The sequence below is a fragment of the Bradyrhizobium sp. STM 3843 genome (assembly GCF_000239815.1).
GTDB lineage: Bacteria > Pseudomonadota > Alphaproteobacteria > Rhizobiales > Xanthobacteraceae > Bradyrhizobium.
Genome location: NZ_CAFK01000200.1, coordinates 1 through 44952 on the forward strand (window position 1 = coordinate 1; position 44952 = coordinate 44952).

39 protein-coding genes are annotated in these 44952 nt (G+C 63.7%); 17 read left to right on the forward strand and 22 right to left on the reverse strand.

Annotation, left to right across the window (positions count from 1 at the left end):
• Positions 1-285: helix-turn-helix domain-containing protein (locus tag BRAS3843_RS21545; protein WP_035982403.1), on the forward strand; the 285-nt coding region annotated here is incomplete at its 5' end.
• An 11-nt stretch (positions 286-296) separates the two neighbouring features.
• Here the strand turns inward: BRAS3843_RS21545 and BRAS3843_RS21550 are convergent.
• The 9 genes from BRAS3843_RS21550 to BRAS3843_RS21590 form a co-directional block, all read right to left on the reverse strand.
• Positions 297-1778 carry an ATP-binding cassette domain-containing protein gene (locus BRAS3843_RS21550; RefSeq protein ID WP_008971161.1) on the reverse strand — a complete coding sequence of 494 codons (1482 nt, stop codon included), beginning with the start codon at positions 1776-1778 and terminating at the stop codon, positions 297-299.
• Positions 1778-2704 carry a branched-chain amino acid ABC transporter permease gene (locus BRAS3843_RS21555; protein ID WP_008971162.1) on the reverse strand — a complete coding sequence of 309 codons (927 nt, stop codon included), beginning with the start codon at positions 2702-2704 and terminating at the stop codon, positions 1778-1780. Before BRAS3843_RS21555 ends, BRAS3843_RS21550 begins: the two co-directional genes overlap by 1 nt.
• A gap of 2 nt (positions 2705-2706) precedes the next feature.
• Positions 2707-3582, reverse strand: a complete 876-nt coding sequence (locus BRAS3843_RS21560) for a branched-chain amino acid ABC transporter permease (protein ID WP_008971163.1) — start codon at positions 3580-3582, stop codon at positions 2707-2709.
• Between the two features lie 91 nt (positions 3583-3673).
• On the reverse strand, positions 3674-4933 hold the full coding sequence (locus BRAS3843_RS21565; protein WP_008971164.1) for an ABC transporter substrate-binding protein: 1260 nt from the start codon (positions 4931-4933) through the stop codon (positions 3674-3676).
• 101 nt (positions 4934-5034) lie between these two features.
• Positions 5035-5811, reverse strand: a complete 777-nt coding sequence (locus BRAS3843_RS21570) for a cyclase family protein (protein WP_008971165.1) — start codon at positions 5809-5811, stop codon at positions 5035-5037.
• 153 nt (positions 5812-5964) lie between these two features.
• Complete coding sequence (locus BRAS3843_RS21575) at positions 5965-7254, reverse strand: TRAP transporter large permease (protein ID WP_008971166.1); 1290 nt, start codon at positions 7252-7254, stop codon at positions 5965-5967.
• Positions 7255-7269: 15 nt separating this feature from the next.
• Positions 7270-7782 carry a TRAP transporter small permease gene (locus tag BRAS3843_RS21580; RefSeq protein ID WP_008971167.1) on the reverse strand — a complete coding sequence of 171 codons (513 nt, stop codon included), beginning with the start codon at positions 7780-7782 and terminating at the stop codon, positions 7270-7272.
• 43 nt (positions 7783-7825) lie between these two features.
• A complete protein-coding gene (gene dctP, locus BRAS3843_RS21585) occupies positions 7826-8824 on the reverse strand; it encodes a TRAP transporter substrate-binding protein (RefSeq protein ID WP_008971168.1) in 999 nt (332 codons plus the stop codon).
• A gap of 69 nt (positions 8825-8893) precedes the next feature.
• Positions 8894-9580, reverse strand: coding sequence for a GntR family transcriptional regulator (locus BRAS3843_RS21590; protein ID WP_008971169.1), 687 nt, complete (start codon positions 9578-9580; stop codon positions 8894-8896).
• Between the two features lie 141 nt (positions 9581-9721).
• Here BRAS3843_RS21590 and BRAS3843_RS21595 point away from each other — a divergent pair, with 141 nt between their 5' ends.
• The 8 genes from BRAS3843_RS21595 to BRAS3843_RS21630 all read left to right on the forward strand — a co-directional run bounded on the left by BRAS3843_RS21595 (position 9722) and on the right by BRAS3843_RS21630 (position 20493).
• Positions 9722-10528: an SDR family NAD(P)-dependent oxidoreductase gene (locus BRAS3843_RS21595; protein WP_008971170.1), complete on the forward strand. Its 807-nt coding sequence runs from the start codon at positions 9722-9724 to the stop codon at positions 10526-10528.
• A gap of 129 nt (positions 10529-10657) precedes the next feature.
• Positions 10658-12745, forward strand: coding sequence for a molybdopterin oxidoreductase family protein (locus BRAS3843_RS21600; RefSeq protein WP_008971171.1), 2088 nt, complete (start codon positions 10658-10660; stop codon positions 12743-12745).
• A gap of 191 nt (positions 12746-12936) precedes the next feature.
• A complete protein-coding gene (locus BRAS3843_RS21605; RefSeq protein ID WP_008971172.1) occupies positions 12937-13203 on the forward strand; it encodes a hypothetical protein in 267 nt (88 codons plus the stop codon).
• A 41-nt stretch (positions 13204-13244) separates the two neighbouring features.
• Positions 13245-13523, forward strand: a complete 279-nt coding sequence (locus BRAS3843_RS21610; RefSeq protein ID WP_035982411.1) for a hypothetical protein — start codon at positions 13245-13247, stop codon at positions 13521-13523.
• An 85-nt stretch (positions 13524-13608) separates the two neighbouring features.
• Positions 13609-17031 (forward strand): acyl-[ACP]--phospholipid O-acyltransferase, encoded by a 3423-nt coding sequence (locus tag BRAS3843_RS21615; protein ID WP_008971174.1) that lies wholly within the window; start codon positions 13609-13611, stop codon positions 17029-17031.
• On the forward strand, positions 17031-17768 hold the full coding sequence (locus BRAS3843_RS21620; RefSeq protein WP_035982413.1) for an alpha/beta fold hydrolase: 738 nt from the start codon (positions 17031-17033) through the stop codon (positions 17766-17768). The genes BRAS3843_RS21615 and BRAS3843_RS21620 overlap by 1 nt, the downstream gene beginning before the upstream one ends.
• 72 nt (positions 17769-17840) lie before the next feature.
• Entirely contained in the window at positions 17841-18623 is a 783-nt protein-coding gene (locus tag BRAS3843_RS21625) for an enoyl-CoA hydratase/isomerase family protein (protein WP_008971176.1), read from the forward strand.
• Between the two features lie 1000 nt (positions 18624-19623).
• Positions 19624-20493, forward strand: a complete 870-nt coding sequence (locus BRAS3843_RS21630) for a GNAT family N-acetyltransferase (RefSeq protein WP_035982405.1) — start codon at positions 19624-19626, stop codon at positions 20491-20493.
• On the opposite strand, the gene BRAS3843_RS21635 is transcribed toward BRAS3843_RS21630, so the two are convergent.
• The 3 genes from BRAS3843_RS21635 to BRAS3843_RS21645 form a co-directional block, all read right to left on the reverse strand.
• A complete protein-coding gene (locus BRAS3843_RS21635) occupies positions 20471-21535 on the reverse strand; it encodes an SDR family oxidoreductase (protein WP_008971179.1) in 1065 nt (354 codons plus the stop codon). The genes BRAS3843_RS21630 and BRAS3843_RS21635 overlap by 23 nt on opposite strands.
• Before the next feature lie 95 nt (positions 21536-21630).
• Complete coding sequence (locus tag BRAS3843_RS21640; RefSeq protein WP_008971180.1) at positions 21631-22488, reverse strand: MBL fold metallo-hydrolase; 858 nt, start codon at positions 22486-22488, stop codon at positions 21631-21633.
• 80 nt (positions 22489-22568) lie between these two features.
• Positions 22569-23150, reverse strand: a complete 582-nt coding sequence (locus BRAS3843_RS21645; protein ID WP_008971181.1) for an NAD(P)H-dependent oxidoreductase — start codon at positions 23148-23150, stop codon at positions 22569-22571.
• A 128-nt stretch (positions 23151-23278) separates the two neighbouring features.
• On the opposite strand from BRAS3843_RS21645, the gene BRAS3843_RS21650 reads away from it, so the two are divergent.
• On the forward strand, positions 23279-24082 hold the full coding sequence (locus BRAS3843_RS21650) for a hypothetical protein (protein WP_008971182.1): 804 nt from the start codon (positions 23279-23281) through the stop codon (positions 24080-24082).
• 68 nt (positions 24083-24150) lie between these two features.
• Here the strand turns inward: BRAS3843_RS21650 and BRAS3843_RS21655 are convergent, their stop codons facing one another.
• The 3 genes from BRAS3843_RS21655 to BRAS3843_RS21665 all read right to left on the reverse strand — a co-directional run bounded on the left by BRAS3843_RS21655 (position 24151) and on the right by BRAS3843_RS21665 (position 28616).
• Positions 24151-24579 carry a heme-binding protein gene (locus tag BRAS3843_RS21655; protein WP_008971183.1) on the reverse strand — a complete coding sequence of 143 codons (429 nt, stop codon included), beginning with the start codon at positions 24577-24579 and terminating at the stop codon, positions 24151-24153.
• 159 nt (positions 24580-24738) lie between these two features.
• The gene (locus BRAS3843_RS21660; RefSeq protein ID WP_008971184.1) at positions 24739-27693 is read right to left on the reverse strand and encodes an FAD-binding and (Fe-S)-binding domain-containing protein; all 2955 of its coding nucleotides are present in this window, start codon (positions 27691-27693) and stop codon (positions 24739-24741) included.
• A gap of 131 nt (positions 27694-27824) precedes the next feature.
• Positions 27825-28616 (reverse strand): GntR family transcriptional regulator, encoded by a 792-nt coding sequence (locus BRAS3843_RS21665; protein WP_008971185.1) that lies wholly within the window; start codon positions 28614-28616, stop codon positions 27825-27827.
• Between the two features lie 129 nt (positions 28617-28745).
• Between BRAS3843_RS21665 and BRAS3843_RS21670 the strand changes: the two genes are divergently transcribed.
• The 7 genes from BRAS3843_RS21670 (at position 28746) to BRAS3843_RS21700 (ending at position 36927) form a co-directional block, all read left to right on the forward strand.
• Positions 28746-29954, forward strand: coding sequence for an alanine--glyoxylate aminotransferase family protein (locus BRAS3843_RS21670; protein ID WP_008971186.1), 1209 nt, complete (start codon positions 28746-28748; stop codon positions 29952-29954).
• 77 nt (positions 29955-30031) lie between these two features.
• A complete protein-coding gene (locus BRAS3843_RS21675) occupies positions 30032-31315 on the forward strand; it encodes an MFS transporter (RefSeq protein ID WP_008971187.1) in 1284 nt (427 codons plus the stop codon).
• 121 nt (positions 31316-31436) lie between these two features.
• Positions 31437-32630 (forward strand): aminotransferase class V-fold PLP-dependent enzyme, encoded by a 1194-nt coding sequence (locus BRAS3843_RS21680; RefSeq protein ID WP_035982406.1) that lies wholly within the window; start codon positions 31437-31439, stop codon positions 32628-32630.
• Positions 32631-32723: 93 nt separating this feature from the next.
• Positions 32724-33521 (forward strand): enoyl-CoA hydratase/isomerase family protein, encoded by a 798-nt coding sequence (locus BRAS3843_RS21685; protein WP_008971189.1) that lies wholly within the window; start codon positions 32724-32726, stop codon positions 33519-33521.
• A 140-nt stretch (positions 33522-33661) separates the two neighbouring features.
• Complete coding sequence (locus tag BRAS3843_RS21690) at positions 33662-34648, forward strand: tripartite tricarboxylate transporter substrate-binding protein (RefSeq protein ID WP_008971190.1); 987 nt, start codon at positions 33662-33664, stop codon at positions 34646-34648.
• A gap of 133 nt (positions 34649-34781) precedes the next feature.
• Positions 34782-35330, forward strand: a complete 549-nt coding sequence (locus tag BRAS3843_RS21695; protein ID WP_008971191.1) for a tripartite tricarboxylate transporter TctB family protein — start codon at positions 34782-34784, stop codon at positions 35328-35330.
• A 79-nt stretch (positions 35331-35409) separates the two neighbouring features.
• Positions 35410-36927 carry a tripartite tricarboxylate transporter permease gene (locus BRAS3843_RS21700; RefSeq protein ID WP_008971192.1) on the forward strand — a complete coding sequence of 506 codons (1518 nt, stop codon included), beginning with the start codon at positions 35410-35412 and terminating at the stop codon, positions 36925-36927.
• A 216-nt stretch (positions 36928-37143) separates the two neighbouring features.
• Here BRAS3843_RS21700 and BRAS3843_RS41630 read toward each other — a convergent pair whose 3' ends face one another.
• From BRAS3843_RS41630 to BRAS3843_RS21735, 7 genes are all read right to left on the reverse strand, one after another.
• The gene (locus BRAS3843_RS41630; protein ID WP_008971193.1) at positions 37144-37299 is read right to left on the reverse strand and encodes a hypothetical protein; all 156 of its coding nucleotides are present in this window, start codon (positions 37297-37299) and stop codon (positions 37144-37146) included.
• Positions 37300-37737: 438 nt separating this feature from the next.
• Complete coding sequence (locus BRAS3843_RS21710; RefSeq protein ID WP_008971195.1) at positions 37738-38928, reverse strand: CaiB/BaiF CoA-transferase family protein; 1191 nt, start codon at positions 38926-38928, stop codon at positions 37738-37740.
• Between the two features lie 261 nt (positions 38929-39189).
• A complete protein-coding gene (locus tag BRAS3843_RS21715; RefSeq protein WP_008971196.1) occupies positions 39190-40413 on the reverse strand; it encodes an AMP-binding protein in 1224 nt (407 codons plus the stop codon).
• Positions 40414-40524: 111 nt separating this feature from the next.
• Positions 40525-41364 (reverse strand): ABC transporter ATP-binding protein, encoded by an 840-nt coding sequence (locus BRAS3843_RS21720; protein ID WP_008971197.1) that lies wholly within the window; start codon positions 41362-41364, stop codon positions 40525-40527.
• A 165-nt stretch (positions 41365-41529) separates the two neighbouring features.
• A complete protein-coding gene (locus BRAS3843_RS21725; protein WP_008971198.1) occupies positions 41530-42822 on the reverse strand; it encodes an ABC transporter substrate-binding protein in 1293 nt (430 codons plus the stop codon).
• A 50-nt stretch (positions 42823-42872) separates the two neighbouring features.
• A complete protein-coding gene (locus BRAS3843_RS21730; RefSeq protein ID WP_008971199.1) occupies positions 42873-43946 on the reverse strand; it encodes a branched-chain amino acid ABC transporter permease in 1074 nt (357 codons plus the stop codon).
• Between the two features lie 3 nt (positions 43947-43949).
• A complete protein-coding gene (locus tag BRAS3843_RS21735; protein ID WP_008971200.1) occupies positions 43950-44843 on the reverse strand; it encodes a branched-chain amino acid ABC transporter permease in 894 nt (297 codons plus the stop codon).
• Between the last annotated feature and the right edge of the window lie 109 nt (positions 44844-44952).

Here is a 44952-nt window from a genome sequence, read left to right on the forward strand (position 1 = left end):
AGCGATCAGGTCGAGCAGGTCATTTTGCAGGACCTGCCTCGACGTCTGGCGAGCGCGCTGCTGGGTCTGACGGATAAGCGCAAGCTTGAGCCTGCCAGTCGGACCATTGCGATCACCCAGCAGGAAATCAGCGAGATGGTCGGCATGACCCGGGAAAGCATCAACAAGCAATTGCGGGCCTGGGCGGCCCGCAATTGGGTGCGGCTCGAGCACGGAGCCATCGTTCTGTTGGATCCGGAGCCGCTCCGCGCCTTGGCCGAGGCCGGTTCAGACGACGAGATGTGAGTAGTCCGGCATCAGAGATAACCTGCGCCGGCTTCCGCTGCAAAGCGGCCGGGATCGCCCTCCCAGACGATACGGGCGTGCTCGAGCACATAGACCCGGTCCGCATGCGGAAGCGCGAAGGTGACGTTCTGCTCTCCCAGGATGACTGTAATCGGTGTCGTCTGGCGCAGCTTTTCCAGTGCCTTGGACAACTGCTCGAGAATGACCGGTGCCAATCCAAGCGTTGGCTCGTCGAGAATCAGGATTTTCGGCTGCATCATCAGCGCCCGGCCGATGGCCAACATCTGCTGCTCGCCGCCCGAAAGCGTCTGCGCCAGCTGACTTTGCCGGTCCTTTAGAATCGGGAACAGCTCGAACAGCCAAGTGAGCTGCCGGGCTCGTTCTTGGTCTGAGAGGTGCTGGCCGCCCAGATCGAGATTTTCGCGAACCGTCATTTCGCCGAACAGTTCGCGCGACTCCGGGCATTGCACGAGACCTTCGCGTGCGATCCGCGCCGGGCTGATGCCGCGCAGCGGCGCGCCGTCGCGAACGATGTCGCCGCTATAGGGCAGGAAGCCCGAAATGGCGTTGAACAGTGTGGTCTTGCCGGCGCCGTTGAGGCCCACGATGGAAACGAACTCGCCGTGATGGACGTGGATCGAGACGTCCTCCAGCGCCTGCGCCTTCCCGTAGACCACGCTGAGGTTCTTGACCTCCAGTGCCGGGACCTTGTCCTTGAAGCTGACCTCGGGCCGGGCCGAGGTCTCGATCGCTCCGCCCAGATACACCCGCCGCACCGTCTCATTGCGCATGACTTCTTCGGCGCGCCCGAACGCGATCTCTTCGCCGAGATACATGGCGAGCACGCGGTCAACCAATGCAGCGACGCTCTTCACATTGTGGTCGACCAGAAGCACCGCGCGGCCCTCGTCGCGAAAGCTGCGGATCAGAGCCGAGAAGATGCCAACTTCGGCGAGCGTCAGGCCGGCGAAGGGTTCGTCCACCAGCACGACCTTCGGATCCCGTGCGATCGCTTTCGCAAGCTCCAGCCGTCGGAGATCGGCGAACGGCAGCGTTGGCGGGCGGCGGTCCATGACCGTGCCGAGGCCGACGCGCTCGGCGATCCATTTGGCCCGCTCGGTCAGCTCCCTGTCCGGAAACAGCATCAAGAGGCTGTCCGGCAGCAGAGCAACCATGATGTTTTCCAGGACAGTCTGGCGGTTCAGCGGCCGCGAATGCTGAAACACCATGCCGAAGCCTTTGCGCGCGATCTTATGCGCCGGCAATCCCGCAACGTTCTCGCCTTGAAAGACAACCTCGCCTGCCGTCGGACGCTCGATGCCCATGATCGACTTCATTGCCGTCGATTTGCCCGAGCCATTCGGCCCGATCAGCCCCAGGATCTGCCCGGCATGCAGGTCGAGGTTGAGGTTCTTGACCGCGGTCAATCCGCCATAGCGTTTGACCAGGCCACGGACCTGAAGGGTCGGTGTCGACGTTCCGCTGGCATCCATCACGCGCGCGCCCCGCGGGACAGAGCCGCGCCAAGAAAGCCGCCCGGGAAGAACAGGACGACCAGCAGCGCGACAAAAGAGACGATGAAGGTTGCGAGCTCCCCGGTCGGCCGCAGAAACTCTCCCGCGACGATCAGGAAGATCGCTCCCAGCGCAGCGCCAAGCACCGTGCGTCTGCCGCCGAGCACGGCGGCGACGATCACGTTAACGCCGACGGCGACGTCGACCACGGTCCCGACCGAAGCTGTGCCGAAGTAGAACACCAGCAGCGCCCCGGAAAGACCGGAAAAGAAGGCGCTCACGATGAAGGCGAACAGCTTGTGCTTGACGATGTTGAAGCCGAGGGCGCCGGCCTGCACGGGGTCTTGTCCACTCGCCTGCAGTACCAGGCCCAGCGGCGACTGCGAAAGGCCGTAAAGGATCGCACCACTGACAGTCATGAAGCCAAGCGCGATCCAGTAATTGGCGTTGGCGCTGATCGTAATGACGTCGGGAATGGTCAAGCCGATTTCGCCCCCGGTCAGGTCGGCGAAAACCACCACGAAGTTCTGCAGCATCAGCACGGCCACCAGGGTCGTCAGGCCGAAATAGGGCCCGCGCACCCGCAGCGCGGGTAGCGCCAGGACGAACCCTGCAACGACGGAGGCCAGCGCTCCCAGGATGATACACACATAGACCGACCAGCCATATTGGTTGTTGACGATACCGGCGGTGTAGGCGCCCACGCCGATCAGGAACGTTGGGCCGAAATTGACCTCCCCGGCGAAGCCGAACAGCAGATCCCAGGCCATCGCGAAGACGCCGAAATAGTAGGCCACGGTCAGCAGGCCCAGCACGTAGCCCGAGACGTAGAGGGGTAATGTTGCCGCGACAATGATGACGACGAGAGAGATCACGAACAGGCGTGAGGTGAAGAAACCCGACATGCTCATCGTCTCCCGAGCAGGCCTTGCGGCCGGATATACATCACGAAGACCAGGAGCAGCAGGGCAGGGATCGTACGGTAGGCCGGCGAAATCAGATAGGCCGTCAAGGTTTCGAGATAGCCGACCACGAACGCGGCGATCAACGATCCCGACACGCTGCCGAGCCCGCCGAGCACCACGATCGAGAAGGCGCTCGCGGTCAATGGGCCGACACTGTAGGAACTGACGCCAAGAAACATGCCCAGCAGCACGCCGGCAATGCCGGCCAGCACGCCATAGATAGCCCACACCACGATATAGATGTTGTTCAGCTCGAGACCGAGCAGCGTCACCCCGCGCGGATTCATCGATGCAGCGAGCACCGCCTTTCCGGTGCGGGTCCGGTTCACCAGGACCCAGAGCAGCGCGATCACAAAGCAGCAGACGATTGCGGTGAATATCTCATTGCGCGGCGTACGGACGCCCACAATATCGACCACGCCCTCGACGATCGGCAGCACCGTCTTGGCATTATTCGTGAAGAAATAGGCGATCAGCTCCTGGATCATGATTCCCCAGAGCAGTGTTCCGGTCAGAACAAAGATCTCCTTCTCCTCGTTCGGAATCCGTCGCGACCGCTGGATTGGCTGCACGACCGCAAAATAGGTGGCGAAAGCCGCGACCAGCGCCGCGGCGATCCCGATCAGTGCGCCAGCGTAGGTGCCGGTATGAAGAACGCTCGCGGCAGCCCAGGCCGCCACGGCCGCCAGCACCATGATGGCGCCATGGGAGAGGTTAAGCACGCCGGATACCCCGAAGATCAGGGTGAAGCCGGTTGCGCCCAGCGCATAAAGGGCGCTGACGGCAAAGCCGTCGATCAGGATCTGGAGTGCACGCATGGACTTTGGCTGCGGCAGCACCGCTGCCTTGGCGAGAGAGGAAGGCGGAAACGTCCTGCTCTCGCGGAACGAGAGCAGGACGGCTCCAATATCAGTTCGAGGTGACCTTGATGAAGCTCGGGAACTTCATCGATGCTTTCGCGACTTCCTTCGGCCAGACCGCGACCTGCTGTCCATCCTGCCACTGCAGCATCAGCCCAGTGATCAGGCCTTTGCCGTATTTGATCGAGTGCGTGAACGGATCGTCCTTGCCGTAGAATTGCACGCGCCCGATCGTGCCTTCCCAGTCGGTCTTCTCGAGCGCCTCAACCAGCTTGTCGGCGTCGGTCGAGCCCGCCCGCTTGACGGCCTCGGCAATGTAGTAGACCTCGTCATACGAGGTGTAGCCCGCATAGGATGGATAGTTGCCGTATTTGGCCTTGAAGCCTTCCGAGAAGGGGACCGATTTCGGGGTTACGGCGACGCCGGTGCCGGAGACGCCCTGATACAGAACGCCATTGGCGGCGTCGTTGGTGTCCTTGCCGAAGGTGGAGTTGGTCGCCTGCGAGCTGATCCCGAACATCGGGATCGGAACCTGCTGGTTCTTCCACTGCACTGTCGGCTGCACACCGACATGGGAGATACCGGTGATGATGACGTCCGGCTTGGCGGCTTCGATCTTGTTGAAGATCGGCGTAAAGTCGGTGGTGTCTGGCGAGAAGCGGATATGGTCGAGCACCTTCAGCCCGATCTTTGGCAGGCATTCCTCGTATCCGACGTCGAGCGGCTTGGTCCAGGCGGCGTCCTCGCTCATGATGACCGCCGTCGACATGTGCTTGCCGTCGACCAGGAGCTCCTTGGCCGCATCGCAAACCGAGAGCGCGAGCGCGGCTGACGTCAGATATCCATGAAACGTGTACTTGTTCTTCTCGTAGTCGGCGTGGACGCTCTTGCTGATCTCGTTCGACGCCGCGCCCGGCGTGATGAACGGTGTTTTCAGCCGGGATGCCCAGGGCTCAAGCGCGAGCACCACCTCGCTGATATAGCTGGCGATGACGATATTGACCTTGTCTTCGTTGACCGCGCGCTGAAACGCGCGGACGGAATCGGCAGAAGAGGAGTGGTTGTCATAGGTGACGATCTCGATCTTCCGCCCGTCGACGCCGCCCTTGGCGTTGATCTCGTCGGCCGCCATCTGCGCGGCCTGGGGAATGGAGGCACCTGCGATGGCTTGCGCCTCCGCGATCACGCCGATTTTCAGTGGATCGGCAGCGAGGGCCTGGCTCGAAATCGTGCCTAGAAACCCGGCAGCGGCCAACACCAGCGCGCTATAGCCGAATGGCGAGACCGCCGAGCGGGAATCGTTTCTCATATTTCTCTCCCTGGAATTATGCTTGTTTTTTTTCATTGTAGCGCCGCTTGCGCCGGCAGCAAGCGGAACCGGCCTTTTCTCCGTACGCCCCCTACCTAAGATTAACCCTCGATAATCGCGACGGCCCGGGTCCATCCGGCGGAGGCGCGTTCGATCTTGACCGGAAAACAGCTCACCAGGAAGCCGGTCGAGGGCAGCTGCTCGAGATTGTGCAATTTCTCCAGGTGGCAATAGCCAATGTGGCGCCCGGCCTTATGTCCCTCCCAGATCAGGCCGGCATCCTTGGTTTCCGCGTAGCGCTTTGCCGTATGCACGAACGGCGCGTCCCAGCTCCAGCCGTCAGTGCCCGTCAGTCTCACGCCGCGCTCGAGCAGGTACATGGTCGCCTCATAGCCCATGCCGCAGCCTGAACTTACGTAGTCGGGGCGGCCATATTTGGCTCCGGCCGAGGTGTTAACCACCACGATGTCCAGTGGCGACAGCGTGTGGCCGATGCGCTCGAGCTCCTGCTCGACCTCCTTGGCTGTCGCGACATAGCCGTCCGGCAGGTGTCTGAAATCGAGCTTCACTCCCGCTTGGAAGCACCATTCCAGCGGCACCTCGTCGATCGTCCAGGCGCGCTCGCCGCGATTCATCGTAGGATGGAAATGCCAGGGCGCATCCAGATGGGTGCCGTTGTGGGTCGACAGTTGGACCTGCTCGACCGCCCAGCCTTGGCCATCGGGCAGATCCTCCGCCTTCAGGCCGGGGAAGAACTGCAGCATGTGCGCCAGGCTCTGTTGGTGGTCGATATATTGGATCTTCGGATGGTTGCCGGGCGGGTCTGCCGGCACATCATTCTGCAGCGGCACCGATATATCGATCAGTCTTCGGGCCATGGCGTGTTCTCTCCCGTCACCAAGCGACGCCTCGCGCGCCCAGAGTCGCACGCGCGCCTATGTTGCTCGCAGACCGAACTTAGGGCCACCATCCCGCTGCCAGCAAGACCGCTCGTAGCGCGGGTCGCGCTATCTTGAACCTCGAGAATGGCCTCAGTGCAGCACCTGGCGCGGGAGCCAAAGCGAGATCTGAGGGATATAGGTCACGGCCATCAGCACTAGGAACATCACCGCGTAAAACGGCCAGATCCGGCGCATGACCTGCTCGATCGAGACCTTGCCGACCGCGCAGCCGACGAACAGGATGGCGCCGACCGGCGGGTGGCACAGGCCGATCCCAAGATTGAGCAGCATGATCATCCCGAAATGAACGGGATCGACGCCGAAATTCTGCATGACAGGGAGCAGGATCGGTGTCGCGATCAGGATCGACGGGGCCATGTCGACCAAGGTGCCGAGCAGCAGCAGAAGGATGTTGATCAGGAACAGGATCACATACTTGTTGCTGGAGATCGACAGGAAGAACTGGGTCATCTTGCTCGGCATCTGGGTCAGCGCCATGATGTAGCCGACCGCCGAGGCGCAGGCGATCAAGGTCATCACCATTGCTACGGTGCGCAGAGTCCGGTGCAGCAGAACCGGCAGATCGCGCCAACGGTAGTCGCGATAGATGAACATCGTGACGAAGAAGGCCCAGAGGCAGGCGACCGCGCCGGCTTCGATCGCGGTAAAGACGCCGCCAAGGATGCCGCCCAGGATGATCACAAGCGTGATCAATCCCCATGCGGCGTCGATGGTGATCCGGACCGCATCCTTGGCGGCGACTGTATTCCCTGCCGGATGGCGCTCGCGATAGGCGATCACAAGGCAGAGCAGGATCAGCGAGAAGCCGAGCAATAGGCCGGGGAAGACACCCGCGACGAACAGCGCACTGATCGAAATCGTGCCGCCGGTTGCGAGCGAATAGAGCACGGCATTATGGCTCGGCGGCACGAGCAGCGCCTGCACCGACGAACTGATGGTCAGGTTGGTTGCGAAGACCCGGGGGTAGCCGGAGCGCTCCATCTGCGGGATCATCACCGAGCCGATCGCGGACGTGTCGGCCACCGCTGAGCCGGAAATGCCGCTCAGGAACGTCGTCGCCAATACATTCACGATCGATAGCCCGCCGCGGAGCCGGGTGAGGCCGACCAGCACGTCGGCGAAGGCGACCAGCCGTCGCGCCATGCCGCCTTCCGCCATGATGGCACCGGCGAGCACGAAGAAGGGAATCGTCAACATGGCGACTTTGCTGACGCCATCCGAAACCTTCAGCATCACCGCTTCGAGCGGAATGCCGATCCATAGCGCGCCGACGATGGCGGCAAGCGCCAGCGAATACGCGATCGGCATCCCGATCAGGAAGCAGACCAGCATCGTCGTGAGCAGGACGAAAATATCCATGGATCTCTCTGCCGCTTAATCGAAAGACGCGGTGTCGCGATGAGGAATGGGATCAGGCGGAACGCCGACGGCGAGCCGCTCGATGATGAAAAGGAGAAGGCAGAGGCCGCCGATCGGAATCGGCAGATAGGTCACGCCGACCGAGAGGAAGGGGAAGTCAGCGATGGTGTTGCTCCAGGTGACCTCGACCAGCCGCTCCCCCCAGATGATCATGAACAGCGCTATCAGCGCCATCAGCAGCTGCACGATGACGTCGAGGATCCGACGCCATCGCGCTGGCAGCTGATCGGCGAAGTAGGAGAGGTTCATGTGCAGGTTCAACCTGTAACCCGCAGCCGCTCCAATGAAGGTGAGGAGGATCGTGAGCAGCACAGCGAGCGGCTCCGGCCAGGACGCTGCGCTGTTCAGCACATAACGGGTGAACACTGCATATGGGATGACCGCCGAGATCAGCACCAACGCCGTGGTGCCGACGATCACGCAGGCCAGATAGAGCGCATCCATTGCCCGGCGATACCAAGCGGCCATGGCTATTCCTCCTCGTCCGACACGCGAACCTTGTTCGCGTCGCTTACGCGATTTCCTGGATGCGCTTGATCATCTCCTGGTATTTCGGACCATATTTGTCCCAGACCGGCTTCACTGCAGCCTGGAAGGGAGCCTTGTCGGGGATCTCGGTGATCTCGCAGCCAGCGGCCTTGGCCTTTTCCATGGCTTGGCGTTCATAGGCCTTCCACAATTCGCGCTCTTCCATCTGGGCTTCGCGCGCAAACTTCTTGATCAGGGTCTGATCGTCAGGGGAGAGCGCAGTCCACGCCCGCTTGGAGAAGACGAGCACCTCGGGAATGACGAGGTGTTCGGTCAACGAGTAGTATTTCGCTGCGGTGTAGTGGTTGGAGAACACGTAGCTCGGCGGATTGTTCTCGGCGCCGTCGATCACGCCGGTCTGCAGCGCGCTGAAGACCTGATCATATCCCATCGCGATGCCGTTGCCGCCCAGCGCGTTCATCATGTCGATGAAGATCGGATTGCCGATCACGCGGACCTTCAGGCCCTTGATGTCGTCGATCGTCTTGATCGGCCTCTTGGTATTATAGATGCTCCGTGCGCCGGAGTTCATCCAGCACAGGGCGACAAGGTTGGCGCTTGGATTGGCGCTGATGCGGTCGAGCAGGTCTTGGCCGACCGGGCCATCCATCATCTTCTCGGAATGTTCGATGCTTTTGAACAGGAATGGCATGTTGACGACGTTGATCTCGTCGACAATGGGGCCCAATGCGCCGGCGCTGACGCGCAACATCTGGATTGCGCCGATCTGTGTCTGCTCGATGGTTTCCTTCTCGCCGCCGAGCTGAGCGGACGGATACATCTGGATCGACAGCCGACCGTTGGTGGCGGCTGCGAGCTTCTTGCCCAGATTCTCGGTTGCGGCCACCGTCGGGTAGCCCGGAGGCTGGACGTCGGAGGTCTTGAACACCGCTTTGGACTGGGCCAGCGCGGACGAGAACGGGGGAAGCGTGGCTGCAGTGGTCAGCCCCACGCTCAGTTTGATAAAGTCGCGTCGTTTCATGGCGTCCCTCCCAGGACTATGGCGTTTGATCCACAATCATTGCAGATCGCGGTTCTCGGCAGGTGAGACTTAGGTCGGTTGGTCGAAGAACTCCGGATTGATCATTTGAATCTCCGAAATGTCGCTGAGCAGCCGCTCGAGGTGGCGTGCCATCGCGAGCCGCGCGCCGTTCGGATCGCGCGCCTCGATTGCGGCCAGGATCGGCTCGTGTTCTGCAATCACTTCCGCCATGCGGCCCGCCTGGGGCAGCGTCAATCGGCGATAGCGGTCGACATGAACCTTGACCTGCTGGATCAAGGTCCAGATCCCGGGATAGCCGGCAATTTCCGCAATGGTCGCATGAAAGAGCTCGTCGGCCTGGTGGAAAGCCTCGCGATGTTTCGCTGCGCTGGCTTCCCGCTGCCGCTCGAGCACCGCGTGCAGATTCAAGAGCTGGCTTGATGTCACCCGCTCCGCGGCCATCCGTGCCGTGGTTTCCTCCAACGCTTTCCGGATGATGATGGCTTCGGGCAGCGCAGCGACCGGAATGCGCGAGACAAAGATTCCGGATTGCGGGAAGATCTCGACCAGGCCTTCATCGGCAAGTTTCAGGATGGCTTCGCGGACGGGGGTTCGGCTGACGCCGTAGGCCGTTGCGATCTGCGACTCGGAGATGATCTCGCCGGGTCTTCGTACCAGTGAGACCAATTCTGTCCTCAGGTCGGAATAGATCTGGGATGATGCCCGCGTCCCGCGCGGCCGGGCGCTGCGGCGCAAGCGGGCGGATAGCGGTCGTGGCGCAGGGGCCAACTTCCTGGGTGCGCGGGCGATCATATGCGTTTCCTCAATTGATATATTAGTATATGAATCTCGCTTGGCAACGAAAATTACCACTGCTGCGAGCGGGGAGGAGAGCCTGTGCCGGATTACCGCAAGCTGTTCGATCTCATGGGCAAGTCAGCCGTCGTGCTCGGGGCCGCATCCGGCATCGGCAAGTCCTCGGCAGAGGCTCTTGCCGACCTTGGTGCCCATGTGCTGTGCGCCGATCGCGCCGTCGAAGGTGCGCAGACCACAGCAGCCGCGATTCGAGAGCGGGGCGGACAGGCTGATGCGGCTGTGTGCGATGCAGCAGATCGTGGCGGGATCGCAGAACTTGCGGCCAAAGCCAGAGATAGGTTTCCGCGTATCGATATTGCCGTCACCACCCCCGGGCTCAACATCCGCAAAACGATCCTCGACTATACCGAGGAGGATCTCGACCGTGTCATCAACCTAAACATCAAGGGCACGCTGTGGTTCTTCCAGGCCTTCGGCCGGATCATGACGCAGCAGCGCAGCGGCAGCCTGATCGCCTGCTCGTCGATGCGTGCGGTGACCATCGAGCCGGGACTTGCAGTCTATGGCGCGACAAAGGCCGCGATCGGGTTGCTGGTCAAGGGCTTCGCCTCCGAGGTCGGCCCCTTCGGAGTACGCGTCAACGCGATTGCGCCCAGCATCGTTGAGACCGCGCTGACCGCGGCGTTCAAAGAACGCCCCGACATCTACAATCTCTACGCGGCGCACACCGTCTTCAACCGCTGGAGCAGTGCTGACGAGGTTGCGACCGCCGTCTGTTACCTCGCCTCCGATGCGGCGAGTTACGTGACCGGCAGCACCCTGTTCGTCGACGGCGGCTGGACCGCGGTCGACGGTCCGCCAACCGGCCTGACCCAGCTCGGCGGCTGACACTTTCTCACCCACTGAATGTCCGGATCGGGGTTCCAGCCCCAGGTGGGATCACGCCTGCGTTTTGTTCATGCGAATGCCTCGCGAAAGCGCTCGGCTGAGGCAAATTTCGATGTTAACAATCGTGGCATGAACCAGCAGCCTCGCATTGAGATCCGCCACTCCACTTGTCCGCATGACTGCCCGTCGGCCTGCGCGCTCGACGTGGAGGTGCTCGATCGGACCACGATCGGCCGCGTGCGCGGGTCCAAGCAGCAGACCTACACGGCTGGCGTCGTCTGCGCGAAGGTCGCACGCTATGCTGAGCGCATCCATCATCCCGAGCGGCTGATGCATCCGTTGCGTCGCACTGGCCCGAAAGGCTCCGGTCAATTTGCGCGCATCACCTGGGACGAAGCGCTCGACGAGATCGCGGCGCGCTTTATGGAAGCCGAGCGGGAGTCCGGCGCCGAATCGGTCTGGCCCTATTACTACGCCGGCACGATGGGCCTGGTGATGCGGCTCGGCATCAACCGCCTGACCCATGTGAAGAAGTACTCGCGCTTCTATTCGACGATCTGCGCCAATGTGGCGCGTGTCGGCTTTGCGATCGGGACCGGCAAGATCGCCGGCGTCGATCCGCGCGAGATGGCCGTCTCCGACCTGATCGTGATCTGGGGCACCAACCCCGTGAACACGCAGGTCAATGTGATGACGCATGCGTCGCGCGCCCGGAAGGAACGCGGTGCGAAGATCGCCGCGGTTGATATCTACGACAACGAAACGATGAAGCAGGCTGATATCAAGATCATCCTGCGTCCCGGCACCGACGGCGCCTTCGCCTGCGGCGTCATGCATGTGCTGTTCCGCGACGGCTATGCCGACCGCGCCTATATGGACCGCTACACCGATTGTCCGGCTGAGCTCGAGGCGCATCTGAAGACGCGCACCCCGGAATGGGCCTCTTCGATCTGTGGCGTTCCGGTCGCGGAGATCGAGGCGTTTGCGCGCGCGATCGGCGAGACCAAGCGCACCTTCTTCCGGCTCGGCTATGGCTTCACCCGCAGCCGCAATGGCGCCACGCAGATGCATGCAGCGTCGTGCATCCCTGCGGTGACGGGTGCCTGGCAGTATGAAGGCGGCGGGGCCTTCTTCAACAATGCCGCGCTCTGGCGCTTCAATGAATCCATCATCGAAGGCCATGATGCGATCGATCACACCACGCGCATTCTCGACCAGTCTCAGATCGGACGCGTTCTGACCGGGGACAGCGCAGCGCTGTGCGGCGGCCCGCCGGTCAAGGCGATGTTGATCCAGAACACCAACCCGATGACCGTGGCGCCCGAGCAGACCCTGGTGCGGGAAGGCTTCGCGCGGGAGGATCTGTTCGTCGCGGTCCACGAGCAGTTCATGACCGAGACGGCCCAGATGGCCGACATCGTGCTGCCGGCAACGATGTTCATGGAGCACGACGATCTCTATTACGGCGGCGGCCATCAGTACATCTCGGTCGGTCCGAAGCTGATCGATCCGCCGAGCGAATGCCGCTCCAACCACGACGTGCTGCAGGGGTTGGCGCGGCGGCTCGGGGCTGTCCATCCGGGGTTCGAGATGACGCCGCGTGAGCTGATCGACGCGACGCTGAAGAAGAGCGGCCATGGCGACATCGCCGGGCTCGAAGCGGACATCTGGCGCGACCTGCAGCCGGATTTCCGCACCTCGCATTATCTCGACGGCTTCGCGCACAAGGACGGCAAATTCCATTTCAGGGCGGACTGGGCGCGCCCACCCTTCGGCCGCGTGATGGGTAATCCTGAGCGGATGCCGTCGCTGCCGGACCATTGGGCGGTGACCGAGGATACCGACGCGGACCATCCCTTCCGGCTGGCCACCAGCCCCTCGCGCTCGTTCCTCAACACCACTTTCAATGAGACGCCGTCCTCGCAGGCGAGGGAAGGGGCGCCGTCGGTGATGATCCATCCGCTGGACGCCGCCGCGCTCGGCATCGCCGATGGCGAGGCGGTGACGCTCGGGAACCGGCGCGGCGAGACCACGCTCACCGCGCGCCTGTTCGACGGCGTGCGGCGAGGCGTGCTGATTGCGGAATCGATCCACCCCAATCGAGCCCACCAAGGCGGCCGGGGCATCAACACATTGACTGGGGCCGACACCGTCGCACCGATCGGCGGCGCGGCGTTCCACGACAATAAGGTCTGGCTGCGAAAGGCCTCCGCGTAACGATCGCGTGTCGGCCGGTTCGGCAGAAAATAGAAATAATTGCAATAACTTGGTGCGCTTAGGCCCGGACGCCAGCGCATTGGCACGACCGACCGCTGGACCTCCATTGACGCCTCGCAAGATTTTTCTTGAGCCTTGCTCATTTTTGCGATAAATAGTTTTGAGCGTTGCTCAAAATTGAAGGTCGCGCCATGCAAACCCAAGCCATCCGCATCCCACATCTTTTCGCTGCTGATGCCCTCGCTCTGGTGAACGGTTTTGGCCGGATCGTGTCTCACATGGTGACGGCTCCGATCGAGCGGATCGCGAACGCCTGCGACGTCGCCGGCCTCCTGGCGGCGCGTCCTGCCGTCCGGCGGGCCGGGGCGAGCCTCTATCGTGCGGCGCGGCGGGACGGGCACCGGCTCCGCCGTCGGGGCCTGTTCGGCTGCTTTCATTATCTGAACGAACTGACCTGATCCGTTCGAATCCGTCTCCCATGCGCAACCAAGCGGTCACCATGTCCCCACATCGCGCAGCTCCCGAACGGCCAAACCGGCTCTGGATAAGCTTTCTGCACATCACCTTCGGCGCATGCTTGGTGCTGGTCGGTGGGGGCATCGTTGCGCTGCCGCTGGACTGGGAGTTGCGCAGCGGTTTTGCGGCAGGGCTCGTCGCACTCGTCTGGTCGTCTTTCACGCTGGGTGAGACCATGGTGCTGATCGCGCAGGATCCCGCGCAACGCAAACGCAGAGAGAACGAAAGCCCGGGCAGCGGCCCGGCACAGAGAGGAATTTGAGGCCGAACCGGCCCTCCATTTTGTCATCAATACCAAAGAGCACCATGATTTCGCGGCCTAGCCCGCAGCACACCAGGAAACGACAATGATCAAGCAACTGATGTCGTCGCGTCGCTTTGCCCCGCTGTTCTGGGCGCAGTTCTGCTCCGCACTCAATGACAACGTCCTGAAGAATGCGCTCGTCATCATGCTGCTCTATGGCGCCGTCGCGGCGCATGGCGATGCGCTGGTGACGGTTGCGGGCGCGGTCTTCATCTTCCCGTTCTTCATTCTGTCCGGCCTCGGCGGCGAGCTGGCCGACAAGTACATCAAGGGCGTGGTGGCGCGCCGTCTGAAGTTCGTCGAGATCTTCGCGGCGGTCTTTGCTGCGCTCGGCTTCTTCCTGCATTCGGTCCCGCTGCTGTTCGTCGCGCTCGGCCTGTTCGGCATCGTCGCGGCGCTGTTCGGGCCGGTGAAATACGCGATGCTTCCGGATCAGCTCACGGTCGGCGAACTCGCCACCGGCAACGCGCTGGTCGAGGGCGCGACCTTCCTGGCGATCCTGATCGGCACCATCGCCGGTGGCCAGCTCGTCTCCGGCTCCACGCATATGGGCTGGGTGTCGCTCGCGGTCGTCGGTCTTGCGCTGATGTCCTGGGCTTCTGCCGCGCAGATCCCGCATACGACGCCGTCCGCTCCCGATCTCCGCATCACCGCCAATCCCTGGACGTCGACGCTGCATCTCTTGAAATCGCTCTATGCCGAGTCGCGGCTGTGGGACGGCATGGTCATCGTGTCTTGGTTCTGGCTCGCCGGTGCGGTCGTGCTGTCGCTGCTGCCGGCGCTGATCAAGGGCGTCGTCGGCGGTACCGAGGGTGTGGTCACGCTGTGCCTTGCGATCTTTGCGATCGGTATTGCGATCGGCTCGCTGTTTGCCGCCCAGCTCAGCCATGTCCGGCCGAACCTGGCGCTGGTGCCGATCGGCGCCATCATCATGGGTGTGCTCGGGCTCGATCTGTCCTGGGCGATCGGCACGACCGAAACGGCGAAGGACATCACGCCAATGGCCTTCCTCGGCTCCTGGGCAGGCTTCCGCATGGTGATCGATTTCGCGCTGTTCGCCTTCGGCGGCGGCCTGTTCGTGGTGCCGGCCTTCGCCGCGGTGCAGGCTTGGTCGGCGCCGTCCGAGCGTGCGCGGGTGATCGCCGCCGGCAACATCCTGCAGGCAGCTTTCATGGTGGTCGGCTCGCTGTTCGTCGCGGGCCTGCAGGCCGCCGGTCTCTCGATCGCCTGGATCTTCTTCGGGCTTGCGCTCGCGAGCTTCGCCTCGGTCTGGTTCGTGCTCAACAAATGGGGCAAGGAAGGCGTGCGCGATTTCGGCGCGCTGCTGTTCCGTGCGATGTTTCGCACCGAGGTGCGCGGCCTGGAAAACCTGCCGCCCGCCGGCACCCGCATGCTGATCGCGCCCAACCACGTCAGCCTGGTCGATGGACCCTTGCTGCACGCGATCCTGCCGATCGATGCCACCTTCGCGGTGGACACCGGCATCGCGCAGGCCTGGTGGGCGAAGATCTTCCTGAAGATGGTTCGCCACATCACCATCGATCCGACCAAGCCGCTCGGCGCGCGCGATCTGATCAAGCTCGTCGCCGGCAGCGAGCCGGTGGTGATCTTCCCGGAGGGCCGCCTCACGCTGTCCGGTTCGCTGATGAAGGTCTACGACGGCACCGCGATGATCGCCGACAAGGCCGATGCCGTCGTCGTGCCCGTGCGGATCGAGGGCGCGCAGCGCTCGCATCTCAGCTATCTCAAGCACGGCCAGATCAAGCGCTCCTGGTTTCCGAAGGTGACCGTTACGATCTTGCCGCCGGTGAAACTGTCGATCGACGAGTCTCTCAAAGGCAAGACCCGGCGCAATGCGGCCGGAGCTGCGCTGCAGGACGTCATGATCGACGCCATGGTCAAGAACGCGATGCTCGACCAGACCCTGTTCGAGGCACTGGCGCATGCCTATCGCGATCGCGACACCGGCAAGGTGCTGATCCAGGATCCGCTCGGGACTCAACTGACCTATCGCAAGCTCCTGCTCGGGGCCCAGGTGCTCAGCCGCAAGCTGGAGCAGGGCAGCATCGTCGGCGACAACGTCGGCGTCCTGCTGCCGAACTCGGCCGGCGTTGCCGTCGTGTTCATGGCGCTGCAGTCGATCGGCCGGGTGCCGGCGATGCTCAACTTCTCGGCCGGTCCCGTGAATGTGCTGGCGGCGATGAAGGCGGCGCAGGTGACGACGGTGCTGACCTCGCGCGCCTTTATCGAGAAGGGCAAGCTCGACAAGCTGATCGCCGCAATCGAAGGCCAGGCGCGGCTGGTGTATCTGGAGGATGTGCGTGCCTCGATCGGTCTGATGGACAAGATCAAGGGCTTTGCCGACGGCATTCATCCGCGGGTCGCCCGCAACGCCACCCATCCCGCAGTGGTTCTGTTCACCTCGGGGTCGGAAGGTACCCCGAAGGGCGTCGTGCTGTCCCACCGCAACATCCTGGCCAATGCGGCGCAGGCGCTCGCCCGCGTCGATGCCAATGCCAACGACCTCGTGTTCAACGTCCTGCCGGTGTTCCACTCTTTTGGCCTTACCGGCGGCATGATGATGCCCATCTTGGCGGGTATCCCGATCTACATGTACCCGTCGCCGCTGCATTACCGGATCGTGCCCGAATTGATCTATCAGACCGGCGCCACCATCCTGTTCGGCACCGACACCTTCCTGACCGGTTATGCCCGTTCGGCCCATGCCTATGATTTCCGCACGCTGCGGCTGGTGATCGCCGGCGCCGAGCCGGTGAAGGACCGCACGCGGCAGGTCTATATGGAGCGCTATGGTATCCGCGTGCTCGAAGGCTATGGCGTGACCGAGACCGCACCGGTGCTGGCCATGAACACGCCGATGGCCAACCGCGTCGGCACCGTCGGCCGGCTGTCGCCGCTGATGGAATACCGGCTCGACAAGGTGCCGGGAATCGAGGAGGGCGGCCGCTTGTCGGTGCGCGGCCCGAACGTGATGCTCGGCTATCTGCGCGCGGAAAATCCGGGCGTGCTGGAGGCCCTCCCCGAGGGCTGGCACGACACCGGCGACATCGTCACCATCGATGCGCAGGGCTTCATCACCATCAAGGGCCGTGCCAAGCGCTTCGCCAAGATCGCGGGTGAGATGGTCTCGCTGTCGGTTGTCGAGCAGATCGCCGCCGCGGTGTGGCCGCAGGCGATCTCGGTCGCGGTGTCGATCCCCGATGAGCGCAAGGGCGAGCGCATCGTCCTGCTCACGACCCAGAGGGACGCCGATCGCGGCAGCATGCAGCGTCAGGCCAAGGCGCAAGGCGCGCCCGAGCTTGCCGTTCCCGCAACTGTGATGGTGGTCGACAAGGTGCCGCTGCTCGGCAGCGGCAAGACCGACTATGTTGCGGCGAAAGCGCTCGCCGAATCGGCTGCCGCGGGCGGCGCCGCGGGAGAGTCGACGGAGCGGGAGGTCGCTTGATCGCATCGTTGCGCCGACGTCGTTCGCAGAGCAGCCCCTGTATCGCAGGGGTGGTTCTGCTGCACGGCATCGCCGGCCGCTCATTGATGCTGCGCCGGCTGGAGAGCGCGCTGCAGCGCGCGGGATTTGCGACGCTCAATCTCGACTATGAAAGCCGCAAGAAGCCGCTGGAACAACTCGCCGAGGACATCCACCCGGCGATCGCGCGTTTTGCGGCGAGCCTGCAGGGCCCGATTCACTTCGTCACCCATTCGATGGGCGGGCTTTTGGCACGGGTCTACATTGCAGAGCACCGCCCGGCGCGACTCGGCCGCGTCGTCATGCTGGGCACGCCGAACGGCGGCAGCGAGATTGCCGATCGGTTGAAGCACATTGCGCTGTATCGCAGCTATTTCGGTCCCGCCGGACTCCAGCTGGTGACCACCAAGCACGTCACCCTGGCGTCGCTGCCGCCGCTCGACTACGAGGTCGGCGTCATCGCCGGCAACCGCTTCCTCGATCCGATCTCGGCCCTGTTCCTGCTGCCTTGGCCGAATGACGGCCGAGTGTCGGTGGAAAGCTGCAAGCTCGCCGACATGACCGACCATATGACGGTCAAGGCCTCGCATATGGGCCTGTTGCTCCATCCCACCGCGGTCCGGCAGACGGTTGCCTTCCTGCGCAACGGCCGGTTCGAGCGCGGTCGCCCGACCTGGCGTCGCGAGCCGCGCGAGATGAACCGCCCGGCGGCGACCTGACGCAAGTTTTCCTTGCTCGTGGCAGCTATCCGGCGACAATCCCGTTCCGGATAGCAGCAGATAGGCAAGGCCATGACCGATACGCCAAGCGTGATCCTCGACAAGCGCGGACAGGCTCTCTGGATCACCATCAATCGGCCGGACAAGCGCAACGCGCTCAATGGCGAGGTGATCGCCGGCATCGCCCAAGGCTATCGGCAGGCTCATGAGGATGCGGATGTCCGCGTCATCGTGCTGACCGGTGCGGGGGAGAAGGCGTTCTGCGCCGGCGCCGATCTGCAGAATTCCGGCGCTGCCTTCGCGATGGATTTCTCGCGTCCCAATGTGGACTACGCCGATCTGCTCAGGCTGTCGCAGAATGCGACCAAGCCTGCGATCGCGCGGGTCGGAGGCGTCTGCATGGCCGGGGGCATGGGGCTGCTCTGCATGACCGATATGGCGGTGGCCGCCGACAACGTGATCTTCGGCCTGCCGGAGGTGAAGGTCGGGGTGTTCCCGATGCAGGTGCTGAGCCTGCTGCAGACCATCGCGCCGCCGCGCCTCGTCAGCGAATGGGCGCTGACCGGCGAGCCGTTCGATGCGAAGGCTGCGCAAGCCGCCGGCCTCCTCAACTACGTCGTGCCTGCGGCCGAGCTCGACGCCAAGATCAACTGGCTGATCGGCCGTATCGTCGACAAATCTCCGACCGCGATCCGCCGCGGCAAATATGCGATGCGCGCCATCGCGTCGATGTCGTTCGACGAGGCCATCGCCTATACCGAGAGCCAGATCGCACTGCTGGCGATGACCGAAGACGCCAAGGAAGGGCTGAAGGCGTTTGCCGAGAAGCGCAAGCCGGTGTGGACGGGAAAGTGAGCGGCTCCTCGTTGATCTGCTGTTAGTTGGGTCGCTGCGATATCGCGCCGTATTCGGTGTCGTCACTGCGAACGCAGGGACCCATAACCACCGTCGGTTATCATTGCGCACGCTAGAAGCTCCAGCTCGCGCTCCACTCTGCCCTGTGGCTATGGCTCCCGGCTCGCGCTCACTGCGTTCGCTTGGCCGGGACGACAGGGAGATGTGTGTGGCGACATTCTGATTCAATTGCCAATCTGCCGGGCAGATACACGTCTGCGTTCTCGCGACAAAATGTCCGAGTGATGCTTGTCGTCGTCACCCTCTGAAATCGAAGAGGGTGCAGGGAAGGCCGGATGCAAGGCCTGCACCCATGGCCCGCCTGCATCAAAGAAAGCAGGCGGCAGTCACCACAGGTACGAGCCGAACACCGGCCTTCCCTGCGCAACGGCTTTACGGCTTATACGCGATCTCCCCGGGGATCGGCTTTCTTGCCCCCGTCGGCCACGGGCTCGTCGAGCACCGCGAACCTTAGCGCCAGCACCGGGGCGCCAGGACCACACGATTTCGCCGTGCGCATCGTGTTGTTCGTCGGCATGATGAGATCACGCTGCAACATCGACACGCCCATCGCATCCCGGACCCAACACTCGTGACGATCGCGAAGCGCCCCTCTTGGAGAGGCCGAGACGCAGGAGAATCTGCCGGTGATTTGCCCGACGGTGCAACAGTAAAGATCTGCGACACGTTGGCACGACGGGCAATCACGTTGAGATCACACACGGCACTATGAGCAGTGCGATCGAGAGTCTCGTCGGGACCCGCACACTCCTCGGCTGACGAGGGCGGGGTGTAGCTAACGCGTGCCATCTGGTCCTTTCTTGGCGGGAATTGAACAGTCGGCTTGGACGGATTCTCTCCGGCGCTAAGGTGTCGTCGTAAAATTGGCGCGCACCGGTTGCCCTGGGGGTCATATGGTCTCATCATTGCCGGATGTTGCAGCTTTCGCATCGAGGCTGAGATGACGCGATCTTCCGGATACCCCGACGCCAGCGGGTTGCACATCAGGCCGATGCGGCAGGAGGAGATCGCGCTCGCCATCGATTGGGCTGCAGCCGAGGGCTGGAATCCCGGCCTTGCCGATGCCGCGTGCTTCGCGACGGTCGATCCGCAAGGCTTTCTGATCGCCGAACGCAATGGGGCGCCGGTCGCGACCGTCTCCTGCGTCAACTACGACGCACACTTCGCCTTTCTCGGTTTCTACATCGTGCGGCAGGATCTGCGTGGCCGCGGTTATGGGCTGCGGATCTGGAACGCGGCCATGGCGCATGCCGGTCGCCGCGTGATCGGCCTCGACGGTGTGGTCGCGCAGCAGGACAATTACAGAAAATCCGGCTTTCACTATGCTTATGCCAATATTCGCTACGGCGGCACGGTCGGCGCTCCGGCGATCTCGCAAGCCGGCGTCGTCCCGCTGACCGCAATCTCCTCCAGCGCGATCGAAGCTTCCGATGCGAGCGTTTTTCCGGCACCACGCGTCGCCTTCCTGCGCGCCTGGATCAACGCACCCGGTCATGTCGGTCGCGCGCTGATACGCGATGGCGACCTGGCCGGCTGGGGCGTGATCCGGCCGTGCCGGCTCGGCTACAAGATCGGCCCGCTGGTCGCCGCCGATCGCGCCGCCGCTGAAGCCGTGCTGTCGGCCCTGCTGGCCGAGATCGGCGACGCCGAACTCTTCCTCGATGTTCCCGCTGTCAATCGCGACGCGGCTGCGCTGGCGCAGCATCTCGGGCTCACGCCGGTGTTCGAGACCGCACGCATGTATACCGGCGCGATCCCCGATCTGCGGACGGACCGGGTGTTCGGCGTCACCAGTTTCGAGCTCGGGTGACAGGCCCTCTCATCACAAGCGAGCGGCGTGGCGAGCGCCGCTGCCTGGCACTCGCGGTCAGCCTGCCGAGCACGAAGAACACCGCAGCGCCGAGCGCGACGGTTGCGGCGCGGGCGACATCGCCTGGAATGAGCACGGCGTCTTGCGCGGATTCCCTGCCGAATGAGCCTCTGACACGATGCAGCCGTGTCACGGGATGATCGAGATTGTCGGCACGGTCCGGCACCAGCGGCACGTCGGTCTGCTGCCCGGTCACGGCCTTGCGCGCGAGATAGCGATCAAGATAAGCGGGGGCCACCGCATTGCCGAGAATGGTGAGCAGGGTCTGCCAGCCGATCCAGTATTCGCGGAACATCCCATCGGCGATCCGATAGACCGCGTCGGCGATCACTTCGGGCTCGACCGGCCGCCCCATCGGACGCGGGGTGTGCGGAATATGCGCGCGCGCCCAGTCGAATTGCGGCGTGTTCACCGCCGGCAGGTCGACCATGCTGATCGTGATCGCGGAGCCCTCGTTGATCAGCTCGGTACGCAAGGAATTGGTGAAGCCGCGGATGGCATGCTTGGCGCCGCAATAAGCGGCCTGCAAGGGAATGCCGCGATAGGCGAGCGCGGAGCCGATCTGGATGATGCGCCCCTGGCCGCGCGGCCGCATCGATCTCAGCGCCGCCATGGTGCCGTAGACGAAGCCAAGATAGGTCACCTCGGTGACGCGGCGGAATTCGTCAGGCCTGATGTCCGCCACAAGCGAGAACACCGTCTCCATTGCATCATTGATCCAGATGTCGACCGGGCCGAGCCGATATTCGAGCCTTTCGGCGGCGGCAAACAAGGCATCCGCGTCCGCGACATCGACGGCTTCATACTCCGCGTGCGCAAAGCAGCCTTGCAGCTCACGCTGCACATCCTTCAGCGCGTCCTCGTCGCGCGCGATCAGCCCGACGCGATCGCCAGCCTCTCCGAACCGTTTGGCGATGGCACGACCGACGCCGGCGGAGGCGCCGGTGATGATGATGGTACGAGGTTGCTGTCGACGAGACATGTGCAGTCTCCAACGTGCCCCGCCCTACAAACGTTGACCGGCCGCCATTGTTTCGCACCGCGATGCATCATGCGCGCTGACGTACCGTGCGTGCGTCACGACGGCGCGTAGCGGCCGGCTTTGGGAACCGCGATGTCGTCGAACTCGCGCGCGAGCTGGTCCAGCGCCTTGCGCATCTCAGGGCCCCGCATGGCCGCGCCGTGCCCGGTGATCACGGTCTCCGGCGAGAGTGCGGCGAGTGCGCGCACCGACTCGCGTGCCGCGGCCCAGTCCGGCGTGAAGTACATCGGCGGCCCATGCATCTCCGGCTTCTGCATCACGGCCGCATAGACGGATTCCTGCGCGGTGGTCACGACCGCATCGCCGGCGATCAGGAGACGATCACGCTCCCGCCACAGCGAGATGTGTCCGGGGGCGTGACCGGGCGTGTGCAGCCAGCGGAACTCCGGCATGAACGGCACGCTGTGATCGTCGGGAAGGCTGTGCAGGCGCGACGACACGTGCACCGGCCGGGTCGGGAACATCGGTGACAACAGCGCCAGCAGGCCGCCGCCGACCTCGGGATCGGCGGGCGGATAGGAGCGCGTTCCATTGAGATAGGGCAGTTCGAGCGGATGCGCATAGACCGGCACGTTCCATTCGCTGCTCAGCGTTTCCAGCAGCCCGACATGGTCGAAATGGCCGTGGGTCTGGATGATACAGGCCGGCTTGCCGTTGCCGCCGAAGCGGGCGCGTGCGGCGTGGCGGATTGCAGGACCCGAGGCGAACACGCCGGTGTCGATCAGTACCCAATTGCCATCGCCTGATGCGGGCGGTCCGTAGAAGACGACGTTGACGATCGCAAGCTGTCGGTAGCCGACATCGGGGGCGATCTCGCGGACACCGTCGTCGCGCGCCTCGTCCGCGGCGCGGTTCTCGGCCTCGGCCGTTTCAGGCAGTGGGATCTGGTTCACGGGGCGGCCTCCTCGATCCAGTACTGAACCGAAAGGAAGCCGCGATCCGTTCAAAGGTTGCTATCGGTACCGAGAGTTGCTCAATCCCCGTAGCGGCCGTGCTTGCGCATGTTCTCGATCCAACGCGCGCGTTTGCGATCATCGGCGAAGGTCAGGCCAAACAGGCTCTCATGCACGGGCCGGATCCCCGCAAATCGCAAGATGCTGCGTTCGAAACCGCGCACGCCGAACGCGCCGAAGTACCAGCGATAGAGCAGGGCCGGCATGCCCATCGTGACCACGATCCGGGCGGATCGCCCCGCTAACAATCGCCTTGGAAAGCTGTCCTTGCGGTATGCCATCGCAAAGTTCGGGCGGAAGATCTGTTCGAGAAAACCCTTCAAAACGGCCGGCATGGTTCCATGCCAAAGCGGAAACAGAAACAGCCAATGTTCGGCCCAGCGCATATCGTCTCGCGCCTGCTCCAGCGTCGCCGGCAACTGGCCGGTTTCAAATTCGACTTGCGAGCGCAGCAGCGGGAAATCGAGGGCACCGACGTCGATACGGCGCACCTCGTGACCGGCCTCTGTTGCAGCTTCCGCATAGGCATCGGCAAGGGCGTGCAGGAGATGGTGCGCCGTTGCGTCCGGATGTCCCTGGATGATCGCGATCCGCCGGCTCATCTTGCCCTCTCCGCCGCCATCGGGGGCTGAACGTCCGGTGCTCACGATCTATCGAAAGTCGTGACCGGTGCGAGCGTGGATGCTACCATAGATAGTTGCTTGTTCGCCAGGCTTCGCGGAGGGCCACCATGAACGATGAGGATCGTGAAGAACTGCTGTGGCGGAGGGTTGCAGAAAAAGTGGTAGAGGGGGCCGACCGGCAGATCAAGGGCCGCTACTTCTGGGCGGCCTTGATATTTGCTGTTGCGTCCTGGTTTGGTGGTGCCGCACTCATTACAAGCATCGTGCAGTTGCGCGTTGCCGAGAAGATGGAGCCGGCGCAAATGGCGGTCGCTCAAGCAAAGCTCTTGACCGAGCAGCTTTCCGCCTCCCTAACCGAAGCGCAGAAGAGTGCGGCCAAGCTGACCGAGGCTCTAAAGGATACCAACCAGAAACTGGATGTTGCGCTGAGCAACGAAGGCAATCTGGAGAGGCAGTTGCAGGCATTTCAGTCAGCCGCACAATTGGCGTTCGACCAATTCAATGACCGGGTCAAGATACTCGGAACCGTAGTGACCCAATCGGAAGCTGGACAGGGCTCCAGGGCGGAAGCCATCGCAAAGCTGGACGCGGGACATATAACGATTCGCGTCGGAGCCGGCGTACCAAAGACTTTGGCAGCCGACCTGGCAGCGAAGATCGGGTCCCAGGGAAAATTTACGGTGACCATGGAAGGCGGTCGTGAGTTCGTTGCGAGCTCAAGCCTGCGCTATTTTTATCTTGAGGATGCCGCTCTGGCCGCTGAAATAGAGCGCGTCGTAGCTGATGTCCTCAAACAATCAGGTATCGACAATAGGTCCATTCCTCTTGTGGACCTATCCGGGCGCCCGATAAAGCCGCCGCAGCGCACAGTTGAAATGTGGCTGAACGTTGCAGATGGAAAACTTTTGTAAGCAAGCTGGCGTCTTCAATCCGGTAGCCCCGGCGCTTGCCGGGACTACATTGGTGAGATCTGGTTTCGCTATCCCGCATTCGGCTTGAGCGCCGCCGCCTCGATGCCGGCGATGGCGCAGATCTCGTCATTGTCGGAGGAGTCACCGGAGACGCCGACGGCGCCGAGCAGGGTGGTGCCGTCCATGATCAGCACGCCGCCGGGCACGGGCACCAGGCGGCCTTGTGCCAGCGTGTTCACGGCGTCGATGAAATAGGCCTGGTCCTGCGCGCGTTGGAACAGCGCGCGGGAGCCGAGCCCGAGTGCGAGCGCGCCATAGGCCTTGCCATGCGCGACTTCGGACCGCATCAGGCTGGTGCCGTCCTGGGCTGCGGCGGCTTTGACGCAGCCGCGGTCGTCGAGCACGACGACCGCCAGCGGCTTCAGCTTCTTCTCGACGCCTTTCGCCAGCGTGGCATCAAGGATCTTGCGGGCAGTGTCGAGGGTGAGGTCGGCCATTGGTCAGGGTCCTTTGCGGTCCGTGGTGAGTTCGAGAAAATGTAAGGTGGGCAAAGACGCGGAGCGCCGTGCCCACCGTATTAGGAACTTGCAGATCGGCGGTGGGCACGCTTCCGCCTTCGCTCTTCGAGCTTCGGCGGACCAGTCGCTTTGCCCATCCTACGAATTCATACGCGCACGATCCAAGCTCATCGCCAGGATCTGCGCGGCGTGGAGGGCGCCGCGCGCAGCGCCGTCCTGGATCTGGTGGCGGCAAGAGGTGCCGTCGGCGACGATGTAGGTCGCCGCGTCCGCCTTGCGCACGGCCGGCAGCAGCGAGGCTTCGGCCATTGTCATTGAGACCTCATAGGTGTCGGCGCCATAGCCGAACGCGCCGGCCATGCCGCAGCAGGAGGACTCGATGGTTTCGACGGCAAGCTCGGGGATCAGCCGCAGCACCTGCTCGACCGGCTTGAAGGCGGCAAAGGATTTCTGGTGGCAATGGCCATGCAGTAGCGCCTTGCCGGGCAGGGGGCCGAGCGGCAGCTGCAGCCGGCCCTGCTCGGCCTCGCGCGCCAGGAATTCCTCGAGCAGCAGGGCATGCGCGCTGATGGTCTTCGCCGTGGTATCCGCGCGCAGCGACAGCAGCTCATCGCGCAAGGTCAGAAGACAGCTCGGCTCGAGCCCGATGATCGGCACGCCGCGCGCGGCAAACGGCGCATAGGTCTCCACCAGACGATCGAGTTCGCTTCTCGCCAGGTCGACGAGGCCGGCCGACAGGAAGGTACGGCCGCAGCACAGCGGACGGCCGCCGTCGGACGGCTTGGGGATATAGACGCGATAGCCACCCGCGATCAGCACGCGCAAGGCCGCATCGAGATTTTCGCGCTCATAGATGCGATTGAAGGTGTCGGTGAACAGCACGACCTCGCGGCCATTCTCGGGGCCCATCGCCACGGAATCGACCCGGAAGGTATCGTTGCGGAACGCCGGCAGCTTGCGCCGCGCGCTGATGCCGGCAAAGCGTTCCATCAGCGATCGCAAGAGCGGACTGTGGTTGCGCAGATTGGCCAGGGGCGCAAAGCGCGCGGCGAGATCGGCATAGCGCGGCAGGAACGCGACCAGCCGATCGCGCAAGATGAGGCCATGGGTCCGCCCGCGCGCCGCCAGCACCTCGATCTTCATCTTGGCCATGTCGACGCCGGTCGGGCATTCGCGCCGGCAGGCCTTGCAGGAGACGCAGAGCTTCAGGGTCTCCATCATCTCATCGGAGGAGAGCGCATCCGCGCCGAGCTGGCCGGAGATCGCGAGTCTGAGCGTATTGGCGCGGCCGCGCGTGACATCCTTTTCGTTGCGCGTCGCGCGGTAAGACGGGCACATCACGCCGCCGTCGAGCTTGCGGCAGGCGCCGTTGTTGTTGCACATCTCGACCGCGCCCTGGAAGCCGCGGCCGGCGCCGGGATAGGCCGACCAGTCGAGCACGGTCTTAAGCTCGCCGACTTGGTAGTCCGGCGGATAGCGGAACAGCGAGCGGTCGTCCATCCTGGGCGGATCGACGATGCGGCCGGGGTTAAGCACGCTCTCGGGGTCGAAGCGCTGCTTCACCTCCTTGAAATCGGCAACGATGCGGCGTCCGAACATCTGCTCGTGGAATTCGGAGCGGACGATGCCGTCGCCATGCTCGCCGGAATGCGAGCCCTTGTATTCGCGCACCATCGCGAAGGCTTCCTCCGCGATCGCGCGCATCGCGCGCACGTCTTTCTCCAGCTTCAGGTTCAGCACGGGGCGGACATGCAGGCAGCCCTCGGAGGCATGCGCATACATGGTGCCGCGGGTGCCGTGCCTGGCAAACACTTCGTTCAGCCGCGCGGTGTAATCGGCGAGATGCGGCAGCGGTACCGCACAGTCCTCGACGAAGGACACGGGCTTGCCGGCCTCTTTCATCGACATCATCACGTTGAGACCGGCGGCGCGGAATTCGGCGATGCCGGCCTGTAAGGCCGGCTCGATGATTTCGACCACGCCGCCCCATTTGCTGATATCGCGGTCCCAGGCAAAGCCGAGATCGCCCATCAGCTCGGTCAGCTGCTTGAGCTTGGCGAGGTTCTGGTCCTGGTCTTCTTCGGCGAACTCGACCACCAGGATGGCGTCGGGATCGCCGCGCACCGCAGCGCCGATGATCGGCTGGAACATCGCGATGTCGCGGCCCAGCGCGATCATGGTGCGGTCGACCAGCTCGACCGCGATCGGCTTCAGCTTCACCAGATGCTGGGCCGCATCCATCGCCTCATAGAAGCTGCCGAAATGGCAGACGCCGAGCACCTTGTTGCGGATCAAGGGCCACAGCTTCAGCTCGATCCGGGTGGAGAAGGCGAGCGTGCCCTCCGAGCCGACCAGGAGATGCGCCATGTTGTTGGCGGCGTTGCGTGGCGTCAGCGCGTCGAGATTGTAGCCGCCGACCCGGCGCTGCACCTTGGGGAATTTGTCGGCGATCTCGGCGGCCTCGCGTTCGCCCAGCGCCAGCATGTCGCGGAACAGCGATAGGCCGCTCTCCGGCGAATTCACCTGTGTGAGATCGCGCGGCACCTCGCCGAAATGCAGGAGCGTGCCATCGGCGAGCGCGGCATCGATCGCGATGGTGTTGTCGCGCATGGTGCCGTAGCGCAAGGAGCGCCCGCCGCAGGAATTGTTGCCGGCCATGCCGCCGATGGTGGCGCGCGAGGCGGTGGAGACGTCGACCGGAAACCACAGGCCGTGCTTCTTCAGCTGGCGGTTGAGGTCATCCAGCACGATGCCGGGCTCGACCACGCAGCTGCGGTTCTCGACGTCGAGCGAGAGCAGCCGGTTCAGATGCTTGGAGAAATCGACAACGATGCCGCTATTGACGGTCTGCCCGCATTGCGAGGTGCCGCCGCCTCGCGGGGTGACGATCTGGCCCTCGTCGCGGGCGATCGAAAGCGCCCGCAACGCCTCGTCGATCGTACGCGGCAGCACCACGGCCGCGGGCATCACCTGATAGAAGGAGGCGTCGGTGGCGTAGCGCCCGCGATTGAAGCGATCGAAAAAGACTTCGCCGGAAACCTCGGCACGCAGCCTGCGTTCGAGCTTGGACGGGCCGGCGTTCGCATGCGGCATGGAGGATCCCTAAGTCTCGGCCCAGGCTTGGTCTGTGTCGTCCCCGGGCTGGCGCTTACCCGCCCCAGATGTCATTCATTTGTGCCAAGAGGCAAATAAAATCTGCATGCAAATTCGGTGCGGATTGCTTTTCAATCGACCTTCACGAGCTTGCCGGACGTGGCGGCCGGCGCCTCCGCAGTTGCGGTCGGCTCGGTGAGATAGGCGATCGCCGCCGCTCCCTTGTTGCGCAGATGCTGGAACAGGATGTCGGAGAGTTCACCGCCGGCGCGGCGGCGCAACGCGTCCAGGATCGCCTCGTGCTCACGCATGGCCTCGCTCCAGCGCTCGCGCTTGCGGGCGAAATTGGCGGAATAGCGCACCCGGCGGATGCGGCCGGCCAGGCTCTCATAGCTCGCCGCCAGCATTGTATTGCCTGCCGCGTGGACGATCGCGCGATGGATGAGTTGGTTCATCCGAAAATAGCCCTGCATGTCCTGACGAATGTAAAATCCGTACATATCATGATGAATTTGCTCGATTTTTCCGATGTCTTCATCCGAAATCTTCTCGCAGGCCAAGCGGCCGGCGAGACCTTCGAGCCCGCCCATCAGGTCGAACAATTCGGCGATATCGTCGGGGCCGAGTGGCCGCACCCGGGCGCCGCGGTTGGGCAGCAGTTCAACCAGTCCTTCAGCGGCCAGCACCTTCAAGGCCTCGCGCAACGGCGTGCGCGACACTTTCAGCATCTCGCAGAGCTGGCGCTCGGAAATCCGCCCACCATCAGCGATATTGCCCTCGACGATGTAGTCGCGCAGCCGCGACAGGATCTCGTCGTGCAACGAGACCTCGTCGCGCGCGGGCGCGTCGACGTCGCGTGCGGGTGTATCGATCTTGTCGGGGGCGGCGGGCGGTGCCGTTTCCTCGGGAATCGTTGTGCTCATTGGCTAAAATCCTAACGACTGTTCCGGTCAGCGTCGACCGTCAAAATGAATGCATTCTGGCCTTGTGATATCACAAAATGAATGCAATCCTGGGGTATCAGAACGCCGCTACCTCAGGGAGATTTGCCCGTGACCCGCCACCAAGGCCGCCATTTCCTCAATATTCCGGGTCCGAGCCCGGTGCCGGAGCGCGTGCTGCGGGCCATGGACATGCCCGTCATCGACCACCGCAGCGCCGAATTCGCCGAGCTCGGCAAGACCGTGCTGGAGGGGTCGAAGACAATCTTCAAGACCGTCAGCGACGTCATCATCTTCCCGTCCTCGGGCACCGGCGCCTGGGAGGCGGCGATCGTCAACACGCTGTCGTCAGGCGACAAGGTGCTGATGGTCGAGACCGGGCATTTCGCCACGCTGTGGCGGCAGATGGCGGCGCGCTGGGGCATCGAGGTCGACTTCATCCCCGGGGACTGGCGGCGGGGCGTCGATCCGGCCTTCATCGAGGAGAAGCTCAGCGCGGACAAGGCCCACGAAATCAAGGCCGTGATGGTCGTGCACAATGAGACCTCGACCGGCGCCACCAGCCGGATCGGCGAAGTGCGCGCGGCGATCGACCGCGCCAAGCACCCGGCGCTGTTGATGGTCGATACCATCTCCGGCCTCGGCTCGGCCGATTTCCGCTTCGACGAATGGAAGGTGGATGTCGCGGTCAGTTGCTCGCAGAAGGGCTTCATGCTGCCGCCCGGCCTCGGGTTCAATGCGATCTCGCCCAAGGCGCGGGCCGCGGCGAAGGCCAACAAGATGCCGCGCTCCTATTGGGACTGGGAGGAGATGCTGAAGCCGAATGCAAGCGGCTTCTTCCCTTATACGCCCGCCACCAACCTGCTTTACGGGCTGCGCGAAGCCGTTGCGATGCTGCTTGAAGAAGGGCTCGACCAGGTGTTCGCGCGCCATCAGCGGCTGGCCGCCGCGACCCGCGCCGCGGTCGATCATTGGGGCCTGGAGGTGCTGTGCCAGGAGCCGAAGGATTTCTCGCCGGTGCTGACCGCCGTGCTGATGCCGCCCGGCTATGACGCCGACCAGTTCCGGAAAGTCGTGCTCGACAATTACAACATGTCGCTCGGCTCCGGCCTTTCGAAGGTCGCCGGCAAGGTGTTCCGCATCGGCCATCTCGGCGAATGCAACGAGCTCAGCCTGATGGCGGCGCTGACCGGCGTCGAAATGGGGCTCCGCGTCGCCGGCGTGCCGCATCGCTCGGGCGGCGTCGATGCCGCCATGAAGCTCCTGGAAGAGCGCCCGCAAGGCAATGCGGGCTCGCATCTGAAGGTCGTCGGGACCTGATCGACCTCGAAGCGGTGCCGGGCCCCGGCGCCGCTTTTTTTAACGCGCCTTCAAAACACAATTCGACGGGAGAGAACATGGGACTGCGGTTCAAGGCCACGCACGTCGTTCTGGCGATGCTGTGCGTGATGTACTTCATCACCTATATCGACCGGGTCAATATCGGCACGGCCGCCAGCGAGATCCAGAAGGAGCTCTCGCTCTCGAACACCCAGCTCGGTCTGGTGTTCTCCGCCTTCGCCTATCCCTATCTCATGTTCCAGGTGATCGGCGGCTGGGTCGGCGATCATTTCGGTCCGCGCAAGACCCTGTTCTGGTGCGGCATGATCTGGGCGCTCGCCACCATCGGGACCGGCTTCGTCAGCAGCCTGACCATGCTGTTTGTGGCGCGCTTTGCGCTCGGCTTCGGCGAGGGCGCGACCTTTCCGACCGCGACGCGCGCGATGCAATATTGGACGCCGGCGACCAGCCGCGGCTTCGCGCAAGGATTGACGCACGCGTTCTCGCGCCTCGGCAACGCGATCACGCCGCCAATGGTTGCGGCGTTGATGGTGTGGCTGACCTGGCGCGGCTCGTTCGTCGTGCTCGGCATCGTCAGCCTGCTCTGGGGCATCGTGTGGGTCTGGTACTTCCGCAACGAGCCCAAGGAGCATCGCCATATTACCGAGGCTGAGCTCGCCGCGCTGCCGCCGCGGCCGACCGGCACCAAGCCGCCGGTGCCGTGGGGGCCGCTGCTCAGGCGGATGTGGCCGGTGACCCTGACCTATTTCTGCTACGGCTGGGGCCTGTGGCTTTACCTCAACTGGCTGCCGCTGTTCTTCAAGAACAACTTCCATCTGGATCTGAAGAATTCCGCGCTGTTTTCGGCTGGCGTGTTCTTCGCCGGCGTGATCGGCGACAGCGCAGGCGGCATGCTCTCGGACGCGATTCTCAAGCGCACTGGCAATGTGCGGTTGGCGCGGTTGTCCGTGACGGTGGCCGGTTTTGCCGGTGCTCTCGCTTCGCTGTTCCCGATCCTGTTCGTCCACGACCTCACTCTGGTCGCGCTCTGCCTGTCGAGCGGCTTCTTCTTCGCCGAGCTGGTGATCGGGCCGATGTGGTCGGTGCCGATGGATATTGCGCCGCGATATTCGGGCACGGCGTCGGGGATCATGAACATGGGCTCTGCCGGTGCAGCCATCGCCTCGCCGCTGGTGGCGGGCTGGGTGATCGATCTCACCGGCAATTGGTACCTGCCGTTCCTGATGCTGATGGGCGTGCTCTTGATCGGCGGCCTGTCGGCCTTCCTCATGCGCCCCGAGGAGCCGTTCTCGGAGACCGCCGACGTGGTCGGCGCGCCGAGCGCAGTGCCGGCGGAGTGAGGCGGGCTTGACACCGTCCTTCCCGGTCTTTGAGTTGACGTCGCCGCCAAGGCGGAGGACAAGTGGGCTGAATGGTGGTATGCCAGCCGCCCAATCAATTCGAAGACCGGGAAGAACGCCTATGACTTTGCATACGGGACGGCATTTTCTCCAGATTCCGGGGCCGACCAATGTGCCGGACCGCGTGTTGCGCGCGATGGACATGCCAACGCTCGACCATCGCGGCCCCGAATTTGCGGAGCTCGGCTTTGCCGTGCTGGCGGCGTCGCAGCGGATGTTCAAGACCAAGCAGCCCGTCGTCATCTATCCGTCGTCCGGCACCGGCGCCTGGGAAGCCGCGATCGTCAATACGCTCTCGCCGGGCGACAAGGTGCTGATGGCCGAGACCGGCCAGTTCGCCGTGCTGTGGCGGGGCATCGCCGACAAGTTCAAGCTTGATGTCGACTTCATCCCCGGCGACTGGCGCCATGGCGCCGACATCGCCGCGATCGAGCAGCGGCTCGCCGCCGACAAGGGGCACAAGATCAAGGCGGTCTGCGTCGTCCATAACGAGACCTCGACCGGTTGCGTCACCCCGCCGCTCGAGGTGCGCAAGGCGCTCGATCGCACCTCGCATCCGGCGCTTCTGATGGTCGACACCATCTCAGGGCTAGGCTCGATGGAATATGAGCACGACGCCTGGGGCATCGACATCTCCGTGGCCGGCTCGCAGAAAGGCCTGATGCTGCCGCCAGGGCTCGGCTTCAACGCCGTCTCGGAAAAGGCGCTCGCGGCCGCCAAGGCCAATTCCGGCATGCGCTCCTACTGGGACTGGCAGGAGGTCATCAACTTCAACAAGCTCGGCACCTTCCCCTATACGCCGGCGTGCAATCTGCTGATGGGCCTGAACGAAGCGCTCAAGATGCTGGAGGAGGAGGGGCATGAGAACGTGTTCGCCCGCCACCGCCGCCACGGCCAGGCGACGCGCGCCGCCATGAAGGTGTGGGGGCTGGAGACGCAGTGCCAGGATCCGCAGGCGCATTCGCCGGCCTTGACCGGCGTCGTGATGCCGGAGGGGCATGACGCGGATCATTTCCGCAAGGTGGTGCTGGAGAATTTCGACATGTCGCTCGGCACCGGCCTGAACAAGATCAAGGGCAAGGTGTTCCGGATCGGCCATATCGGTCATTTCAACGACCTGATGCTGATGGGGACCCTGGCCGGGGTCGAGATGGGGCTCGCGCTCGCCAAGGTGCCGCATCGCGAAGGCGGCGTGCTGGCGGCGATGGAGGTGTTGAAGACGCGCGAGGTCACGGCGATGTCGAAGGTCGCCTGAAGTCGCAATGCTGATGCTCGAACATCGACGTGGAACGGAGCGGCGATCCGTCCTAAAGCCGTTCTGCTCCCCGTCACAGCAGGAAGTCGCGAGATGAACGCTCCCGTTACTGGCACCGAGGATCTGCTTTATGCCGTCGAGGACGGCATCGCGAAGATCACTTTCAACCGGCCGCAGGCGCGCAACGCAATGACGTTTGCGATGTACGAGCAGCTGGCCTCGATCTGCGAAAGCATCAACGCCGACCGCTCGATCAAGGCGCTGATCCTGACCGGCGCCGGCGATAAGGCGTTTGCCTCCGGCACGGACATCTCCCAGTTCCGCGCCTTCAAGACCGCGCAGGATGCGCTCGATTACGAAGCGCGGATCGACCGCGTGCTCGGCACGCTCGAGCAGTGCCGCGTGCCCGTGATCGCCGCGATTGCCGGCGCCTGCACGGGCGGCGGCGCGGGCATCGCCGCCTGCTGCGACCTGCGCATCGGCACGGAAAGCACGCGGATCGGCTTTCCGATCGCGCGCACGCTCGGCAATTGCCTGTCGATGTCGAACATCTCCCGCGTGGTCTCGCTGGTCGGTCCGGCCCGTACCAAGGACATGATCTTCAAGGCGCGGCTGGTGGAAGCCCAGGAGGCGCTCGCGCTCGGCCTGCTCAACGAAATCGTGCCCGACGTCGAGACCTTGCAGCGGCGCGCCTTGGAAACGGCGCAGCTGGTTGCCGGCCATGCGCCGATCACCCTCGAAGTCACCAAGGAGGCCGTGCGACGCATCCGCAGGACGCTGTCCCGCGATGAAGGCGAGGACCTGATCCTGCGCGCCTATATGAGCGAGGATTTCCGCGAAGGCATGGACGCCTTCCTCAACAAGCGGACGCCGAACTGGAAAGGGAAATAGGCAGGAAAGTGGTGGTGCGAACGGTCTGCAACCTGACGCGAAGTCAAGATGTCGCAGATCGCGAGCCGACTTGAACTAATCACAATAAGCCCGCAGTATCGGAGTGGGGTACAAGCGGGCGAAGATCGGGGATGAAACCATTGCGTAAGATCGTCACAATTGCGGCCTTGAGTGCCGCATTGTTTGCGGCCGCGCCGGCCTGGGCCGGCTGGGAGCCGACCAAGCCGGTTGAGATCGTCGTTGCCGCCGGCGCCGGCGGCGCATCCGACCAGATGGCGCGGATGATGCAGGCCGCGATCCAGAAGAACAATCTGATGAAGGCGCCGGTCGTGGTGTCGCTCAAGGGCGGCGCCTCCGGGGCCGAAGCCTTGATGTACATGAAGTCGAGCGAAGGCGACCCGAACAAGGTCCTGATTGCCTATTCGCTGATCTACATGCTGCCGCTGTCGGCCAAGCTGCCGTTCGACTGGCATGAACTCACGCCGGTCTCCGTGATCGCGCTCGATCAGTTCGTGCTGTGGGACAACGTCGCCGGTCCGAAGTCGGTCAAGGAGTTCATCGCGGCCGCGAAGGCATCGGGCTCGCCCTTCAAGATGGGCGGCACCGGCTCCAAGCGCGAGGATCACGTGCTCACGATGTTCGTGGAGCTGAAGACCGGCGCCAAGTTCGCCTATCTGCCTTACAAGTCCGGTGGCGAGGCGGCGACCCAGCTGGTCGGCGGCCACACCGAATCCAACGTCAACAACCCGTCAGAGAATTTGGAGGTCTGGCGCGCCGGCCAGGTGCGGCCGCTCTGCGTGTTCGACAAGGAGCGCATCTCCTACACGGCCAAGGTCACGGAGACGCAGTCCTGGCATGACATCCCGACCTGCAAGGAAGAGGGGCTCGACGTCCAGTATCTGATGCTGCGCGCCATGTTCCTGCCGGGCAAGGTGACGGCGGAGCAGCAGGCGTTCTATGTCGATCTGTTCCAGAAGCTGATCCAGACGCCGGAATACAAGGACTACATGGAGAAGCAGGCGCTCAAGCCGGTGTTCCTGACCGGCAAGGACATGCTGCAGTTCCTGGAGGATGACGGCGCGCTCAACAAGCAGCTGATGACGGAAGCGGGTTTTGTGGCGAAGTAGCGTTGCAGGACGGCGTCATGCCCCGCGCAGGCGGGGCATCCAGTATCCGGCAACGTCCGACGTATCATCACTCCTGTCTCGGAATACTGGATCGTCCGCCTTCGCGGACGATGACCACGGTGTGAGTTGATAAATGTCCAACACCGATATCGATATCCAAATCGACGTCGACGATCCGACCGCGCCGGAAGAGGATTCGCCCGCCATCACCTCGAACCGGGCCGTCGACGTCGCGGTGTCGCTGCTGCTGCTCGCGCTTTCGGTGCTGCTCGGTTACGACAATTGGCGCACCGGTGCGGCCTGGGATGCGACGGGACCGGAGCCCGGTTATTTCCCGTTCTATCTCTCGGTGATCCTCGGGGCTGCCTCCCTCTATGGGCTGATTGCGGCGTTCCTGTCGCGCAAGGAGGCGCGCGAGACCTTCGTCACGCGCGCGCAGGCGCGCCGGGTGATGGCGGTGTTCGTGCCGACGCTCCTGTTCTGCATCGCGATGCAGTATCTCGGGCTCTACGTCGCGAGCTTTTTCTTGATCGCAGGCTTCATGCGGCTGGTCGGCAAGATCGCCTGGTGGAAGTCGCTGCTCACGGCCTTCATCTTCAGCGCCGCAATGTTCGTGACCTTCGACCTGGTCTTCGACGTGATCATGCCGAAGGGGCCGCTGGAAGCAGCGTTCGGGTATTAGCCTTGTTAGCTCTATCCGTCATTGCGAGCGAGCTGCGCCGCTTCACTCCTCGCAATGACCGGGGAAGTGGAAACTCCTGATGGAAGCCTTTGGCCTGTTGCTGCATGGGTTCGCCGTCCTCCTGACCTGGAAGACGCTCCTGTTGATGATGGTCGGGCTCGTGCTCGGCGTCTTCGTCGGCGTGTTGCCGGGGCTCGGCGGTCCGAACGGGGTGGCGATCCTGTTGCCGCTGACCTTCACGATGGATCCGACCTCGGCCATCGTGATGCTGTCCTGCATCTATTGGGGCGCGCTGTTCGGCGGCGCCATCACCTCGATCCTGTTCAACATCCCCGGTGAAGCCTGGTCGGTCGCGACCACCTTCGACGGCTATCCGATGGCGCAGCAGGGGCGGGCGGCGGAAGCGCTCACTGCGGCCTTCACTTCGTCCTTCATCGGCTCGCTGGTCGCCGTGCTCCTGATCACCTTCCTGGCGCCCTGGATCTCCTCCTTCGCTCTGCGCTTCGGGCCGCCCGAATTCTTCGCCGTCTATCTGCTCACCTTCTGCTCCTTCGTCGGCCTCGGCCGCGAGGACAAGCACAAGACGGTGATCTCGATGTCGCTTGGCCTTCTGCTCGCCGGCATCGGCATGGACACCGTGTCGGGCCAGCTGCGCATGACGTTCGGTTCGACCGACTTGCTTCGCGGCATCAACTTCCTGGTCGCGGTAATCGGCCTGTTCGGCATCAGCGAGATCCTGTTGACCATGGAGGAGCGGCTGGCGCTGCACGGCCACGCCGCCTCGATCTCGCTCCGCACCGTGCTCTCGGTGTGGAAGGACCTGCCGAAATACTGGATGACGCTGCTGCGTTCGTCGGTGATCGGCTGCTGGCTCGGCATCACGCCGGGCGGCGCGATCGCCGCGTCCTTCATGGGCTACAACCTCGCCAAACGCTTTGCCAAGGATCAGGAAAGCTTCGGCAAGGGTCGCATCGAAGGGGTGTTCGCGCCTGAGACCGCTGCGCATGCCTCCGGCACCTCGGCGCTGCTGCCGATGCTGGCGCTCGGCATTCCCGGCTCGGGGACGGCCGCGATCCTGCTTGGCGGCTTGATGGTGTGGGGCCTCAATCCCGGACCGCTGCTGTTCGTCGAGCACAAGGATTTCGTCTGGGGCCTGATCGCTTCGATGTATCTCGGCAACGTCGTCGGCCTGGTGCTGGTGCTGACCACGGTGCCGATCTTCGCCTCGATCCTGCGAGTGCCGTTCGCAGCCGTGGCGCCGATGATCGTGGTGTCCTGCGCGATCGGCGCCTATGCGATCCAAAACGCGATGTTCGACGTCTGGCTGATGCTCGGCTTCGGCGTGGTCGGCTACGTCTTCAAGAAGATCAAGATTCCCTTGGCGCCGTTCACGCTGGCTCTGGTGCTGGGCAGCCGCGCCGAGGACGCCTTCCGCCAGTCGATGATCATCTCCGGCGGCGACATGAAGGTGTTCTGGTCGAACGGGCTGGTCGGCACCATCACGACGCTCGCAATCCTGCTGCTGTTCTGGCCGGTGATCGACCGCGTCGTCGGCGGCCTCAGGCTGCGGAATTCTGCGGCAAAGGTTGAGGCGTAGCTTGTAGGGTGGGCAGAGCACCGCCGCAAGGCGGTGCGTGCCCACCATTTGGCTCGGCACGCGTGGAGATATGGTGGGCACGGCGCGCGCCGCGCTTATGTTTCGTAGGCCTTGTCGCAGGCGCGCCTTTGCTCACCCTGCGCCGTCGCTTCAATTGGAATGGAATTGTGGCGGAGTTCGATCGCCAGCGGAATGAGCGGCGAACCAGCTCGGGCCTTAGTGGATGGTCACGGACCGGCAGGAGAGAGCGGACCCCACATCCTCGTCGAAATCGCCTTCGAGACGACCGTCAACGGCTTCCAACGCCGCCATGTTGGCCTGGCGCGCGACGTCCATGGCCGCAAGAAAGTCCTTCAGTTCTGTCGCGCTCATGGACCGGCTCCCGGACGGTGCGAGCCGTCCGTTGCGGCCCACATCCATTGACGGAACTAAGCATACAGCGGTCCTGAAACGACCTCAATCTGACCAAGTCTGAAGTTCGGCCGTGGTGATATTTGGGCAACAGCAAGGCGCGGCGGCTTTTGTCCGTTCGTGGCCGGTAGGGCGTGCACGCATTTCCTAATTGAGCGCATAGCACGCTGGTGCGGCGGAGTCGGTGTGCTCCCTCTCCCCGTTCTTACGGGCAGAGGGTTGGGGTGAGGGGCAGACGCATGATCGGTGCGAGTCGTTGGACCTGTACCCCCTCACCCGGATTGCATCTGGCAATGCAATCCGACCTCTCCCCGCAAGCGGGGAGAGGTGAGGGCGCGCGGCTCGAGCGGCAAAAAAATGTTTTCATGCCCTAGTTCGTGGCCGCCGGAAGTTGGCCGCTCACACCACCCGATGCAGCCGGAGATCGGCGATCTCGCCGTCGGTGAAGCCGAATTCGGAGAGGATCTCCTCGGTCTGCTCGCCGAACTCCGGCGGCCGCGCGGCCATCCGGCTCGGCGTGCGCGACAGCGCGAAGGGCTGGCCGACGAGCGTGATCTCGCGTCCATCGTCATTCGGCACGGGCTGCGCCATGCCGAGATGCTTGACCTGCGGGTCCTCGAACATCTGGTCGATCGCGTAGATCGGGCCGCAGGGAACGCCGGCGGCGTTCAGCTCACTGACCCACTGCTCGGTCGATTTGGTCGCGGTGTGTTCGTTGATCGCAGCATTCAGCGCATCGCGATTCTTCGAGCGTGCAGGCGCGGTCGCGTAATCCGGATTGTCGATCCATTCGGTGGCGCCGAGCACCTGGCAGAAGCGCTCCCAGATCCGCCCCCCCGTCGTGGCGATGTTGATATAGCCGTCGGAGGTCTTGAACACGCCGGTCGGGATGCTCGTCGGGTGGTTGTTGCCGGCCTGTTGCGCGACGTCTTTTTCCATCAGCCAGCGGGCGGCCTGAAAATCGAGCATGAAGATCTGCGCCTGCAACAGCGAGGTCTGCACCCATTGGCCTTCACCGGAGACGTCGCGCTCGAGCAGTGCGGTGAGGATGCCCATCGCGCAGAACAGGCCCGCGGTGAGGTCGGCGACGGGAATGCCGACCCGCATCGGGCCCTGCCCCGGGGCCCCGGTGATCGACATCAGCCCGCCCATGCCTTGCGCGATCTGATCGAAGCCCGGGCGCTTGTGGTAGGGGCCATCCTGGCCGAAGCCGGAGATGCTGCCATAGACGATGCGCGGATTGATCTTGCGCACGCTCTCGTAATCGATGCCGAGCTTGGTCTTCACATCGGGCCGGTAGTTCTCGATGATGACGTCGGCCTTCGCCGCGAGGCGCATGAAGGTCTCGACGCCCTTCGGATGCTTCAGGTTCAGGCTCATGGCCCGCTTGTTGCGGTGCAGATTCTGGAAATCGGCACCTTGGCGCGGGCCGCCCAAGGACTCGCCCCCATCCTCCATGACAGCGTCGATCTTGATGACATTGGCGCCCCAATCGGCGAACTGCCGTGCGCAAGTCGGGCCAGCGCGGACCCGGGTCAGGTCGAGCACAACGAAGCGGGACAGGGCCTGCGAGGCGCGCGGAAATGCCATGCGGGAGAACTCCGAAAGACGCGGGACGAGGTTGTATAGGAGACGGTGCCATCGGCGACAATTGCGCGTGAGCGATGTGCGCGCCGCCGCTCATGATGCTGGTGCAGGGCTCGCGTGCCGAGGATGGAACAGTCCAAGTCGAGAGCTTGCGATGCTCTCGCCGCGACCTCGGTTCACCTCGCCCCGCGTGCGGGGAGAGGTGAGCACCGACCGAACCGGAAGATAGGGGATAGCGACTAGGTCCGGTAGGCCGGCGCAGCGTTACCGCTCGTCGGCGATCACCTTGCCATCGTTCGGCAGCGATCCTTCGGCCACCAGTTCGACGTTGCCGCCGAGTTTCGTCACGCTCCGCAAGGTCGCTGCGAGTTCAGTCTGCAGGGCCGCGCCGGCCGCGGCGCATTCGGCCCGCAAGGTCATCGCGTCGGCTTCGCCGGCGCGGCTGACCACCAGGCGGAGGCGTCCCAGTTCCGGATGGCGCTTGCCGATCTCGGCGACTTGTTCCGGCCGCACGAACATGCCTTTGATCTTGGTCGTCTGGTCGGCGCGGCCCATCCACCCCTTGATGCGCATATTGGTCCGCCCGCAGCGGCTGATGCCGGGCAGGGCGGCGGTAAGGTCGCCGAGCGCCAGCCGAATCCAGGGGTGCTCAGGCTCGAGCGACGTCACCACGATCTCGCCGACATCACCTTCGGCCACGGGATCGCCGGTACCGGGGCGCACGATCTCGACGATCAGGTCCTCGTTCACCACCATGCCCTCGCGCGCGGAAGTCTCGAAGGCGACGATGCCGAGATCGGCGGTGCCGAAGGCCTGGTAGGCATCGATGCCGCGCGCCTTGATCTCGGCCTGCAGCGACGGCGGGAACGCCGCGCCGGAGACCAGAGCGCGCTTGATCGAGGAGACATCGCGGCCCGCGTTCTGCGCTGCATCCAGCAGAATCTTCAAGAAGTCCGGCGTGCCGCTATAGCCGACCGGACGATAGGCCTCGATCAGCTCGAACTGCGCCTCGGTATTTCCGGGGCCGGCCGGGATCACCGCGCAGCCGAGTGCGCGCGCCGAGGCATCGAAGATGAAGCCGCCTGGCGTCAGATGATAGCTGAACGTGTTGAGCACGATGTCGTCGCGACGAAAGCCGCTGGCGTAGAGCGCGCGGGCACCACGCCAGGGGTCGTACTGGTTCGTCTCGGGCTCGAAGATCGGGCCGGGCGAGGTGAACAGGCGTGCGAAGGTGCCGGGTGGCTGCGCAACGAAGCCGCCGAATGGCGGCGACGCCTTGTGCAGCGATGGGAGCTCCGATTTGCGCAGCACCGGCAGCCGCGCCAGGGCCGCGCGGTCGATGATCTCGCCGGGGTCGACACCTTTCAGCCGCTCGGCATAGGCCGGCGCCTGCATGGCCGCGCGCAGCACGGTGGGAAGGCGCGTGAACAGATCCTGCTCGCGGGCTTCGGGGTCACGGGTTTCGAGGGCGTCGTAGTGGGGGGGCATTGTTCTCACCCTAGGCATGTCATTCCGGGACGGTCCGAAGGACCGGACCGGAATCTCGAGATTCCGGGCTCGAGGCCCTTGGCCTCGCCCCGGAATGACGATGAATCTCGTTCACAGCCATCGTTTCCGCCGCTTGAAGCTCTTCAGGTTCTTGAAGCTCTTGCGCTGATCGCCGGCGCCGCCGAGATAGAACTCCTTGACGTCCTCATTGTCGCGCAAGGAGTCCGCGCTGCCGTCGAGCACGACCTTGCCCTGCTCCATGATGTAGCCATGGCTCGCGACGGACAGCGCCGCGCGCGCATTCTGCTCGACCAGCAGGATGGTGACGCCGAGATCGCGATTGATCTCCTTGATGATGGCGAACACCTCTTTCACCAGCAGCGGCGACAGCCCCATCGAGGGCTCATCCATCAAGATCATCTTCGGCCGCGCCATCAGCGCCCGTCCGATCGCCAGCATCTGCTGCTCGCCGCCGGAGAGATAGCCGGCGAGCCCGGTGCGCTCCTTCAGCCGCGGAAAGTAGTTGAAGACCATCTCGATATCGGAGGCGACCGCGCGATCCCTGCGCGTGAAGGCGCCGAGCTTCAGATTTTCCAGCGAGGTCATGTCGGCGATGATGCGGCGCCCCTCCATCACCTGGAAGATGCCGCGGCGGACGATCGTCTCCGGCTCGATGCCGTCGATGCGCGCGCCGTCGAACAGGATCTCGCCGCGCGTGACCTCGCCATCCTCGGTCTTGAGCAGGCCGGAGATCGCCTTCAACGTCGTCGACTTGCCGGCGCCGTTGGCTCCCAGCAGCGCGACGATCGCGCCCTTCGGCACGTCGAGGCTCAAGCCTCGCAGCACCAGGATCACGTCGTCATAGACGACCTCGATGTTGCGGACCGAGAGCAGGGGCGGGGGCGCCGCGCTGCCTGCATCCGTTCGCGAAATGTCGAGTGTTTCGGTCATTATGGTTGTCCACTGCTGTCGTCCCCCCGCGCAGGCGGGGGACCCAGTATTCCAGAGACGCCAATGCTTGATCGAGAAGCTGCGGCGTACTGGATCCCCCGCCTTCGCGGGGGATGACGATCGTCATGTTGCTGCCGCCAAGCTACCTCAGCAGCAGCTCAGTGATTACCACCCCAGCCATTCCGGCTTGCGCGGCAGCTCGACGGTCTTGACCTTCTCGAGCTTGATCGTGCCCTTGGCCATCAGGTCGTTGAGATCGCCCTCGGTCGGGCCGGTGACCTTCGTGCGGTAGAGATCGACCTTCAGCGTGCCGCGGTGATCCTTCTCGGTCCAGGTCGAGGGACTGCAGACACCTTCCATCCCGGCCGGCACCCAGTCCTTCTTCTGATAGAAGCCCTTGGCGACGTTCTCGCCGGTGGCGCCGCCGTTCTTCGCGGCCCAGTCGATCGCTTCCTTCATGTAGAGCGCTGAGCAGACCGCGGCGACGTAGTGCACCGGGCGATAGACCTTGCCGGTGGGATCGGACATCTTGGAGATCTCCATCACTGTCTTCATGCCCGGCGCGTCGCCGCCCCAGCCCACGGCGGTGCGCAAGGGGAAGATGACGCCATCGGCGGCATCGCCCGCGGTCTTGGCCGCATTCTCATCCATGCCCCAGACGTTCGACAGGAACTGCACGTCGACCCCGGCATTCTTGCAGGCCTTCATCACCGAGATGTTGGAGGCCGCGGTGTTGCCGAGATAGGCGTAGTTGGCGCCGGAGCTCTTCAGGCTCAGGCATTGGGCGCTGTAGTCGCCGGGCGCGAGCGCAAACACCAGCGGCGGCAGCACCTCGAAGCCGAGCTCGAGCGCGATCGCTTCGCCCGCGGCCTTCGGTGCATTCGGATAGGGGTGATTGGCGCCCATATGGACGAATTTCGGCTTGCCCGGCTTGCCCTTGGCCTTCCAATCCTCGGCCGCCCAGGTCAGCTCGGCGCGCAGCGCGTCCGAATAGCTCGGGCCGTAGAAGAAATTGTAGGGCGCAGGCTTGGCCTTGCCGCTGGTGCCTTCCGGATCGGTCAGCGCCGCGGCATAGGAGCCGGACAGGTCCGGGATCTTGTCGTTGGCGAGAAAGCCGGTCAGCGCCTCGGTGTCGGCGGTGCCCCAGCCCATGATGGCCGCGACCTTGTTGTCCGGCGCCGACCATTTCTTGTACAGCGCGATCGCGCGCGGCACCTGATAGCCGTAGTCGTTACTGTCGACCGCAAGCTGCTTGCCGCCGATGCCGCCGTTCTTGTTGACCCAGGCGAAGGTGTCGGCCACGGCCTGGCCATAGGGGGTGCCGACATCGGAGGTGCCGCCGGAGAGATCCTCGAGATGGCCGATCGCGATCTGGCCGCTCTCAGCCTGCGCCGCTGATGCGAACGTGGCGGCAAGAACTGCGAGCGCTGCCGAGCCGAGCAATGATTTGATGGTCATATGGCTTCCTCCTGATATCCGGGCCGGATTGTTGCCGGTCCCTGTTGGCTTCAATGTGAGAACGGGTAGAGCTTCCAATAGGCCTTGATCTGCCGCCAGCGATGCGCGAGCCCGTCCGGCTCGAACATCAGGAATGCGATGATGATCAGGCCGATCGCGATCTCGCGCAGGAAGGTGATGTTGTTGTTCAGCGACAGCAGCCGGTCGACCGCGCTGCCCTTCAGCAGCAGGCTGATCCATTCCATCGATTCCGGCAGCAGCACCACGAAGGCGGTCCCCATCAGGGTGCCCATGATCGAGCCGGCGCCGCCGATGATGATCATGGCGAGGAACAGGATCGAGCGCTCGATACCGAAGCCTTCCTGCGAGATCACGAGCTGATAGTGCGCATAGAGCGCACCCGCGATGCCGGCGAAGAAGGCGGCCAGGCCGAACGACAGCGTGCGATATTTGGTAAGGTTGATGCCCATGATCTCGGCGGAGAGATAATGGTCGCGGATCGCGACCAGCGCGCGGCCGTCGCGCGTGCGCATCAGGTTGGTGACCAGGATGTAGCTGATCAGCACATAAGCCAGCACGACATAGAAATACTGCCGGTCGCCGCGCAGCGCATAGCCGAAGATCGAGAACGGATTAGCCGAGGCAGGCACCGAGCCGCCGGAGAACCATTCGGCGCGGGAGAAGAAGTCGAGCAGGATATATTGCGCGGCGAGCGTTGCGATGACGAGGTAGAGCCCCTTCAGCCGCGCGGCCGGGATGCCGAAGATCAATCCGACCAGCGCGGTGACGACGCCGGCGAGCGGAATCGCGAAGAACACCGGGATCGCGTAGGTGTTGTTGAGATAAGCCGAGGTGAAGGCGCCGAGCAGGAAGAAGGCGGCGTGGCCTATCGATATCTGCCCGGTGAAGCCGACCAGGATGTTGAGCCCGAGCGCCGCGATCGCGAAAATGCCGATCTGGATCGCAATCGACAGCCAATATTCGGAGATCAGCTGCGGCGCGAAGCAGAGCAGCACCACGCCGGCGATCGCGAAATTGCGGCTGGTCCTGGTCGGGAAAATCGTGGTGTCCGCGGCATAAGAGGTACGGAAATCACCGGCGGGAATCGTTGAACGCGCCACCATGGATCAGATCCGCTCGATATCGTGAGTGCCGAACAGGCCGTAGGGCTTGATCATCAGGATGATGATCAGCACGTAGAACGGCGCGATCTCATAGAGATTGCCCCAGTGCAGATACTGGCTGTCGATATATTGCGCGACGTTTTCGAGCAGCCCGATGATGATGCCGCCCAGCACGGCGCCGCCGATCGAATCGAGGCCGCCGAGGATCGCCGCCGGAAACACCTTGATGCCGTAGGCGGAGAGGCCCGATGACACCCCGTTGACGACGGCGACAACAACACCTGCCACGGCCGAGACCGTGGCCGAGATCGCCCAAGCCATTGCGAACACGTTCTTCACGGAGATGCCGAGCGACTGTGCGACCTGCTGGTTGAAGGCGGTGGCGCGCATGGCGAGCCCATATTTCGAGGCGCGGAAGAACCAGGCCATGCCGAGCATCATCAGCAGCGAGACGACAAGGCTCATCACATAGACGGTCTGGATCTGCAGGCCGAACAGGTTGATGGCCTGGCTTGCGAACACAGGCGGGAACGGCTGCGGGTTGACGCCGAACATCCATTTCAGTGCCGCCTGGAACACGGTCGACAGCCCGATCGTGACCATGATGACGGAGATGATCGGCTCGCCGATCATGGGCCGGAGGATCACGACCTGGATCGCGATGCCGAACACGAACATGAAGACGAGCGTGAGCGGCATGCCGGCCCAGAACGGGACCTGAAACTTTGTCAGCAGCGCCCAGCAGACCCAGGCGCCGATCAACAGGAGTTCGCCTTGTGCGAAATTGACCACCTGCGTGGCCTTGTAGATCAGCACAAACGACATCGCGACCACGCCGTAGAGCGTGCCGACCACGAGGCCATTGACGAGGAGCTGGATGAGGAAGGCGGTGTTCATGGGATGACAGGCACGCTGTGACCCTCTCCCCTTGTGGGAGGGGGTGGCTGCGCGAAGCGCAGCCGGGTGAGGGGTTGTCGCGGCGAGCGAGCAACGGGAGACGGACCNC

What these genes read in the sequence shown, in the direction of transcription:
- BRAS3843_RS21550 (WP_008971161.1), bottom strand. Translation starts at nt 1,778, where the DNA reads ATGGATGCCAGCGGAACGTCGACACCGACCCTTCAGGTCCGTGGCCTG.
- BRAS3843_RS21555 (WP_008971162.1), bottom strand. Translation starts at nt 2,704, where the DNA reads ATGTCGGGTTTCTTCACCTCACGCCTGTTCGTGATCTCTCTCGTCGTC.
- BRAS3843_RS21560 (WP_008971163.1), bottom strand. Translation starts at nt 3,582, where the DNA reads ATGCGTGCACTCCAGATCCTGATCGACGGCTTTGCCGTCAGCGCCCTT.
- BRAS3843_RS21565 (WP_008971164.1), bottom strand. Translation starts at nt 4,933, where the DNA reads ATGAGAAACGATTCCCGCTCGGCGGTCTCGCCATTCGGCTATAGCGCG.
- BRAS3843_RS21570 (WP_008971165.1), bottom strand. Translation starts at nt 5,811, where the DNA reads ATGGCCCGAAGACTGATCGATATATCGGTGCCGCTGCAGAATGATGTG.
- BRAS3843_RS21575 (WP_008971166.1), bottom strand. Translation starts at nt 7,254, where the DNA reads ATGGATATTTTCGTCCTGCTCACGACGATGCTGGTCTGCTTCCTGATC.
- BRAS3843_RS21580 (WP_008971167.1), bottom strand. Translation starts at nt 7,782, where the DNA reads ATGGCCGCTTGGTATCGCCGGGCAATGGATGCGCTCTATCTGGCCTGC.
- dctP (WP_008971168.1), bottom strand. Translation starts at nt 8,824, where the DNA reads ATGAAACGACGCGACTTTATCAAACTGAGCGTGGGGCTGACCACTGCA.
- BRAS3843_RS21600 (WP_008971171.1), top strand. Translation starts at nt 10,658, where the DNA reads ATGAACCAGCAGCCTCGCATTGAGATCCGCCACTCCACTTGTCCGCAT.
- BRAS3843_RS21605 (WP_008971172.1), top strand. Translation starts at nt 12,937, where the DNA reads ATGCAAACCCAAGCCATCCGCATCCCACATCTTTTCGCTGCTGATGCC.
- BRAS3843_RS21610 (WP_035982411.1), top strand. Translation starts at nt 13,245, where the DNA reads ATGTCCCCACATCGCGCAGCTCCCGAACGGCCAAACCGGCTCTGGATA.
- BRAS3843_RS21615 (WP_008971174.1), top strand. Translation starts at nt 13,609, where the DNA reads ATGATCAAGCAACTGATGTCGTCGCGTCGCTTTGCCCCGCTGTTCTGG.
- BRAS3843_RS21625 (WP_008971176.1), top strand. Translation starts at nt 17,841, where the DNA reads ATGACCGATACGCCAAGCGTGATCCTCGACAAGCGCGGACAGGCTCTC.
- BRAS3843_RS21630 (WP_035982405.1), top strand. Translation starts at nt 19,624, where the DNA reads ATGACGCGATCTTCCGGATACCCCGACGCCAGCGGGTTGCACATCAGG.
- BRAS3843_RS21635 (WP_008971179.1), bottom strand. Translation starts at nt 21,535, where the DNA reads ATGTCTCGTCGACAGCAACCTCGTACCATCATCATCACCGGCGCCTCC.
- BRAS3843_RS21645 (WP_008971181.1), bottom strand. Translation starts at nt 23,150, where the DNA reads ATGAGCCGGCGGATCGCGATCATCCAGGGACATCCGGACGCAACGGCG.
- BRAS3843_RS21650 (WP_008971182.1), top strand. Translation starts at nt 23,279, where the DNA reads ATGAACGATGAGGATCGTGAAGAACTGCTGTGGCGGAGGGTTGCAGAA.
- BRAS3843_RS21655 (WP_008971183.1), bottom strand. Translation starts at nt 24,579, where the DNA reads ATGGCCGACCTCACCCTCGACACTGCCCGCAAGATCCTTGATGCCACG.
- BRAS3843_RS21660 (WP_008971184.1), bottom strand. Translation starts at nt 27,693, where the DNA reads ATGCCGCATGCGAACGCCGGCCCGTCCAAGCTCGAACGCAGGCTGCGT.
- BRAS3843_RS21665 (WP_008971185.1), bottom strand. Translation starts at nt 28,616, where the DNA reads ATGAGCACAACGATTCCCGAGGAAACGGCACCGCCCGCCGCCCCCGAC.
- BRAS3843_RS21675 (WP_008971187.1), top strand. Translation starts at nt 30,032, where the DNA reads ATGGGACTGCGGTTCAAGGCCACGCACGTCGTTCTGGCGATGCTGTGC.
- BRAS3843_RS21680 (WP_035982406.1), top strand. Translation starts at nt 31,437, where the DNA reads ATGACTTTGCATACGGGACGGCATTTTCTCCAGATTCCGGGGCCGACC.
- BRAS3843_RS21685 (WP_008971189.1), top strand. Translation starts at nt 32,724, where the DNA reads ATGAACGCTCCCGTTACTGGCACCGAGGATCTGCTTTATGCCGTCGAG.
- BRAS3843_RS21695 (WP_008971191.1), top strand. Translation starts at nt 34,782, where the DNA reads ATGTCCAACACCGATATCGATATCCAAATCGACGTCGACGATCCGACC.
- BRAS3843_RS21700 (WP_008971192.1), top strand. Translation starts at nt 35,410, where the DNA reads ATGGAAGCCTTTGGCCTGTTGCTGCATGGGTTCGCCGTCCTCCTGACC.
- BRAS3843_RS41630 (WP_008971193.1), bottom strand. Translation starts at nt 37,299, where the DNA reads ATGAGCGCGACAGAACTGAAGGACTTTCTTGCGGCCATGGACGTCGCG.
- BRAS3843_RS21710 (WP_008971195.1), bottom strand. Translation starts at nt 38,928, where the DNA reads ATGGCATTTCCGCGCGCCTCGCAGGCCCTGTCCCGCTTCGTTGTGCTC.
- BRAS3843_RS21715 (WP_008971196.1), bottom strand. Translation starts at nt 40,413, where the DNA reads ATGCCCCCCCACTACGACGCCCTCGAAACCCGTGACCCCGAAGCCCGC.
- BRAS3843_RS21720 (WP_008971197.1), bottom strand. Translation starts at nt 41,364, where the DNA reads ATGACCGAAACACTCGACATTTCGCGAACGGATGCAGGCAGCGCGGCG.
- BRAS3843_RS21725 (WP_008971198.1), bottom strand. Translation starts at nt 42,822, where the DNA reads ATGACCATCAAATCATTGCTCGGCTCGGCAGCGCTCGCAGTTCTTGCC.
- BRAS3843_RS21730 (WP_008971199.1), bottom strand. Translation starts at nt 43,946, where the DNA reads ATGGTGGCGCGTTCAACGATTCCCGCCGGTGATTTCCGTACCTCTTAT.
- BRAS3843_RS21735 (WP_008971200.1), bottom strand. Translation starts at nt 44,843, where the DNA reads ATGAACACCGCCTTCCTCATCCAGCTCCTCGTCAATGGCCTCGTGGTC.